The sequence below is a fragment of the Meridianimarinicoccus marinus genome, assembly GCF_040689105.1.
Lineage (GTDB): Bacteria > Pseudomonadota > Alphaproteobacteria > Rhodobacterales > Rhodobacteraceae > Meridianimarinicoccus > Meridianimarinicoccus marinus.
The window spans coordinates 57,672-114,550 of record NZ_JBFBVU010000008.1 but is presented as its reverse complement, the minus strand read 5'-3'; the positions used below and the strand labels follow the sequence as shown (position 1 = coordinate 114,550).

Annotated in this window: 49 protein-coding genes and 1 pseudogene (2 of these 50 cut by a window edge); 28 read left to right on the top strand and 22 right to left on the bottom strand. The window is 66.4% G+C overall.

The features are described from left to right. Positions 1-171 carry the 3' end of a ParB/RepB/Spo0J family partition protein gene (locus AB0T83_RS08675; RefSeq protein ID WP_366192634.1) on the top strand. The gene continues 948 nt to the left of window position 1, outside the view, so the window shows 171 of its 1,119 coding nt (coding positions 949-1,119); its start codon lies beyond the left edge, outside the window; its stop codon occupies positions 169-171. A gap of 776 nt (positions 172-947) precedes the next feature. Here the strand turns inward: AB0T83_RS08675 and AB0T83_RS08670 are convergent. From AB0T83_RS08670 to AB0T83_RS08660, 3 genes are all read right to left on the bottom strand, one after another. Further along, positions 948-2,003, bottom strand: coding sequence for a quaternary amine ABC transporter ATP-binding protein (locus AB0T83_RS08670; protein WP_366192633.1), 1,056 nt, complete (start codon positions 2,001-2,003; stop codon positions 948-950). Positions 2,004-2,010: 7 nt separating this feature from the next. After that, positions 2,011-3,054 (bottom strand): ABC transporter permease, encoded by a 1,044-nt coding sequence (locus tag AB0T83_RS08665; protein WP_366192632.1) that lies wholly within the window; start codon positions 3,052-3,054, stop codon positions 2,011-2,013. A 95-nt stretch (positions 3,055-3,149) separates the two neighbouring features. After that, positions 3,150-4,121, bottom strand: a complete 972-nt coding sequence (locus AB0T83_RS08660) for a glycine betaine ABC transporter substrate-binding protein (RefSeq protein ID WP_366192631.1) — start codon at positions 4,119-4,121, stop codon at positions 3,150-3,152. Between the two features lie 352 nt (positions 4,122-4,473). On the opposite strand from AB0T83_RS08660, the gene AB0T83_RS08655 reads away from it, so the two are divergent. The 8 genes from AB0T83_RS08655 (at position 4,474) to AB0T83_RS08620 (ending at position 15,867) form a co-directional block, all read left to right on the top strand. Beyond that, positions 4,474-5,619 carry an acyl-CoA dehydrogenase family protein gene (locus AB0T83_RS08655; RefSeq protein ID WP_366192630.1) on the top strand — a complete coding sequence of 382 codons (1,146 nt, stop codon included), beginning with the start codon at positions 4,474-4,476 and terminating at the stop codon, positions 5,617-5,619. Next, positions 5,619-6,668: an enoyl-CoA hydratase/isomerase family protein gene (locus AB0T83_RS08650; protein ID WP_366192629.1), complete on the top strand. Its 1,050-nt coding sequence runs from the start codon at positions 5,619-5,621 to the stop codon at positions 6,666-6,668. The genes AB0T83_RS08655 and AB0T83_RS08650 overlap by 1 nt, the downstream gene beginning before the upstream one ends. Beyond that, positions 6,665-7,543, top strand: coding sequence for a 3-hydroxyisobutyrate dehydrogenase (gene mmsB / locus AB0T83_RS08645; RefSeq protein ID WP_366192628.1), 879 nt, complete (start codon positions 6,665-6,667; stop codon positions 7,541-7,543). The genes AB0T83_RS08650 and mmsB overlap by 4 nt, the downstream gene beginning before the upstream one ends. Before the next feature lie 157 nt (positions 7,544-7,700). Further along, complete coding sequence (locus AB0T83_RS08640; RefSeq protein WP_366192627.1) at positions 7,701-8,579, top strand: SMP-30/gluconolactonase/LRE family protein; 879 nt, start codon at positions 7,701-7,703, stop codon at positions 8,577-8,579. Between the two features lie 138 nt (positions 8,580-8,717). Then, entirely contained in the window at positions 8,718-12,035 is a 3,318-nt protein-coding gene (locus AB0T83_RS08635) for a DUF8508 domain-containing protein (RefSeq protein ID WP_366192626.1), read from the top strand. Between the two features lie 132 nt (positions 12,036-12,167). After that, positions 12,168-12,935 (top strand): hypothetical protein, encoded by a 768-nt coding sequence (locus AB0T83_RS08630; RefSeq protein ID WP_366192625.1) that lies wholly within the window; start codon positions 12,168-12,170, stop codon positions 12,933-12,935. A 30-nt stretch (positions 12,936-12,965) separates the two neighbouring features. Further along, positions 12,966-14,072 (top strand): helix-turn-helix domain-containing protein, encoded by a 1,107-nt coding sequence (locus AB0T83_RS08625; RefSeq protein WP_366192624.1) that lies wholly within the window; start codon positions 12,966-12,968, stop codon positions 14,070-14,072. A gap of 223 nt (positions 14,073-14,295) precedes the next feature. Next, positions 14,296-15,867 carry an inorganic phosphate transporter gene (locus tag AB0T83_RS08620; protein ID WP_366192623.1) on the top strand — a complete coding sequence of 524 codons (1,572 nt, stop codon included), beginning with the start codon at positions 14,296-14,298 and terminating at the stop codon, positions 15,865-15,867. Between the two features lie 7 nt (positions 15,868-15,874). On the opposite strand, the gene AB0T83_RS08615 is transcribed toward AB0T83_RS08620, so the two are convergent. After that, a complete protein-coding gene (locus AB0T83_RS08615) occupies positions 15,875-16,633 on the bottom strand; it encodes an NAD(P)-binding domain-containing protein (protein WP_366192622.1) in 759 nt (252 codons plus the stop codon). A 76-nt stretch (positions 16,634-16,709) separates the two neighbouring features. Between AB0T83_RS08615 and AB0T83_RS08610 the strand changes: the two genes are divergently transcribed. Next, positions 16,710-17,873 (top strand): pyridoxal phosphate-dependent aminotransferase, encoded by a 1,164-nt coding sequence (locus tag AB0T83_RS08610; protein WP_366192621.1) that lies wholly within the window; start codon positions 16,710-16,712, stop codon positions 17,871-17,873. A gap of 153 nt (positions 17,874-18,026) precedes the next feature. On the opposite strand, the pseudogene AB0T83_RS08605 reads toward AB0T83_RS08610, so the two are convergent. From AB0T83_RS08605 to choX, 12 genes and pseudogenes are all read right to left on the bottom strand, one after another. Continuing rightward, positions 18,027-18,872 (bottom strand): annotated as a pseudogene (locus tag AB0T83_RS08605) (fumarylacetoacetate hydrolase family protein). A gap of 37 nt (positions 18,873-18,909) precedes the next feature. Beyond that, entirely contained in the window at positions 18,910-19,647 is a 738-nt protein-coding gene (locus AB0T83_RS08600) for an SDR family oxidoreductase (protein WP_366192620.1), read from the bottom strand. 25 nt (positions 19,648-19,672) lie between these two features. Beyond that, the gene (locus AB0T83_RS08595) at positions 19,673-21,454 is read right to left on the bottom strand and encodes an IlvD/Edd family dehydratase (RefSeq protein WP_366192619.1); all 1,782 of its coding nucleotides are present in this window, start codon (positions 21,452-21,454) and stop codon (positions 19,673-19,675) included. A gap of 100 nt (positions 21,455-21,554) precedes the next feature. After that, on the bottom strand, positions 21,555-22,937 hold the full coding sequence (locus AB0T83_RS08590; protein ID WP_366192618.1) for an META domain-containing protein: 1,383 nt from the start codon (positions 22,935-22,937) through the stop codon (positions 21,555-21,557). Further along, on the bottom strand, positions 22,934-24,148 hold the full coding sequence (gene modC, locus AB0T83_RS08585; RefSeq protein WP_366192617.1) for a molybdenum ABC transporter ATP-binding protein: 1,215 nt from the start codon (positions 24,146-24,148) through the stop codon (positions 22,934-22,936). The genes AB0T83_RS08590 and modC overlap by 4 nt, the downstream gene beginning before the upstream one ends. Then, on the bottom strand, positions 24,145-24,837 hold the full coding sequence (gene modB, locus AB0T83_RS08580) for a molybdate ABC transporter permease subunit (RefSeq protein WP_366192616.1): 693 nt from the start codon (positions 24,835-24,837) through the stop codon (positions 24,145-24,147). The genes modC and modB overlap by 4 nt, the downstream gene beginning before the upstream one ends. Beyond that, positions 24,834-25,598 carry a molybdate ABC transporter substrate-binding protein gene (gene modA / locus AB0T83_RS08575; RefSeq protein WP_366192615.1) on the bottom strand — a complete coding sequence of 255 codons (765 nt, stop codon included), beginning with the start codon at positions 25,596-25,598 and terminating at the stop codon, positions 24,834-24,836. The genes modB and modA overlap by 4 nt, the downstream gene beginning before the upstream one ends. A 112-nt stretch (positions 25,599-25,710) precedes the next feature. After that, the gene (locus AB0T83_RS08570) at positions 25,711-26,868 is read right to left on the bottom strand and encodes an acetate/propionate family kinase (RefSeq protein WP_366192614.1); all 1,158 of its coding nucleotides are present in this window, start codon (positions 26,866-26,868) and stop codon (positions 25,711-25,713) included. Then, positions 26,865-28,244 (bottom strand): bifunctional enoyl-CoA hydratase/phosphate acetyltransferase, encoded by a 1,380-nt coding sequence (locus AB0T83_RS08565; protein ID WP_366192613.1) that lies wholly within the window; start codon positions 28,242-28,244, stop codon positions 26,865-26,867. The genes AB0T83_RS08570 and AB0T83_RS08565 overlap by 4 nt, the downstream gene beginning before the upstream one ends. Before the next feature lie 404 nt (positions 28,245-28,648). Next, positions 28,649-29,662, bottom strand: coding sequence for a choline ABC transporter ATP-binding protein (gene choV / locus AB0T83_RS08560; protein WP_366192612.1), 1,014 nt, complete (start codon positions 29,660-29,662; stop codon positions 28,649-28,651). Next, positions 29,659-30,492, bottom strand: a complete 834-nt coding sequence (gene choW, locus AB0T83_RS08555) for a choline ABC transporter permease subunit (RefSeq protein WP_366192611.1) — start codon at positions 30,490-30,492, stop codon at positions 29,659-29,661. Before choW ends, choV begins: the two co-directional genes overlap by 4 nt. A gap of 50 nt (positions 30,493-30,542) precedes the next feature. Further along, a complete protein-coding gene (gene choX / locus AB0T83_RS08550) occupies positions 30,543-31,469 on the bottom strand; it encodes a choline ABC transporter substrate-binding protein (RefSeq protein WP_366192610.1) in 927 nt (308 codons plus the stop codon). A gap of 78 nt (positions 31,470-31,547) precedes the next feature. On the opposite strand from choX, the gene betI reads away from it, so the two are divergent. Genes betI through betA form a run of 4 tightly spaced genes read left to right on the top strand, consistent with a single transcriptional unit; the run spans position 31,548 to position 36,771 of the window. After that, a complete protein-coding gene (gene betI / locus AB0T83_RS08545) occupies positions 31,548-32,135 on the top strand; it encodes a choline-binding transcriptional repressor BetI (protein WP_366192609.1) in 588 nt (195 codons plus the stop codon). Beyond that, on the top strand, positions 32,132-33,640 hold the full coding sequence (gene betC, locus AB0T83_RS08540) for a choline-sulfatase (RefSeq protein WP_366192608.1): 1,509 nt from the start codon (positions 32,132-32,134) through the stop codon (positions 33,638-33,640). The genes betI and betC overlap by 4 nt, the downstream gene beginning before the upstream one ends. A gap of 4 nt (positions 33,641-33,644) precedes the next feature. Next, entirely contained in the window at positions 33,645-35,102 is a 1,458-nt protein-coding gene (gene betB, locus AB0T83_RS08535) for a betaine-aldehyde dehydrogenase (RefSeq protein ID WP_366192607.1), read from the top strand. A 10-nt stretch (positions 35,103-35,112) separates the two neighbouring features. Continuing rightward, on the top strand, positions 35,113-36,771 hold the full coding sequence (gene betA, locus AB0T83_RS08530; protein WP_366192606.1) for a choline dehydrogenase: 1,659 nt from the start codon (positions 35,113-35,115) through the stop codon (positions 36,769-36,771). A gap of 161 nt (positions 36,772-36,932) precedes the next feature. On the opposite strand, the gene AB0T83_RS08525 is transcribed toward betA, so the two are convergent. The 3 genes from AB0T83_RS08525 to AB0T83_RS08515 all read right to left on the bottom strand — a co-directional run bounded on the left by AB0T83_RS08525 (position 36,933) and on the right by AB0T83_RS08515 (position 37,734). Further along, positions 36,933-37,145, bottom strand: coding sequence for a DUF1127 domain-containing protein (locus AB0T83_RS08525; protein ID WP_366192605.1), 213 nt, complete (start codon positions 37,143-37,145; stop codon positions 36,933-36,935). A 79-nt stretch (positions 37,146-37,224) separates the two neighbouring features. After that, the gene (locus AB0T83_RS08520) at positions 37,225-37,440 is read right to left on the bottom strand and encodes a DUF1127 domain-containing protein (RefSeq protein ID WP_366192604.1); all 216 of its coding nucleotides are present in this window, start codon (positions 37,438-37,440) and stop codon (positions 37,225-37,227) included. Between the two features lie 78 nt (positions 37,441-37,518). After that, positions 37,519-37,734 carry a DUF1127 domain-containing protein gene (locus AB0T83_RS08515; RefSeq protein ID WP_366192603.1) on the bottom strand — a complete coding sequence of 72 codons (216 nt, stop codon included), beginning with the start codon at positions 37,732-37,734 and terminating at the stop codon, positions 37,519-37,521. A gap of 193 nt (positions 37,735-37,927) precedes the next feature. Between AB0T83_RS08515 and rbsK the strand changes: the two genes are divergently transcribed. The 8 genes from rbsK (at position 37,928) to AB0T83_RS08475 (ending at position 46,631) form a co-directional block, all read left to right on the top strand. Continuing rightward, positions 37,928-38,851: a ribokinase gene (rbsK, locus tag AB0T83_RS08510; protein ID WP_366192602.1), complete on the top strand. Its 924-nt coding sequence runs from the start codon at positions 37,928-37,930 to the stop codon at positions 38,849-38,851. Between the two features lie 147 nt (positions 38,852-38,998). Further along, positions 38,999-40,162 carry an acyl-CoA dehydrogenase family protein gene (locus AB0T83_RS08505; RefSeq protein ID WP_366192601.1) on the top strand — a complete coding sequence of 388 codons (1,164 nt, stop codon included), beginning with the start codon at positions 38,999-39,001 and terminating at the stop codon, positions 40,160-40,162. Continuing rightward, a complete protein-coding gene (locus AB0T83_RS08500) occupies positions 40,159-40,962 on the top strand; it encodes an EcsC family protein (protein WP_366192600.1) in 804 nt (267 codons plus the stop codon). The genes AB0T83_RS08505 and AB0T83_RS08500 overlap by 4 nt, the downstream gene beginning before the upstream one ends. Next, entirely contained in the window at positions 40,959-42,563 is a 1,605-nt protein-coding gene (locus AB0T83_RS08495) for a carboxyl transferase domain-containing protein (RefSeq protein WP_366192599.1), read from the top strand. The genes AB0T83_RS08500 and AB0T83_RS08495 overlap by 4 nt, the downstream gene beginning before the upstream one ends. A gap of 3 nt (positions 42,564-42,566) precedes the next feature. Beyond that, positions 42,567-42,989: an ASCH domain-containing protein gene (locus AB0T83_RS08490; RefSeq protein ID WP_366192598.1), complete on the top strand. Its 423-nt coding sequence runs from the start codon at positions 42,567-42,569 to the stop codon at positions 42,987-42,989. Positions 42,990-42,992: 3 nt separating this feature from the next. After that, entirely contained in the window at positions 42,993-44,996 is a 2,004-nt protein-coding gene (locus tag AB0T83_RS08485; RefSeq protein WP_366192597.1) for an acetyl/propionyl/methylcrotonyl-CoA carboxylase subunit alpha, read from the top strand. Beyond that, positions 44,989-45,846, top strand: a complete 858-nt coding sequence (locus AB0T83_RS08480) for a hydroxymethylglutaryl-CoA lyase (RefSeq protein ID WP_366192596.1) — start codon at positions 44,989-44,991, stop codon at positions 45,844-45,846. The genes AB0T83_RS08485 and AB0T83_RS08480 overlap by 8 nt, the downstream gene beginning before the upstream one ends. Continuing rightward, positions 45,846-46,631, top strand: coding sequence for a crotonase/enoyl-CoA hydratase family protein (locus AB0T83_RS08475; RefSeq protein WP_366192595.1), 786 nt, complete (start codon positions 45,846-45,848; stop codon positions 46,629-46,631). Before AB0T83_RS08480 ends, AB0T83_RS08475 begins: the two co-directional genes overlap by 1 nt. 96 nt (positions 46,632-46,727) lie before the next feature. Here AB0T83_RS08475 and AB0T83_RS08470 read toward each other — a convergent pair whose 3' ends face one another. Beyond that, the gene (locus tag AB0T83_RS08470) at positions 46,728-47,609 is read right to left on the bottom strand and encodes a MurR/RpiR family transcriptional regulator (RefSeq protein ID WP_366192594.1); all 882 of its coding nucleotides are present in this window, start codon (positions 47,607-47,609) and stop codon (positions 46,728-46,730) included. Between the two features lie 81 nt (positions 47,610-47,690). Between AB0T83_RS08470 and AB0T83_RS08465 the strand changes: the two genes are divergently transcribed. The 5 genes from AB0T83_RS08465 to AB0T83_RS08445 all read left to right on the top strand — a co-directional run bounded on the left by AB0T83_RS08465 (position 47,691) and on the right by AB0T83_RS08445 (position 53,968). After that, entirely contained in the window at positions 47,691-48,473 is a 783-nt protein-coding gene (locus AB0T83_RS08465; protein ID WP_366192593.1) for an N-formylglutamate amidohydrolase, read from the top strand. Positions 48,474-48,546: 73 nt separating this feature from the next. Beyond that, positions 48,547-49,911, top strand: a complete 1,365-nt coding sequence (locus AB0T83_RS08460) for a glutamine synthetase family protein (RefSeq protein WP_366192592.1) — start codon at positions 48,547-48,549, stop codon at positions 49,909-49,911. A 197-nt stretch (positions 49,912-50,108) separates the two neighbouring features. Then, positions 50,109-51,482, top strand: coding sequence for an aldehyde dehydrogenase family protein (locus AB0T83_RS08455; RefSeq protein ID WP_366192591.1), 1,374 nt, complete (start codon positions 50,109-50,111; stop codon positions 51,480-51,482). Positions 51,483-51,485: 3 nt separating this feature from the next. After that, positions 51,486-52,631: an iron-containing alcohol dehydrogenase gene (locus AB0T83_RS08450; protein WP_366192590.1), complete on the top strand. Its 1,146-nt coding sequence runs from the start codon at positions 51,486-51,488 to the stop codon at positions 52,629-52,631. Between the two features lie 5 nt (positions 52,632-52,636). After that, positions 52,637-53,968 (top strand): cytochrome-c peroxidase, encoded by a 1,332-nt coding sequence (locus tag AB0T83_RS08445; RefSeq protein ID WP_366192666.1) that lies wholly within the window; start codon positions 52,637-52,639, stop codon positions 53,966-53,968. Positions 53,969-53,974: 6 nt separating this feature from the next. Here the strand turns inward: AB0T83_RS08445 and AB0T83_RS08440 are convergent, their stop codons facing one another. Next, positions 53,975-55,501: a CRTAC1 family protein gene (locus tag AB0T83_RS08440; protein WP_366192589.1), complete on the bottom strand. Its 1,527-nt coding sequence runs from the start codon at positions 55,499-55,501 to the stop codon at positions 53,975-53,977. Positions 55,502-55,552: 51 nt separating this feature from the next. Further along, entirely contained in the window at positions 55,553-56,014 is a 462-nt protein-coding gene (locus AB0T83_RS08435; protein ID WP_366192588.1) for an Lrp/AsnC family transcriptional regulator, read from the bottom strand. Between the two features lie 127 nt (positions 56,015-56,141). On the opposite strand from AB0T83_RS08435, the gene putA reads away from it, so the two are divergent. Further along, positions 56,142-56,879, top strand: the 5' portion of a protein-coding gene (gene putA, locus AB0T83_RS08430; RefSeq protein WP_366192587.1) for a bifunctional proline dehydrogenase/L-glutamate gamma-semialdehyde dehydrogenase PutA. It continues 2,760 nt past the right edge of the window; only the first 738 of its 3,498 coding nucleotides appear in the window; its start codon is at positions 56,142-56,144; the stop codon falls past the right edge of the window.

Sequence of the window (56,879 nt, the reverse complement as noted above, 5' to 3'; positions counted from 1 at the left end):
ACCAGTCCGAAGGCCGACGGGCCGGGGATCTACCGGCTGGACAATGGCATCACGATCCGGCGTGAGAGCGACAGCAAGGGCTATTACATCCGTCTGGAAGGCACCCCGGTGAACATGGACATGGTCGAGGCCGTGATGTTCGAGGTCAAACGCCTGCTGGAGCCGCGCTAGGGCCGGGGTTTCGCGGCGAAACCCGAAGGGGGAGGGGATGCGGGGGCCAGACGGCCCCCGTTTTTGTTGTGTGCATAATGCAGTAAAATGGCGCATTGATTTTTGGACCTGCTGAAAGTGCATAAATTTGAAGGCAGCGACGAAAACCCCAATCTGGCCGGATTCCGCCCCTGTGGTCGAGGTGTGGTCCGTCCCGCAGACGGGTGCCTTTGGGGCAGGGAGGTGTCCTGCAAACGGGTGCCTGAACAGGCCGGGGCAAAAACCGGGCAATTGCAGATATTTGCCGTGGGGTCTTCACCCTTGGTCGATGCGAAACCGGCAAAGGTATCCGTTTTCGGGAAGGGCAGGGGGAAATGCGCGCCTATTCTCCGCAGATCGCGGGGAAGGGCGCACATGGGCGGGCCTGTCGAACGCCTGTGCCCCGGTTTCGCCGCGAAAACCCCAGAAATAGTGGTTTGGCCGGGCTGAACCACCCTATATGCGCCATTTTCGGGGGCGGGAAACAGGGCAGGTGAGGGAGCCTGCCCTGTCACGGGTTTGAAGGCACCCGCTTGCAGGAACCTAGGGTGCCCGTTTGCGGGAACAAGCCCGGCGGCGGGCCTGTTTGAAAGGTACCCGATTCCGGGATCATCCGTTTCGGACCTGCAGCCGGAAAGTCATCCGTTTACAGGGTCGCCATGCGACGCGGCCCGTGGACATGAAAAAGCCCCGGCCAGAGACCGGGGCAGGGGGGGCAGCGCCGCCTGTGCGGCGCTGCAAGGGGTGCTGGGCCGTGCCTAGCGCACGGCGCCGGTGCTGCCCGGTTGCGCCGGCACCAGCGCGCGGACCAGTTCCTTCATGTCCAGAAAGCCCATGTCCTGGCCGTCCTTGCTGACCTTGTAGCACTTGGTGGTGTCGCCCTCGGACATGGAGATCAGCTTTTCCAGGTTGTCGTCCGGTTCGACCTCACCGGCGAAGGAGATGCCGTTCGCCTCGGCCATGGGATGCATGACCGAGCGCACCCGCAGCACGCGGGCGCGGTTGATGTCGGAAACGAAGTCTTCGATGTAGGGATCGTTGGGGTTGAGCAGGATCTGCTGCGGTTCCCCCTGCTGGACGACATAGCCGTCCTTGAGGATCACAAGGTGATCGGCCAGCTTCAGGGCCTCGTCCAGATCGTGGGTGATGAAGACGATGGTCTTGTGCAGCTCTTTCTGAAGTTCCAGCAGCAGATCCTGCATGTCGGTGCGGATCAGCGGATCGAGGGCCGAGAAGGCCTCATCCATCAGCATCACCGGGCTGTCGGAGGCCAGCGCGCGGGCGATGCCCACCCGCTGCTGCATGCCGCCCGACAATTGGTGCGGGTAGTGGCCTTCATAGCCGGTCAGCCCGACCCGTTCGAGCCACTTCTGGCCTTCGACCTGGGCGGGGGCTTCGTCCTCGCCGCGCGTGATGCGGGCCATGGCGGCGTTCTGCAGCACCGTGCGGTGCGGCAGCAGGGCGAACTTCTGGAACACCATCGACATCTGTTCCTGACGGAACCGGCGCAGGCGGGTTTCGTCGTATTGCAGCACGTCCTCGCCATCGACGAGGACCTCGCCGGCGGTGGGGTCGATCAGCCGGTTGAGGTGCCGGATCAGGGTGGATTTCCCCGAGCCGGACAGCCCCATGATGACGGTGATCTCGCCGGGCTGCATGTCGACGTTGATGTCCTGCAGGCCCAGCACATGGCCGTGGTCTTCCAGCAGTTCGGTCTTGCCCATGCCGTTGAGGACAAGGGGCAGGACCGATTGCGGGTCGGGGCCGAAGATCTTGTACAGGCCCTTGATGGAAACCTTGGGGTCTTGAGTCATCTGGACCTCACGCCTTGGTGGATGCGTTGATGCGGCTGAGCGCCGCCTTGGTGGTGCGGTCCAGGACCACGGCGAGCAGCACGATGCCGAAGCCCGAGACAAGGCCGACGCCCAGTTCCAGGTTGCGGATGCCGCGCAGGACCAGAACGCCCAGACCCGGTGCCGAGACCAGCGAGGCGATGACGACCATGGCGAGGCTCATCATGATGGTCTGGTTGACGCCGGCCATGATGTTGGGCAACGCCAGCGGGATCTGCACGCCCCACAGCTTCTGCCGGTCGGTCATGCCGTAGGCGTCGGCGGCCTCGATCACGTCCTGATCGACCAGGCGGATGCCGAGGTCGGTCAGGCGGATCACCGGGACGATGGCGTAAAGGATGATGGCGATGCCATAGAGCTTGGATTCCGTCACCGAGAACAGGAAGATCAGCGGGATCAGGTAGACGAAGGTGGGCAGCGTCTGCAGCATGTCGAGGATCGGGATGTTGATCTTCTGATAGGTGTCGTGCCGGGCCATCAGGATGCCTATGGGGACCCCTAGGAGCACGCTGATGATGGTGCAGACGAAGATGATGGACAGCGTCTGGATCGCGTAGTCGTAGTGGTCGATGAAGGCGAGAAACAGGAAGGAGACCGCCACGAAGGCGGTGATCGACAGGCTGCGGCAGGCGTAATAGGTCAGGACCAGCAGCGCCGGGATGATGATGAACCAGGGCACCGCCTCGAAAAAGGCGAGGGAGCCGTCCAACGCCCAGGACAGCGGCTGGGTCAGCGGGTCGAGCACCACCTTGAGCGGATCCTTGATGGCCAGGAAGGCGTTTTCGACGCCGGTGGTCATGTCGCGGGTTTGCGAGATCGCCGGGCAGGCTTCGTGCAGCACGTCAAGCGAGGGAAACGGGGTTTCCAGAAGCGGGGTGGGGGCGGCGTCGGCGTCGTTTTCGCCGGAGGCCTGTGCCAGAAGCTGGGCCATCGACATGGGACCGTCGGTGGCGTCCTTGTCGCACCAGTCGCGCAGACCGAGGCTGTCAATCAGCCCGTCATAGAATGCCATTGGTAGATTGTCCTTTGTTGCGGTCGGAAAGGCCGGGGCAGGGCCCGGAACGGAAAAAGGGGCGCCGGTGAGGGCGCCCCTTGCATCCGATGGCCTTACTGGATCAGGGCGGCCAGCTTTTCGCGGGCGGCGTCGTTGACCCACTGCGACCAGACGTCGGACTGGGTGGTCAGGAAGTAGACCGCGGCCTCTTCGCTGGAGGCCTGGTTTTCCTCGGCCCAGGCCAGGATCTCGCCCATCTGCGCGTTGGTGAACGACACTTTCGACATCAGGTCATGCAGTTCGGGATACGTCTCGGCGAAATCGGTGGTGACCACGGTTTTCACCGGACCCACCGGATAGGTGGTCTTTTCGTCGGTCAGACACTCCGGATCGGCATAGCATTTGAACACGTCGGGCTTGTGTTCGACGCCGAAGTCGACCTTGACCATCGGGTATTTGCCCAGGATCGAGGTCGGCGCCCAATAGTAGCCCAGCCAGGGTTCGTTGCTTTCGAAGGCGGCCGCGATCGAGGTCGCCATGGTCTCGCCCGAGCCGTGCTGGAAGATCTCGATGCCGGCGTCTTCCACGTTCCAGGCGTTGATATGCGCCAGGTTGGTGTTCTTGCAGCCCCAGCCGTCCGGGCACTGGTGGAAGCGGCCGCCGACCAGGTCGGGGTTGGCCAGGACGCCTTCGATGGTGGCCAGTTCGGGGTGTTCGTCCACAAGGTACTGCGGCACCCACCAGCCTTCGATGCCGCCGTCCGACAGCACGTCGGCGATGGTCAGGATCTTGCCCTCGGCCGAGAGGTCGTCATAGGCGGGGGTGCCGTTGATCCACAGTTCGGTGACGATCTCGGGGGTGCCGGTTTCGGCCACCGAGATCAGCGCCGGGGTGGTCGAGGAGGGTACCGTGACCACCTTGCAGCCATAGCCCTGTTCCATCAGGAACTTGGACACATGGGTCACAACGGCCGAGGAGGCCCAGTTCATTTCGGTGATTGTCACTTCGCCGCAGTCTGCATGGGCCGCGCTGGCCAGCCCGGTTGCAGCGAGCAGTGTAAGCAGGGTTGTCTTGGTTCTGGTCATGTAACTTCCTCTGTTGGTTTTTTCCCAGTCAGGCATTTGGCGCCCGATCAGGTAGGTTCATAAACGACATCGTCATGTCGTAAAAGGACATAGGGCATCACGTTAAGACAGGCCGCGTACAAAAGCCGCTTGAAAATCCTTGGTTTTTCCCCATTGCCGGGAAGTATGCCACTAGCAACGCGGGTCTCAAGGATAATTCCGATAGGGGCGTCGGCAGCCGGGGCGGGGCGCGCGAAGTGTCGCGGGCCGCTATAATCGCGAGTGTTTGTGAGGATTCGCCGCCAAGAAGGCGTTTGACAGCGATTAATTGAACGGCTGTATATAAACGCGCACGGCAATGGAGGCGGCAGTCATGGATTTTTCGCTCAGCGAGGAACAGCAGGCTATTTTCGACATGGCGCGGGAGTTCGGCGCCGAGCGTATCGCGCCGCAGGCGCGGGACTGGGAAGCCGACGGCACCATCCCCAGGGACCTGTGGCCGGAACTGGCCGCGCTTGGCTTTGGCGGGTTGTATGTTTCGGAAGATCAGGGTGGGTCGGGCCTGACGCGGCTGGATGCAACGCTGGTGTTCGAGGCGCTGTCGATGGCCTGCCCGTCGGTGGCGGCTTTCCTGTCGATCCACAACATGTGCGCCGCGATGATCGACAAGTTCGGCAGCGACGAGATGAAGGCGCGGGTCCTGCCCAAGGCGCTGACCATGGACACCGTGTTGAGCTATTGCCTGACCGAACCGGGGTCGGGGTCGGATGCTGCCGCGCTGAAGACGCGGGCGGAGAAGACCGATCAGGGATACCGGGTGACCGGCACCAAGGCCTTCATCTCGGGCGGTGGCTATTCGGATGCCTATATCGTTATGTGCCGCACCGGCGAGGCCGGGCCGAAGGGCATCTCGACGGTGCTGATCGAGGACGGCGCCGAGGGGCTGAGTTTCGGCGGGCTGGAAGACAAGATGGGGTGGCGCAGCCAGCCGACGCGGCAGGTGCAGATGGATGATGTGGCGGTGCCCGCGCACAACCTGCTGGGCGAGGAGGGCAAGGGCTTTCGCTATGCCATGGCCGGGCTGGACGGCGGGCGGCTGAACATTTCGGCCTGCAGCATCGGCGGGGCGCAGGCGGCGCTGGACGCGACACTGGCCTATATGGGCGAGCGCAAGGCCTTCGGCAAATCCATCGACCAGTTCCAGGCGTTGCAGTTCCGGCTGGCCGACATGGAGATCGAGTTGCAGGCGGCGCGCACCTTCCTGCGGCAGGCGGCGTGGAAGCTGGACAGCGGCGCGCCCGATGCCAGCAAGTTCTGCGCCATGGCCAAGCGACTGGTGACCGAGACCGGAAGCCGGGTCGCCGACCAGTGTCTTCAGTTGCACGGCGGCTATGGCTATCTGGCCGATTATGGGATTGAAAAGCTGGTACGCGATTTGCGGGTGCACCAGATCCTGGAAGGCACCAACGAGATCATGCGCGTGATCGTCGCGCGGCAACTTCTGGAGGCACGCGGCTGATGGCCGACATCGAGATCCGGGTCGAGGGCAAGGTCGGGCGCATGACCTTCAACCGGCCCAAGGCGCTGAACGCGCTGACCTATGACATGTGTCTGGCGGTCGAGGACGCTCTGGACGCCTGGCGCGAGGATGACGCCGTGGCGCTGGTGCTGATCGACGCCGCGGGCGACCGCGCCTTCTGTGCCGGCGGCGACATTCAAGAAATGTACGACACCGGGCGGGCCGGGGATTTCGCCTATGGCCGCAGGTTCTGGCGTGACGAATACCGCATGAACGCCAAGATGTACGAATACCCCAAGCCCGTGGTCAGCCTGATGCAGGGGTTCACCATGGGCGGCGGGGTCGGGGTTGGCTGCCATGCCTCGCACCGGGTGGTGGGCGAAACCAGCCAGGTCGCCATGCCCGAGGTCGGCATCGGGCTGGTGCCGGATGTGGGCGGCTCGATGATCCTGGCCAATGCGCCGGGGCGGCTGGGCGAATACCTGGGCACCACGGCCACGCGCATGGGCCCGGCGGATGCGATCCTTGCAGGCTTTGCCGATGTTTTCGTGCCGCAGGACCGCTGGCCCGATCTGGTGGCCGCCCTGTTGGATGCCGGCGATGTCGCCGTGCTGGACGATTTCGGGACCGAGGCCCCCGAGGGCACGCTGGCCGCGCAGATGGATCAGATCAACGCCCATTTCGGCGGCGAGACCATCGGCGACATCAAGCGGTCGCTGGTGGCCGATGGCGGTGCCTGGGCCGCCGGGGCGCTGAAGGCGGTGGAACGAAACTCGCCGCTGGCCGTGGCCTGTGCGGTGGAAATGGTGCATCGTCTGCGCGGTGTGGGCGACATCCGCCGGGCGCTGGATCTGGAATACCGCTTTACCCATCGCGCGATGGAGCACGGCGATTTCATCGAAGGCATCCGCGCGGCGATCATCGACAAGGATCGCACCCCGCGCTGGCGTCATGAGGGGATCGACGCCGTGGGCGGGTTGGACGTGGTGCGGATGCTGATGCCGCTGGGCAAGGATGCCCTGACATTCGAAAAGGAAGAGATGGCATGAAAATCGGGTTCATTGGCCTTGGAAACATGGGCGCGCCGATGGCGGCCAATCTGATGAAGGCAGGCCACGCGGTGACCGGCTTTGACCTTGTGGCCGACATGCCGGACGGCGTGGCAAAGGCCGAAAGTGCCGCCGCCGCCGCCGAGGGGCAGGAGGTGGTCATCACCATGCTGCCCAATGGCGCCATCCTGCGCGCCGTGGCCGACGAGGTTCTGCCGGGCATGGCGGCAGGCTCGGTGCTGCTGGATTGCTCGACCGTGGACGTGGACAGCGCCCGCGCCGTGGCCGAACAGGCCGAGGCCAAGGGCGTGCTGGCACTGGACGCGCCGGTCTCGGGCGGCATCGGGGGTGCGGCGGCCGGTACGCTGACCTTCATGGTCGGCGGCAAAGACGCGGCCTTCGCCATCGCCGCGCCGCTGTTCGACATCATGGGCCAGAAGGCCGTGCATTGCGGCGCCTCGGGTGCCGGGCAGGCCGCCAAGATCTGCAACAACATGATCCTGGGCGCCACCATGGCGGTGACCTGCGAGGCCTTCGCGCTGGCCGACAAGCTTGGGCTGGACCGGGGCAAGATGTTCGATGTGGTCTCGACCTCCTCGGGCTACAGCTGGTCAATGAACGCCTATTGCCCGGCGCCGGGGGTGGGTCCGCAGTCGCCGGCGGACAATGACTACAAGCCCGGATTCGCGGCCGAATTGATGCTGAAGGATCTTCGACTCAGCCAGCAGGCCGCCGAGGCGGTGGACGCCGACACCCCCATGGGCCAGCGCGCGACCGAGCTATATGATGCATTTGTCACACATGAAAACGGTCAAGGGCTTGATTTCTCGGCGCTTCTGCCGCGTTTTGCGGCGAAGGGGCGCGATCGGGGCTAGGTTGACAGAACCCCGGCGCGGGGTATTTGTTCCGGCAGGGTCAGGGGGCTATCCTTGATTCACAGGAAACAGCGCGGAACACCCGATTGGCCAGACTGCAGATCATGACTTCGCGGGCATCGGCCCTGGGATCAGCGCGTTCCGGGGGGTGGCTGCCATGAGTGAACCGCTGCACGCGCGCCTGCTGGTGGACTGCGAGGCCGGGCTGGGCGAGGGGGTGCAATGGCACCGCCAGACCCGCCGGGTCTATTGGACCGATATCGAGGGCAACACCCTGTGGTCGGCCGCCGAAACCGGCGAGGCGGTGCGGCAGGTGGCGCTGGACGCTCCGTTGTGCGCTTTCGCCTTCACCCCGGATGGCAACATGCTGGCGGGGTTCGCGGATGCGCTGTGCTGGCTGGACCCGCGCTCCGGTGTGCGCCGGGTGATCGAGCCCTATATGCCCGACGACCCCGACACCCGGATGAACGACGGCGGGCTGGACCGGCAGGGCCGGTTCATCATCGGCGGCATCCACACCCCCGGCATGGCGCCGGTCACCCCGGTCTGGTCGGTCAGCCGGGGCCGGGTGCACACGATCCTGACCGGGGTCGGCTGCGCCAATTCCACCGCCTTTTCGCCCGACGGCACGCGGATGTATTTCGCCGACAGCCGTGGCCCCGACATCCTGGCCTATGACTATGACACGGTGACCGGAACCCCGCGCGACCCGCGCATTTTCGCGACGCTGGAGCCGGGCGAGGGCGTACCCAATGGTGCCTGCGTGGATGCCGAGGGGGCGCTGTGGAGCGCGGCTTTCGGCGGCGGAATGGTGCAACGCTGGCTGCCGGACGGGGGTCGTGACATGACGGTGCGGGTGCCGGTGCCGAATGTGACCTGCTGTGCCATTGGCGGCATGAAGATGCAGCGGCTGTTCATCACCACCGCCCGGATCGGCATGCGCGCCGAGGATCTGGAAAAGACCCCCGAGGCCGGCGGGCTGTACGCGGTGGATATCCCGGTCAAGGGAATGCCCACGGGCACCTATCGCCGCTGATCGGGTTTTGGCGGCACGCCGGTGCCGTGTGGAAAACTTCACGCGAAATCTTCACAGAAGGTTAAAATTGCGGTCATAGTGACGGCACAGCACTAATGAATGTCACCGGCAGACCAATTGCCCTTGAGGAGATTCACGATGCCAACCGTTCTGATCAACGAAATTGAACCCAACCCTTTCGGCAGCGACCCGGCCAATGTGATGGTCGAGATCCTGGGCACGCCGGGCAGCAGTTTCTCCGGTTTTCTTTATTCGATCGAAGCTGATTTTGCCTTGCCGCAATCCGTTGACCGGAAAGCCGCCATCTCGGGCACCTTCGATGTGAACGGCCTGCTGAGCGTCAGCATCCCGGATCTGGAAAATCCCAGCTTCACGCTGGTGCTGACCGACGCCACGGCCACAGCCAATGTCGGGGACAGCTATACCGGGGCCAATGCGTCGATCTTTGGCAATGTGCTGGACGCCATCGGCATGCCCGACAGCACCGCCGATGAAGCCTTCGTGCAGGGCGCGGCCCTGGGCGGGGCGGATTTCGCCTATACAGGCGATGAGCCCAAGCTGATCTTCCGCGATGGCGTGTCGCGCGCGTGGTTCGCGGTCAACGACCCCGACTTTGGCGAAGTCATCGACATCGACGGCAATTCGGTTGACCCCAGCCTGTTCGACGTCAGCCCGCTGGTCGGCACCACCTTCGGCACACCCAACCCGACACAGGGCACCGGCGGCATCGCCATCATCAACGAGATCGAGCCCAATCCTTTCGGCAGCGACCCGGCCACCGCATCGGTCGAACTCAAGGGGGTGGCGGGCGCCAGTTTCTCGGGTTTCCTGTATTCGATCGAGGCCGACAGTGGGTTGCCGCAGTCGGTCGACCGCAAGGCCGCGATTTCCGGCACGTTTGACGGCAACGGCCTGCTGACCGTCAGCATTCCCGATCTGGAAAACCCCAGCTTCACGCTGGTGCTGAGCGATGACACCGCCACGGCCAATGTCGGGGACAGTTTCACCGGCGCCAATGCGTCGATCTTCGGCAATGTTCTGGACGCCATCGGCGTGCCCGACAGTGCCGCTGACGAGGCCTTTGTGCAAGGCGCGGCCCTGGGCGGGGCGGACTTTACCTATACCGGGGATGAGCCCAAGCTGATCTTCCGCGATGGCACCACCGACGACTGGTACGCGCTGAACGACCCCGATGGCGGCGATGTGATCGCGCTGGATGGCACGGTTCTGTCCGGGTCGGACTTTGACAGCAATCCGACTTCGGCCATCAACAGTTTCGGCGGGGTCAATCCCAGCTACACCGGCGGCGGCGGCACCGGGCCGGTCGTGACCGCGATCTACGACATCCAGGGTAAGGCCCATACCTCCCCCATCGTGGGGGCGGCGGTGATGACCTCGGGCATCGTGACGGCGGTGGACACCAACGGGTTCTACCTGCAGGACGCGGCGGGCGATGGCGATGTGGCGACCTCGGATGCGCTGTTCGTCTTTACCGGCAGCGCGCCGGGGGTCTCGGTCGGCGATGCGCTGAACGTTTCGGGCACGGTATCAGAATTCACGCCGGGCGGCAGCGGGTCGGGCAACCTGTCCACCACGCAACTGTCCAGCCCGTCGATCACCCTGCAAAGCAGCGGCAATGTGCTGCCCGCTGCCACGGTGATCGGGCAGGGCGGACGGGTGCCGGTGACCGGCACCTTCGACGACGACGCCTTTGGCAGCTTCGACCCGGATCAGGATGGCATCGACTTCTTCGAAAGCCTGGAGGGCATGCTGGTCACCGCGCAGGATCTGCTGGCGGTCAGCGGCACCAACCGCTTCGGCGAGATCTTCGCCGTGGTCGATCAGGGGGCCGGTGCCACCGGGCTGAGCGCGCGTGATACGCTGAACATCGCCGCCGATGACTTCAACCCCGAGAAGATCCAGATCGACGAGGACAGCGGCATCTTCAGTTTCGCCTTCCCGCAGGTCGACACCGGCGCGCTGCTGGGCGATGTGACCGGGGTCATGGGCTATGGCTTCGGCAATTTCGAGATCTACCCGACCGCCGATTTCACCCCGCAGATCACCGCGTCGGGGCTGACGGCAGAAACCACGTCGCTGACCGGATCGGAAGACCAGTTGACGGTGGCCAGCTACAACGTGCTGAACCTCGATCCCGAGGACACCGATGGCGATGCCGATGTGGCCGACGGTCGGTTCGACGCCATCGCGGCACAGATCGTGGCCAACCTGGGCGCGCCCGACATCATCGGTCTGCAGGAGGTGCAGGACAACAACGGCACCCTGGGCGGCACCGGCACCGGGGTGACCTCGGCCGATGTGACCTTGCAGATGCTGGTGGATGCAATCACCGCGGCGGGCGGGCCGACCTACAGCTTCATCGACAACACCTTCATCGGCGAGGATCAGTCCGGCGGCTTCCCGGGTGGCAACATCCGCACCGCCTTCCTGTACAAAGACGCGCGGGTTGATCTGGTGGCGGGTTCGGTGCAGGCGGTGGGCAGCCAGGCGCCGGGGCAGACCTTTGACGGGGCGCGGCTGCCGCTGGCCGCCGATTTCACCTTCAACGGTGAAACCGTGACCGTGGTGAACAACCACCTGTCGTCCAAGGGCGGCTCCGCCCCGATCATGGGCACCTCGCAGGATTTTGCGGCGCGGCAGGAGGACATCACCGTCAACGGCTCGCTCGACGAACGCCGGGCGCAGGCGCAGGAGGTCAATGATTTCGTCGACACCGTGCTGGCGGGCGATCCGGCGGCCCATGTTTTGGTTCTGGGCGACATGAACGAGTTCGAGTTCATCTCGCCGCTGAAGATCATCGAAGGCAGCCAGACGCTGGATGCGGGCGATCCCGCCAAGGATCCGATCGATGTGCCCGAGCAGGTGCTGTACAACCTGACCGAGACCCTGCCCGAGGTCGAACGCTACAGCTATGGCTTCCAGGGCAACAGCCAGTCGCTGGACCACATCCTTGTCAGCGGCGGCTTGCAGGCGGGGGCCGAGTTCGACGCGGTGCATGTGAATTCGGAGTTCGCCGAAACATCGGCGCGGGCGTCGGACCATGATCCGCTGGTGGCGCGGCTGACCATTGCCAATGCCACGCCGCTGAACCTGGCGGGCTGGCGGCAGGATGACACCCTGCAGGGCGGCGCGGGCGACGACACCGTGCGGCTGCGGTTCGGACAGGACACCGCCACCGGCAACGAAGGCGCCGATACTTTCGTCTTCGATGCCCGGCGGATGCAGGATGGCGATGCCCATGTGGTGACCGATCTGGACTTCGCGCAGGCCGACCGGTTGCAGTTCAACTTTTTCGGCCCGACCAAGGTGTTCGCCACATCGGCCGCCGAGTTGCTGGCGCTGGACAGCGAGGACTGGATCGACGTCAGCGCGGCGGGCGGCGGCTATGCCATCACGCTGTACAACGGTGCCGAGGAAGTCAGCGTTCTGGTCTGATCGTCGGAGCTGAGCAGCCGCGGGGGCGAGATCCCCGCGGTTTCTTCGCGCCTTGGCGGGCGGATTAACCCTGTTGCAAGACTGGCGGTTCTATCTCTGTTCCCAACCGAACCGCAGATGGGAGCATTGATCGTGCCACAGTTTCTTCGCCCGGCCGGGGGCCGGATCCTTTCATGTCTGGCCGCGGGGCTGCTGGCCCTGTCGCTTGGCGGGCCGCCCGCCCGTGCCGGAACCTTGACCGTCATGGGCGACGTGAACGCCGGGGTCGAGGCCAACCAGCCGATGTTCGACAATCTGCTGGGGCGTGGCACCACGGTGGTGATCTCGCGCGAGCGGGCGCAACTGGGCCGGTTGCAGGACCACATCAACGCCCAGCCGGGCCAGACCGCGACGGTTGTGGCCGGGTCGGTGACCTCGGCGCTGCTGGCGGGGGTCGATCTGCTGATCCTGACCGCCTTCTACAATGCGCCACTTGCCTATTCCGTGACCGAGCAGGGGGCGATCCACGACTTTCTCTTCGACACCGGCAATGTGATCGTGGTGGCCGAGGCGTCGACGTCGTCGGTGCTGACCGGCTACAATGCCTTGCTGGCCGGGATCGGCGCCACGATCTCCTACACCGGCACGCGTTACGACGATTTTGGCACGGTGACCGGTCTGCCCAACCTGCCGGTGACGCAGGGCGTAACCAGCTTCGCGCTGAACCGCTACAACGGGTTGTCGGGCGGAACCGCCGTGGTGCAGACCGTGCTGGGCACCGCGGTGGCGCAGCAGCGGCTGGGCATCACCGCGCCGGTACCGCTGCCCGCGACGGCGCTGGGGCTAGGCGGGGCGCTGGCGCTGCTGTGGCCGCTGGGCTGGCTGCGGCGCATGCGTGGGACGATGCGCGGCAGGCGTTGAACTCCGCCGCCCGCGTCGTAAGGTGGGGGCATGACCCTGCCCCCCGATCCCGACGCGCCGATCCCGGACGATCTGACCCCTGCCAGCCCCTATGACGACGGCGAGGTTGAGGAGGACGAGCTGTGGTTCATGCCGGCGCCGCTGGATGAAGATCCCGCCGACATGCCCTGGGCCGCGCCGCGCCATGCGGGCCCGGACCTGCGGGCCGCAACCTGGGCGCAGGCGCAGGCGGACCTGTCGGCACCGCTGGCCCGCGCCGCCCTGGCGCTGGGGGCGCTGGACGAACGCGTGCGGATCGGCCCCGGCGGGCTGCGGCAACGGCTGATCTGCTCGGAGGTGGCCGAGTTGTGCTGGCATCTGGGCGACCGGGTGACGGTGGACCGCTTGGCGCTTTACCTGGTGCTGCGGCTGGCCGCGGTGGGCGAGGATGCCTCGGTGCTGGCGCGCGCGGCCTGGGCGGTGCGGCGGCTGGATCGCGGCGGTGACCTGCAGGCCGATCTTGAGGATCTGCCCGGCTTTCTGGGCCGCGCCCGGCGCGACGACAGTCTCGACATCGATCTGAGCGTACGGCCCATGGGCGCCGAATTCGACGCGCTGGCGCAGGATTGGCGCACCGAGGTCGACAGCGGCCAGGGCTTGCATCCGCTGACCCGCGCGGCGCTGGCCTGGCACGGCTGGCGGCGGCGCGGATTGTCGGGGGAAAGCGCGCAACTGGAAGGCGCGGTGATGGCGGCCCGGCTGGGCGGGCAGGTGCTGCGCGCCGGCGGGCTGGGTTTCGTGCCGCTGGCCATGGGCAGTGGCAGCGCGCTGACCGGGGTCGGCGATGCCCGCGACCGGCTGGCGGCCTGGCTGCGCGGCATCGAACAGGCCGCCCTGCGCGGGCTGATGGAGGCCGACCGGCTGAGCCGCTGGCAGGCGCTGGCCGTCGAACGCACCGCCACCATGTCGGGCCGAACGCCGAAACATCTTGTCCATGCCTTGATGGCCTGGCCGCTGGTCTCGGCCCCGATGCTGGAAAGCGAAACCGGCGCGTCGCGCGCCGCGGTGCAGCGCAACATGCTGCGGTTCGAGGACCTGGGACTGGTGCGCGAAGTCACCGGCCAGTCGCGGTTCCGGTTCTGGCGGCTGGAAATGTAGGTGCACCCCAGCGGGGCCGTCCCGACGTCCCCCCGCGCTGTCGCAAGAACATCGCAAATGTGTCGTATTATTGATACAACCGGCATCGCGCCGGGTGCGCAATGACACATCTCAAATCCATTTTGTGAGCGGTCTGCGTAAGGTCGCGCCGCAATGAGTCGATTCCGGCGCCGCGCCCCTGCCAGGGCCTGCCGGAGCGAAGGCGCTGACGGGGGTGTGGGCAGTGAAAATCAGAGACTTTCTGAAGATTGAAAGCGCGGCGGATCTCAGCCGTTCGGAGGTGGGCCGCCTGGGGACGGCGATCCTCTTCATCGTGGCGGTGATGATCTATGCCGGCACCAAGTTCGCGCATGTGGAGCAATCCTATCTGCTGGTCGCAGCAGCGGTGATCGGCGCCTATATGGCGCTGAACATCGGGGCCAACGACGTGGCCAACAACGTCGGCCCGGCGGTCGGCTCCTTCGCCCTGACCCTGACCGGCGCCATTGTCATCGCGGCGGTCTTCGAGGCCGCCGGCGCCATCATCGCTGGCGGCGACGTGGTCAAGACGGTCAAGAAGGGCATCATCGACCCGGCCGACATCCCGGATTCCATCACCTTTGTCTGGGTCATGATGGGGGCGCTGCTGGGCGCGGCCATCTGGCTGAACCTCGCCACCTGGTTGGGCGCGCCGGTCTCGACCACCCATTCGATCGTCGGCGGCGTCATGGGCGCCGGGATTGCCGCGGCGGGCTGGGACATCGTCAACTGGGACTCCATGGCCAAGATCGCGTTGAGCTGGGTGATCTCGCCGGTGACCGGCGGCATCATCGCGGCCCTGACGCTGTATAGTCTCAAGCGGCTGGTGTTCTTCAAGAATGACCCCCTGGAGGCGGCGAAATCCGTGGTGCCGGTGATGATCGCAATCATGGCCTGGGCCTTCACCACCTATCTGTGCCTGAAGGGGATCGCCAAGATCGTGTCGATTTCCTTCCCGATGGCGCTGCTGCTGGGACTGGTGGCCGCGCTGCTGACATGGGTTGTCGTGGCGCCGATGATCCGGCGCGCGGTGCCGAGGCTGACCCGCGACCGCGACGGCGTGAACCGGCTGTTCACCTTGCCGCTGATCTTTGCAGCCGCCCTGCTGAGCTTTGCCCATGGTGCCAATGACGTGGCGAACGCGGTGGGGCCTCTGGCCGGGATCGTGGATGTGCTGACCGAGGGCGAGGGCGGCAGCAGCGTGTCCATTCCGCTGTGGGTCATGGGCATCGGTGCGCTGGGGATCTCGGTCGGTCTTGCCCTGTTCGGGCCGAAACTGATCCGCACGGTCGGCTCCGAGATTACCGAACTGGACCGCTCGCGCGCCTTCTGCATCGCCCTGTCGGCGGCGATCACCGTCATCATCGCCAGCCAGCTGGGGATGCCGATTTCCTCGACCCATGTGGCGCTGGGGGCGGTGTTCGGTGTCGGTTTCCTGCGTGAGTTCCTGGAAAAGCGGATGCACAGCGTGGTCGAGAACGTTCTGGCCCAACACCGCGGAGACCCGCATTTCGACGAGGTCGAGCGGGTTCTGCGCGACTTCGAGAACATGCCGCCCGAAGCCAAGTCCGACCTCCTGGACCGGATGAAGCAGATGGGCGCCGAGGCGGTCATCACCAAGGCGCAGCGCAAGGAGTTGCGGCAGGCGCTGAAGCGGCAGCTGGTCAAACGCTCGTCGCTGCTGAAGATCGTGTCGGCCTGGATCATCACCGTACCGGTGGCGGCCTTTCTTGCGGGCCTGTTCTTCTACGCCCTGCGTGGCATGATGCTGCCCTAGACCGCGCCTAGCGGGTGGCCAGCCCCAACCGGGGCCGCAGCCCGTCCATGGCATCGATCAGGGTTTCGGGCGCCCCGGCCTGCGCCATCCGCGCCCGCAGGCTGGCGTTCAAGCCGCCTTCGGTGGACAGGCTTTCCAGCAGGCCCAGGAAGTGCTCGCCCGACCCATCGGGCGACATGTAGCCTTTGAACAGGGCGGCCACATAAGCCTCCGAACCGGCGGGGTCGCCGGTTTCCTCGGCCAGCCAGGCCGCGCCGAGGGCCAGCAACTCGAGCAGCGGGGCGCTGAGTGCGCTGGCGGCGAAATGGGCGTTCAGCGCGGCTTCGCTGTCCACCGGCAGGATCAGGTTGCGCGGCCCGAAGATCTCGCGCAGCGCCGCACTGTCGGGATGCACCGGCAGCGGGCAGCCGCCCTGCTCGATGAAGGGCATCGGGATGGTCAGGGCGATGTCCTTGGCCGGCGCACACAACCGGTGCAGATCGGCCAGCGGCACATCCACCATGACCGAGATCACCGCCTGATCCGCGTGCCAGGGCAGATCCGCCAGCACCTGCCGCGCCACCTTGGCCACGAGGCACAGGATCACCACCTCGCTGTGCACGATGACCTCGTCGTTGGGATGCACGGTGACATCGGGCAGGGTGGCCAGTTCCGCCGCCACCTCGGCGTTTCGGTCGCTGACGCGGAGGCGATGACCCTGCCCGGTCAGCGCGCGCACCATGCAAGCGGCAATCTCGCCGGTGCCCAGAAAGCCGATGGCGGCCATGGTCAATCTCCCCTTTTCCTTTGATCCAGAAGGGGGCATTGGTGGCGCGAACGCAAGACAGGAACGGGGCGACATCATGATCAAACTGGCACAAAGTGCTGCGCGGCTGGGCACCGAGTCGGCCTTCGAGGTTCTGGCACGGGCCAACAAGCTGGCCGCCGAGGGGCGCGACATCATCAACCTTGGCATCGGCCAGCCGGATTTCCGCACGCCCGAGCATATCGTGGAGGCCGGCATCAAGGCGCTGCGCGACGGCCATCACGGCTATACGCCCGCCAACGGCCTGCCGGTGCTGCGCGAGGCGGTGGCCGCCGATCTGCACCGCCGGCACGGCGCCGAGGTCGATCCCGATTGCGTGGTGGTGGTGCCCGGCGGCAAGCCAACCATGTTCTTCGCGGTGATGCTGCTGGGCGAGCCCGGCGCCGAAATCATGTATCCCAACCCCGGCTTTCCGATCTATGAAAGCGTGATCCGCTACTCCGGCGCGACCCCGGTGCCGATCGCGCTGGAGGAATCGCAGGGCTTTGCCTTTTCCGCCGAGACGGTGCTGGCGCAGATCACCCCGGCGACCCGGCTGATCATCATCAATTCGCCCGCCAACCCCACTGGCGGGGTCACGCCCAAGGCCGAGATCGACAAGCTGGTGGCCGGGCTGGCCGATTGGCCGGATGTGGTACTGATGTCGGACGAGATCTATTCCCAGATGCTGTATGGTGGCCGGTCGCATGTGAGCCTGCTGAGCTATCCCGAGATCCGCGACCGGCTGATCCTGTTGGACGGCTGGTCCAAGACCTATGCCATGACTGGCTGGCGGCTGGGCTTCGCGGTCTGGCCGAAAGCGATGGTGGATGCGGTGACGCGGCTGTGCATCAACGATCATTCCTGCGTCAATGCCTCGGCGCAATACGCGGGCCTTGCGGCGTTGACCGGACCGCAGGACGCGGTGCACGACATGGTGGCGAAATTCGACGAACGGCGGCAGGTGATCGTGGCCGGGCTGAACGCGCTGCCCGGCGTGCGCTGTGCCGATGCGGGCGGCGCCTTCTATGCCTTTCCCAACATCGAGGGCACCGGCCTGACTGCGCGCGAGGCGCAGGACCGGTTCCTGACCGAAGCCGGGGTGGCGACGGTGTCGGGCACCAGTTTCGGCAAGTTCGGCGAGGGGTTCGTGCGGTTTTCCTATGCCGCGAGCCTGGAGCAGATCACCGAGGCGTTGGCGCGGATCGGCAAGATCCTGTAGCCGCCCTGCGGGCGGATTTCATGCCTCCGGCGGGAGTACTTTTGACAAGAAAAAGGGGCGCCGTCTCGGACCCGCTCTGGGAGAGCGTTTCAGGCGCGAACGGGCGGCGCGTTTCCAGCGCCGTCCTATGCGATTGCGCGCAGCCCGGCGCGATCAGATCGGGGCAGTGATGGTCTGGCGTTGGCGGCCCAGGCCCTCGACTTCCAGTTCCATCACGTCGCCGGGTTTCAGGAACCGCGGCGGGGTCATCCCGGCACCGACGCCGGATGGCGTGCCGGTGGCGATGATGTCGCCGGGCATCAGCCGGCAGAAGCGCGAGATATAGGCGATGAGTTCGGCCACGGAGAAGATCATGTCCGCCGTGGTCGCCTCTTGCATCCGCTTGCCGTTGAGGTCGAGCGAGAGCGCCAGGGCCTGAGGGTCCGGCACCTCGTCGGCGGTGACCAGCCAGGGGCCGATGGGTCCATAGCCGGGGCCGGATTTGCCCTTGACCCAATTGCCGCCTCGCTACTTTTGCCAGGTGCGTTCCGAAATGTCGTTGACGGTGCAATAGGCGGCCACATGGCCGAGCGCCTTCTTCTCGGACACGTAATGCGTCTCTTTTCCGATGACGACGCCCAACTCGACCTCCCAGTCGGTGGTGTCACTGTCGCGCAGCAGGGCAACATCGTCGAAGGGGCCGCCCAGGGCCGAGGTTACCTTGTTGAAGACCACCGGTTCGGTGGGGACGTCCGAGCCGGTTTCGGCGGCATGGGCGGCGTAGTTCTTGCCGATGCACAGGAAATTGGGCACCCGGGCAAGGCAGGGCCCGAGGCGGCCGGGGGTTTCGACCAGCGGCAGGGCTGAAGATTTGAGATCGGTCAGATGCGACAGGGCCGCTTTTGACACATGCGTGCCTTCCAGATCAGGCAGGATGGTCGAGAGGTCGCGCACCTGGCCGTCGTCGTCCAGAAGTCCAGGGCGTTCCTGTCCCGGCGCGCCGTATCTGAGAAGTTTCATGCGGGGTCTCCTTGCTGGGCAGGCTGTCGGGCCAGCGTCAGCCGCGGCCGATATAGGGCATGGTGGTGGCCATCACGGTCATGAACTGCACGTTGGCGTCCAGCGGCAGGCTGGCCATGTGCAGCACCGAGCGGGCGACGTTGTCCACATCCATCAGCGGTTCGGCCTTGGGGTGGCCATCGGCCTGTTTCAGGGCCCCGGCCCTGGGGGCGATCATCTCGGTGCGGGCGTTGCCGATGTCGATCTGGCCGCAGGCGATGTTATGCGGGCGGCCATCCAGCGAGATCGACCGGGTCAGCCCGGTGATCGCATGTTTCGAGCAGGTATAGGGCGCCGAGCCCCAGCGCGGTACATGCGCCGAGATCGACCCGTTGTTGATGATCCGGCCCCCTTGGGGGGACTGGTCCTTCATCAGGCGGAAGGCGGCGTGGGCGCAGATGAAGCTGCCGGTGAGGTTGATGTCGATCAGGCGGCGGAAATCGGCGACCGAGAGATCCTCGAAGCTGGTGCCGATCAGCGAGACCCCGGCGTTGTTGAACAGCGCGTCGAGATGGCCCCAGTGCTGATGGGCGCGGGCGAAACTTGCCGCGACCGCGTCTTCGTCGGTGACATCGCAGGCCAGGACCAGCGCGGCCTCATGGCCGGCGGCGGCGTCTTCCAGGGTTGCGGCGGTGCGGCCCACGAGGCCGACCTTCCAGCCCGCGTTCAGAAAGGCGGTGGCGCAGGCCTTGCCGATGCCCCGGCCCGCACCGGTGATCAGGATGGTTCCGGTCATCTGTCGCTCCGATATCTTGGCTGGCCTAGTGATTGTCGCGCGGCAGGTCGCGGGCGACCTTGTGATAGGCGGTGGCCAGTTCCAGGCAGCCGCCCTCGGCCAATTGGCCCACATGGGTGCGGTAGATCTCTTGCCAAGGGGTCTGGTGGTGCAATTCGGGCGGGGTCCAGGCGGCGCGGCGGGCGGCCCAGTCTTCGTCGGACACCAGCGCGTTCAGGCTGGAGGTGTTGAGGTCCAGCCGCACCTTGTCGCCAGTCTGCAGCAGGGCCAGACCGCCGCCGACCACGCTTTCGGGGCTGGCGTTCAGGATCGAAGGGCTCTCCGAAGTGCCCGATTGTCGCCCGTCGCCCACCGTCGGCAGATGGTTGACGCCGGCCTGCACCAGCGCGTCGGGGGGCAGCATGTTGACCACCTCGGCCGAGCCGGGGTAGCCGACGCAGCCGACGCCCCGGATGAACAGGATGGTACGGTCGTCGATCTCCAGTGCCGGATCGTTGATCCGTTCGTGGTAATCCTCGGGGCCTTCGAAGACCACGGCGCGGGCTTCGAAGATGTTTTCCCGCCCCGGTTCGGAGAGGAAGCGCGCGCGGAAGTCCTTTGAAATCACGCTGGTCTTCATCAGGGCGCTGTCGAACAGGTTGCCCGACAGGACCAGAAAGCCCGCGTTTTCGCGCAGGGGGTTGTCGAAGGGGCGGATCACCTCGGTGTCGGTGCTGCGGGCCTTGCCCAGGGCCGCGGCCATGGTGGTTCCGGTGGCGGCCCGTGCATCCGCGTGCAGACGTCCGGCGGCCAGCAATTCGCCCATCACCGCCGGCACGCCACCGGCGCGGTAGAAGCGTTCGCCCAGATAGGCACCGGCGGGCTGCATGTTGACCAGCAGCGGGATGTCGAAGCCGACGGTTTCCCAGTCCTTCACGGTCAGCTCCACCCCGGCGTGGCGGGCGATGGCCTGAAGATGCGGCGGCGCGTTGGTCGAGCCGCCGATGGCCGCGTTGACCAGAATGGCGTTCTCGAAGCTTTCGCGGGTCAGGATGTCCGAGGGTTTGAGATCCTCCAGCACCATATCCACGGCCCGCCGCCCGGTTTCATAGGCCATGGCCATACGCTCGCGGAAGGGGGCGGGAATGGCCGCGTTGCCGGGCAGGGTCATGCCCAGGGCCTCGGCCATGGCGTTCATGGTGCTGGCGGTGCCCATGGTGTTGCAATGGCCCAGCGACGGCGCCGAAGCGCAGACCCGGCCCATGAATTCCTCGTAGTCGATGGCACCTTCGGCCAGCAGGCGGCGGCTTTCCCAGACAATGGTGCCGGACCCGGCCAGCTTGCCGTCCCACCAGCCGTCCAGCATCGGGCCGCCGTTCAGCGCGATGGCGGGCAGATCGGCAGTGGCCGCACCCATCAGCATCGCCGGTGTGGTCTTGTCGCAACCGGTGGTCAGCACCACCCCATCGATGGGATAGCCGTGCAGCACCTCGACCAGCGACAGATAGGCCAGGTTGCGATCCAGCGCGGCGGTGGGCCGCTTGCCGGTTTCCTGGATCGGGTGCACCGGGAATTCCATCGGGATGCCGCCCGCGTCGCGGATGCCCGCCTTAATGCGATCCATCAGGAAGACGTGGATCTTGTTGCAGGGGGCCAGGTCGCTGCCGGTCTGGGCGATGCCCACCACCGGGCGGTCGCCTTGCAATTCGCCGCGTGTGTATTCCTGGTTCAGATAGCGCTCGATATAAAGCGCGGTCATGCCGGGATTGTTGGGATTGTCAAACCACTCTTGCGAACGGAAACGGCGTTTGGCGCGGGTGTCGCTCATGGGTCTTCCTCGGTTGACGGGACGTGCCTCAGATTTGCCGGAAAATGCCGGGATGCGCCACTGCAAACTTGGGGCGCGCGGGGGTCGAGTGCAGGACGGGTCAGGGCAGATAGACCGCGTCGAGCACCGCCAGCGCATCGCCGTTGTCGTCCAGAAGCATCAGGCTTTGACCCGCGATGTCCCAGCTTCGGGTGGCGCCCAGCACCCCGGCGAACGCCTGTTCCCAACCGTCCAGCGGCGGTGGGCAGGCCATCAGCGTCGACATGCCCCGTTCGAAGCGCAGGCCGTTCTCGCTGTCGCGCGTATAGCTGCCGCCCAGCCCGTTGCAGCCGACCGTTGCCTGATAGGCGTTGTCGGCACCGCCGCGCAGCAGCAGATGCGGCTCACGCCCGCCTGGCTGTGCGGTGAGTGTTTCGCCGTTCAGCTGCGCGATCCGCCAATAGGTGTTTTCCAGCCGCGTCGGAGCCCGGTGCCGGTCGCAGGTGCCTTCCGGCCAGATGCTGACGAAGCGGTCCACGATCAGGCTGCGCCGGTCGGGGCCTTCCATCGCCGGGCGCAGTTCCAGCCGCCCCATGACCGTGGCCAGCAGCGGCGCGCCGGGTGTGGGGCGGGCCTCGCCATAGGCGCGTTCCAGCGCCGGGTAGTCGCCGGACATCTCGACAGGGTAGGTCTTGCCGGACAGGCAGACCTCGAATTGTGCCGCATCGGCAAAGTATGTCACCAAGCCCTGCAAGGGCAGGTCCAGATCGGTTTCCTCAAGGGGGACCGTGCCTTGCAATTCATAGGGCAGGTCGCTGTCGATGACCTTGCCCTGCATGTCCAGCGCGCGCAGGCGATCGGGGGCCTGGATTTCCCACTGCAGCGGCATTTCGGCGGCGCCATGCAGCACCAGCGCGGCGCGTGCCGGATCCACGTACCATCGCCCGACCTCGTCGCGGATCAGGGGCGGCGTCTTGCCCTGCCAGATGCGGCGCAGGTGATAGGTCTGGTCGGGCCACAGATCCAGGTGATGCGCGATGCCCTCGCAATCGGCGCAGGGCAGGGTGCCGGTGAAGGTCGCGGGCAGGCGCAGACCATGCGCCCCGACAACCGGCTGGTCGGCCCCGGCGACAGCCACGAGGTTCAGGACAGGGGCATCGGCGCCATCTTCCAGCACCGGCACCACGGTGTCGGTGACAAACAGAAGCTGCCCCGTTGCCCCGGTCACCCGCCCTCGCACCGCATAGCTGTGGCGCGGGTCCAGTGCGGCGGTGTCATAGTCGATGGAAAAGGGCCAGCCATAGGTCTGCGGCGGGGCAAAGGCGCTGCGGCCCAGTTCAACCGCAGGTGCATCGGCCAGCGAGATGTCTTCCAGCACCGCCTCGAACGTTGCGCCGCCCGGTGTCTGCACGCCGGAAGGCATCTGCGCCCGGCCTTCAAGCGTCTCGGCTCCCGCCGCGCCTGCCAAGGCCGCCATCACCAGTCCCGACAGAAGGTTCTTCATCGCGTTTTCTCCCCGCTGTCGCCCGCCATGCCGGGCGCGCCTTGATCATCGCCCGCCGTGCCGGGCGCATCTTGTTCCCTGCCCGCCGTGACGGGCGCGGCTTGATCCTCGCCCGGATTGACCGTGTCCACAACACCCACGTCCAGCCGCGCCACCGAGACCGATTTCACCACCGCGTGACAGGGCGCGCCGGGTGCCAGCCCCAGCGCCTCGGCCGACCGCCGCGTGACCCGCGCCAGCAGGCGGTCGGCGCCGATCTGCAACTGCACCATGACCCCCGGCCCGGTGCCGCCGCGCATCTCGATGACCTCGCCGGGCAGGATGTTCAGCGCCGACAACCCTTCGGGCCGCCCACGGGCGAGGATCACGTCCTGCGCCTCGATCCGCACACGGACCCGTGCCCCCACTGCCGCCCCGAAGCGCGGTAGGAACAGCGATCCGGCCGAGACCCGCACCTCGCTCAGCCCGTCCGAATGATGCGCCGCCACTTGCCCGGTCAGGACCGAACCGGCCTCGCGCACACCGATGGTGCGCACTGCCGAGAGATCCGACAGCACCTCGGCGGCGGGACCCACGCGCTCCACCCGGCCCGCGTCCATGGCCACCACCGTGGTCGCCAGCCGCGCCACTTCTGAGGCCGAATGGCTGACGAAGATGATGGGAATGCGGCTGTCGTCGCGCAGCCGCTCCAGATGCGGCAGGATCTCGGCCTTGCGGGCCTCGTCCAGCGCGGCCAGCGGTTCATCCAGCAACAGGATGCGCGGGTCCGACAACAAGGCCCGGCCAATGGCAACCCGCTGGCGCTCGCCCCCCGAGAGGGCACCGGGACGACGCGCCAGCAGCGCCTCCAGCCCCAACAGCCCGACCACATGGTCGATGCCCGCGCGCCGCCCGCGCCGCGAGAAACGCTGGCCGTACTCCAGGTTGTCGCGCACGTTCAGATGCGGAAACAGCCGTGCATCCTGAAACACATAGCCCACGCGGCGGCGGTACGGCGGCAGCCACAGACCGGAGTCCGTGTCGCACAGGACCTCGCCCCCCACCGAAATGCGCCCCCGGTCGGGCCGCAGCAACCCGGCCATGGCATTGACCACGCTGGTTTTCCCCGAACCCGAACGGCCGAACAGGGCGGTCACCCCGTCGGGGGCCTCGAAGCCCACGTTCAGGGCAAAGCCGGGCAGGGCGTGGGACAGGGCAACGGAGACGCTCATCGTCCGCGCACCCGCGCCGCGATGCGCGCCGCCACCAGTTCCGACACCAGCAGGGCCGCCATGGCCACCGCCACCGACAGGGCCACCAGCCAGAAAACTGCCGGTTGCGCGCCGGGCACCTGTAGGAAGGCATAGATCGCCGAGGGCACGGTGCGGGTCTCGCCGGGGATCGACGAGACGAAGGTGATGGTGGCGCCAAACTCGCCCATCGCCTTGGCAAAACCCAGAACCGCGCCCGCCAGGATGCCCGGCGCGGCCATCGGCAGGGTGACAGTGGCAAAGACCCACAGCGGCGGTGCGCCCAGCGTGCCAGCGGCCTCCTCCAGCTTCGGATCCACAGCCTCGATCGCCAGGCGGATGGCGCGTACCATCAGCGGAAACGCCATGATCGCGGCGGCCAGCGCCGCCCCGGTCCAGCGGAACGCCACCTCGAGGCCCAGCACCGCCAGCCCCCGGCCCAGCGGCCCCTGCGGACCGAAGGTCAGCAACAGCAGATAGCCGGTCACCACAGGTGGCAGGATCAACGGCAGATGCACCAACCCGTTGACCACCCCCTTGCCCGGAAACCGCCAGCGCGCCAGTGCATAAGCCACGAAGATGCCGAACGGCAGGCTGGCCGCCACCGCCCAGAACGACACTTTCAGTGACAGCGCGATGGCCTGCCAGACCTCGGGGGAAAACCCGCTCACGGTATCACCGCGAAGCCATGGCGTGTGAAAACCGCGCCGGCCTCCGGCTCCGACAGATAGGTCAGAAAGGCGGCCGCCACCGCAGAGGCACCCGGCATCAGGGCTGCGGGATAGAGGATCGGCGGATGGCTTTGCGGATCGAACGCCGCCCGCACCGCCACCCGCGGCTCGGCCCGCGCATCGGTGCCATAGACAATTCCCATCTGCGCCGCTCCAATCGCCACCAGGGCCAGTGCGGCACGCACGTTGTCGGTCTCCACCACCTGCGCCCGAAGATCCGGCCACAGGCCCAGATGCTCCAGCGCCGCACGCCCGTAGATCCCCGCCGGCACCGCGTCGACCAGCGCCATCGCCAACCGCCCGCTGCCCAGCTTCGTCGGCAGCGCGGCCAGGTCCAGCGGCGGCGCCCCTGCCGGCCCGACCAGCACCAGCCGGTTGCCCAGCAAAGCGCGGCGGCTGCCCGGATCAATCGCGCCTTCGACCTCCAGCCAATCCATCCAGGCGGTGTTGGCCGAGATGAACAGGTCGGCGGGCGCGCCCTGCGCGATCTGGCGCGCCAGCCCTGAACTGCCCGCATAGGCCGCCCGCACGTGGTGCCCGGTCGCGGCTTCCCAGCCGGCGGCCACCTCATCCAGCGCGGTCTTCAGGCTGGCGGCGGCGAAGACGGTGACCTCATCGGCCCGCGCGGTCCCGCAGATCGAAAAAAGCACCAGCAAGATCAGATGAAAAAGCCGCACACCCGGTGCCCAGAAACCCGCCATGGTCCCAGACTGGCCGAGGCCGTGACCTACCGCAACCGCTGCCCTGCCACCCCACAGGCTTTTTCTGGGCAAAAATACTCCCGCCGGAGACAAGAAATTCAAGGCCCCTGCGTCAGCCATCAATCCGCGCGTTCACCGCCCGCGCGATGACCAGTTCCTCGTCGGTCGGGATGACACGCACGGTCACCGGCCCGGTCGAGATCACGTGCGCCGCCTGGGCATTGGCCGTCGCATCCAGCGTGATCCCCAGCCAGTCCATCCCGGCACAGGCCTGCGCCCGTACCTGCGCCGAATTCTCGCCGATGCCGCCGGTGAACACCACCGTATCCAGCCCGCCCAGAACAGCCGCCATGGCCCCCAATTCGCGCCGGATCCGCGAGACGAAATAGGCGATGGCCTCGCGCGCCGCCTCGGTATCGGCGGCCTCCAACTCGCGCATGTCGTTGGACAGGCCCGATAGCCCCTTTAGCCCGCTTTGCTTGTACAGCAGGTCCGACACCGCCTCTGGCGTCATCCCGCGTTGTTGCAGCAGGTAGAGCATCACGCCGGGATCGAGCTGGCCGCAACGGGTGCCCATGGCCAGCCCCTCCAGCGCCGAGAACCCCATGGTCGAGTCCACCGACTTTCCGTCGTGCAGGGCGCACATTGAGGCGCCGTTGCCCAGGTGCGCCACCACGGTCCGACCCTGCGCCGCCCCCGGATCCAACCGCGCCAGTTCCCCTGCGATATAGGCATAGCTGAGCCCGTGAAACCCGTAGCGGCGCACGCCCTCGTCATAGAAACTGCGGGGCAGGGCAAAGGTATCGTTGACCCAGGGATGACCGCGATGAAAGGCGGTGTCGAAACAGCCCAGTTGCACCGCGGCGGGAAAGGCCAGACGCGCACCCCGCACGGCGGCCAGATTGTGCGGCTGGTGCAGCGGGGCGAAAGCCTCGAACCCTTCCAGATAGGTCAGCGTGTCGTCGTCCAGCAGTGCCGGGGCGTCGAAGCGCGGCCCGCCGTGCACGATGCGATGGCCCACGCCGGCCACCTCGGCCCCGGCCAGGACCGGGCGCAGCGCGTCCAGAATGGCCTGCAACCCGCCCCGATGATCGACCTGACCGATCTGCGCGGTGGTCCTGGTGCCCTGCCATTTCAGCGTCAGCGCGGCCGCGTCCGAGCCCAGCCGGTCCACCTGACCCTCGGCCATCCGGGCAGGCGCATCGCCCGCCGCATAGACCGAAAACTTGATCGAGGAGGATCCGGAATTCAGTGTCAGGATGCGGCTCACAGGGCGGTCCTTTTCGCATAGAGCGCGGCGATGGCGCAGGAGGCCAGCCGCGCCTTGTCGTCATCGGAGCGCGAGGTCAGGATGATCGGGCAGCGGGCACCCAGAACGATGCCGCCGGCCTCGGCGTGGGCCACGAAGGTCAGTTCCTTGGCCAGCATGTTGCCGCTTTCCATGTTCGGCGCGATCAGGATCTCGGCGCGGCCTGCAACCATCGACTTGATGCCCTTGGTGCGCGCCGCCCCCATGTCGATGGCATTGTCCATGGCCAGCGGCCCGTCCACCATGCCGCCGCGGATCTGGCCGCGATCGGCCATTTTCGACAGCACCGCCGCATCCAGCGTCGAGGGGATCTTGGTGGTCACCGTTTCCACCGCCGACAGTACGCCCACCTTCGGGGTCTCGATCCCTAGCGCGCGGGCGAGGTCGATGGCGTTCTGGGTGATGTCGACCTTGGTTTCCAGATCCGGCGCGATGTTGATCGCCGCATCGGTGACGAACAGCAGGTGATCCAGCCCCGGCACATCCATCACGAAGATATGGCTCAGCCGCCGTCCGATGCGCAGCCCGCCCTCGCGTTTCATCACCTGCCGCAGCAGGTCGTCGGTGTGCAGATGGCCCTTCATCAGCGCCTGCACCTTGCCCTCCAGCACCAGCTTGACGCCCAGGGCGGCGGCATCGCGGTGGGTGTCCACGTGGATCACCTCAAGCCCCGAGATATCGGCCCCAAGCTCCTGCGCGGCGGCGGTGATCTTGGCGCTGTCACCGATCAGGATCGGCTGGATGATGGTGTGGTCATGGGCCAGCAGCGCGCCGCCCAGCGAATTGGTCTCTTCGGGTGCCACCACCGCAGTGGGCACAGGGTCCAGCGGTTCGGCCTCGGCCAGCAGCTTGTCGAAATGCCGGTGCCGCTGCACGCTGAGACCGGGCATCTCGGCGGCGTCGAAGCTGATGTCGCCGGCGGGGGCGATCACCTCGGCCTCGCCATCCAGGATGCGGGTGCCGTCCGCCAGTTCGACCCAGGTGTCGAAGGTGACGCGGTTGCCCGCGCCCTTGCCGGTCAGCCGCACCTTGGCGATCAGTTCGTCGCCGGCAATGGCACGGCCCAGAAAGCGGTAGCTCTGGCTGAGGTACACGGTGCCCGGCCCCGGCAACTGGTTGCCCAGCACCGCCGAGATCAGCGCCCCGACCCAGGCGCCCGGTGCCACCGCTTCGGGCAGCCCGTCGCCATCGCCGTCTTCCGAGGCCAGGTGCAGCGGATTGAAATTGCCCGAGGCATGGGCAAAGACATAGAGGTCATCGGCCACGCACAGCCGGCGGGTTTCGGCTTCCATGCCCACGGCAAGCTGGTCGAAGGGCGTGTTGCGCAGAATCTTCATCAGGTGTCCTTTCCGGAGCAGGTGCCCCGTGGAGGTTTGGGGCAGAATGGGCCTCTGCCACGGGGTGTTGCAAGTGCCAATGGCTGCCTCCGGCGATGGCAGCGCCGCCACCGATGCCCCGCTGGTCGCCCAGGGGCCGTTGCGGATCGACGCGGCGCCAGCCGCGCTGGCGCGCTGCCGGGTGCGGTGGCCGGATCGCGGGCGAAAACCGGGATCGGGAAGGACCTGCCGTTCTGGGACAATCTGGGTTCCTTGAGTAATGACTGCGCCTTGGCATAGCGCGACAGACCGACAGAAATAAGACGCCGCGACAGGCCGCCTTGATCGAAATCAGCCCGGGCCTGATTGTCGTCAAAACTTCATCGCCCCCGTGCCGGGACGATGAAATACGCAGCGATCCGGGCCTAGCCCTTCAGGCGTTCGACCACGGTCTGCGCGGTGACCGCGCCGATGATCTTGCCGTCTTCCTCGACCAGCATCTGGCCGTCGTCTGACAGTTGCTCCATCACATCGGCGACGGTGGTTTCAGGATCGATGCGCGGCGCGTCCGTGCCCGCCGCCGGACCCATCACGTCGCGGGCCGTCAGCACCCCCAGTGGGTTCATATGGGCCACGAAGTCGGCCACATAGTCCGAGGCCGGATCCGAGAAGATGTCGCGGGGGGTGCCGCATTGCACGATCCGCCCGCCTTCCATGATGGCGATGCGGTCGCCCAGCTTGAAAGCCTCGTCCAGATCGTGGCTGACGAAGATGATGGTGCGGCGAAGCCGTCCCTGAAGCTCGATCAGCTCGTCCTGAAGGCGGCTGCGGATCAGCGGGTCGAGCGCCGAAAACGGCTCGTCCATCAGCAGGATCGGCGCATCCGTGGCAAAGGCGCGGGCCAGCCCGACGCGCTGCTGCATGCCGCCGGAGAGTTCGCCGACCTTGTGCTCGGCCCAGTCCGACAGCCCCACAAGCTCAAGCTGTTCGTCGATCTTGCGGCGGCGTTCGGCGGGGTTCATGCCCGCGAGTTCCAGCCCCAGCCCGGCGTTTTCGCGGACGCTGCGCCACGGCAGCAGGCCGAACTGCTGGAACACCATGGCGACGCGATGCTGGCGGATGTGGCGCAACGTGCGGGCATCGGCATGGGTGACCGAGACCATGCGGTCGCCGTCATTTACGCGCACCTCGCCGCGCACCACCGGGTTCAGCCCGTTGACCGCGCGCAGAAGCGTGGATTTGCCCGATCCCGACAGGCCCATCAGCACAAGGATTTCGCCCTCGGCCACCGACAGGCTGGCGTTGTGGACCCCCAGAACCTGGCCGGTTTGCTCCTGGATCTCGGGGCGGGACTGGCCGGCATCCATCAGCGGCAGGGCGGCATCGGGACGATCCCCAAAGACGATGTTCACATCGTCGAATTCGACAGCAGCGCTCATTGATCCCGCACCCTCAGCATCCGGTCCAGCAGGATGGCGACCACCACGATGATGAAGCCGCTTTCAAAGCCCAGCCCGGTGTTGACCTGGTTCAGGGCCCGCACCACCGGCACCCCCAGCCCGTCGGCACCAACCAGTGCCGCGATCACCACCATCGACAGCGACAGCATGATGGTCTGGTTCAGCCCGGTCATGATCTGCGGCAGCGCATAGGGCAATTCGACCTTCCACAGGGTCTGCGAGGGTGTGGCTCCGAAGGCTTGCGCGGCCTCCAGCAGCGGTTTCGGGGTGGAGGCCACGCCCAGTTGCGTCAGCCGGATCGGAGCCGGCAGCACGAAGATCACCGTGGCGATCAGCCCCGGCACCATGCCGATGCCGAAGAACACGATCGCCGGGATCAGGTAGACGAAGGTGGGCAGGGTCTGCATCAGGTCAAGCACCGGCCGCATCGCCTGGTACAGGTGCGGGCGGTGCGCGGCGGCGATGCCGATGGGCACGCCGACCCCCATGCAGACCACACAGGCCGACAGCACCAGCGTCAGGCTTTCGGTGGTTTCTTCCCAATAGCCCTGGTTCAGGATGAACAGGAAGCCCAGCACCACGAAAGCCGAGATTTTCACACTGCGCTGCAAGCCATAGGCCGCCAGCGCGAAGACCGCGACGACGATCAGCGGATGCGGCGTTTGCAGCACCCAGAGGATCGCCTCGATCAGCCATTCCATGGCCTCGGCCAACCCGTCGAAGGCCCAGGCGCCATTCACCTGCAACCAGTCAAAGAAGGCTTCCGCCCAGTCTCCGACCGGGATCTTGTTTTCTGTCAGCCAGGTCATGGCGCCCCTTTCGGTTCAACCCTCCGGGCGGACCCGGAGGGTCAGGATCGTCAGTCCGCCAGTTCTGCCGCAACCGCGGCCTTCGCGTCGCCGCCATCAATGGTTGTCACACCATCGAGCCAGCCCGTCACCACATCGGTATTGGCTTTCATCCAGGCTTCTGCGGCATCGTCGGGATCTTCGCCATCGTTCAGGATCGCGCCCATGATCTCGTTTTCCATGGCCAGCGTGAACTTCAGGTTCTTCAACAGCGCGCCGACGTTGGGGCATTCGTCCACATAGCCCGCGCGGGTGTTGGTATAGACCGTCGCGCCGCCGAAATCGGGGCCGAACCAGTCGTCGCCGCCTTCCAGATAGGTCAGCTCGAAATTGGCGTTCATCGGATGCGGTTCCCACCCCAGGAAGACCACCGGATCGCCCTTGCGGGAGGCGCGGGCCACCTGCGCCAGCATCCCCTGTTCCGAACTTTCCTTGACCTCGAAATCCTTCAGACCAAAGGCGTCGGCCGCGAACATGTCCATGATCAGGCGATTGCCGTCATTGCCTGGCTCGATGCCATAGATGGTCTCGTCCAGCGCGTCGGCATGGTCTGCGATAGAAGCGAAAGAAGTGATGCCCAAGGCGGCCCCTGCAGCATTGGTCGCCAGTGTGTATTTCGCGCCTTCAAGGTTCTCGCGTACGGTGTCGACGGTGCCCGCCTCGCGGTAGGGGGCGATGTCGGCCTCCATCGTCGGCATCCAGTTGCCGAGGAACACGTCGATGTCGCCCTTGGCCATCGAGGTATAGGTCACTGGCACCGACAGGACCTTCACGTCAGTCTCGTAGCCAAGCGCATCCAGGATCACCGTGGTGGCTGCAGTGGTGGCGGTGATGTCGGTCCAGCCAACATCGGCAAAATTGACTTCGCCGCAATCGGCGGCGGCGGTGGTGGCGGTGAGGGTCAGCGCCAACGCCGTGCTGGTCAGGAATTTGGTCATGAGGACTCCCCGTGTTTTATTGATTGACGAGTCAATTAAGAACCGAAAGAATGAATTTTGCAACAGGTAAGGTTGAAAATGCCAAAACTGGGAATGGAGCCGATCCGCCGCCAGACGCTGGTGGCCGCCACCATCGCCGAGATCGGCGCGGCCGGGTCGCTTGAGGTGACGATGAGCCAGATCGCCCGCCGGGCGGGGGTGTCCAGTGCCCTGGCGCATCACTATTTCGGCAGCAAGGACAAGCTGTTCCTGGCCGCGATGCGCACCGTTCTGACCGATTTCGGGGCCGAGGCCCGCTTGGCGCTGGCCGGGCAGACGGACCCGCGGGCGCGGCTTCGGGCCGTCGTCCAGACCTGTTTCGCCCCGGCCAGTTTCCGGCCCGGCGTGGTGGCGGCCTGGCTGAACTTCTATGTGCACGCGCTGAATTCCGACGCCACGCTGCGGCTGTTGCGGCTGTATCGGCGGCGTCTGCACAGCAATCTTGTGCATGATCTGCGCCCCCTTGTCGGCGCGCGGGCCGAGGATATCGCCGAAACCACCGGCGCCCTGATCGACGGGCTCTATATCCGTCAGGTCCTGAAGGCCGACGGCCCACGGGCCGAGGCCGCCGTGCGCCATGTCATGGCCTATCTGGACATGGCCATCGCTGCGGAGGCACGTTCATGACCCGTCCCAACTTCCTTATCTTGATGGTCGACCAGTTGAACGGCACGCTGTTTCCCGACGGTCCGGCCGATTGGCTGCATGCGCCGAACCTCAAGGCGCTGGCGGCACGCTCGACCCGCTATGCCAATGCCTATACCGCCTCGCCGCTGTGCGCGCCGGGGCGGGCCAGCTTCATGTCGGGGCTGCTGCCGTCGCGAACGCGGGTCTATGACAATGCCGCCGAGTTCACGTCGGACATTCCGACCTATGCCCATCACCTGCGCCGCGCTGGCTACCAGACCTGCCTGTCGGGCAAGATGCATTTCGTCGGTCCCGACCAGTTGCACGGGTTCGAACAGCGCCTGACCACCGACATCTACCCTGCCGATTTCGGCTGGACCCCGGATTACCGCAAGCCCGGCGAACGCATCGACTGGTGGTATCACAACATGGGGTCGGTGACCGGAGCGGGGGTGGCGGAAACCTCCAACCAGATGGAATACGACGACGAGGTCGCCTTCCACGCCACCGCAAAGATCCGCGATCTGGCGCGCGGCCATGATCCGCGCCCGTGGTGCCTGACGGTCAGCTTCACCCATCCGCATGATCCTTATGTGGCGCGCAAGGACTACTGGGACCTGTACGAAGATTGCGCCCATCTGGCGCCGCAGATCCCGGCCATGCCCTATGCGGATCAGGACGCCCATTCCAAGCGCATCTTCGACGCCAACGACTGGCGCAGTTTCGACATCACCGAGACCGATATCGCCCGGTCGCGCCGCGCCTATTTCGCCAATATTTCGTATCTGGACGACAAGATCGGAGAAATCCTGAGGGCGCTGGAGGCCACGCGGCAAGAGGCGGTGATCGTCTTCGTGTCCGACCACGGCGACATGCTGGGCGAGCGTGGGCTGTGGTTCAAGATGTGCTTCTATGAAGGCTCGGCGCGGGTGCCGCTGATGATCGCGGCACCGGGCATGACGGCCGGGCGCGTGGACGATCCGGTTTCGACGCTGGATGTGACGCCGACCTTGTGCGAACTGGCGGGCGTCGACCTGCAAGAGGTCTCCCCCTGGGTCGAAGGGGTGTCGCTGGCCGGGGTCGGACCTGGCGACGCGCGGGGCAAGCCGGTGGCGATGGAATATGCCGCCGAAGCCTCGAATGCGCCGCTGATCGCGCTGCGGGCCGGGCGCTGGAAATACACCAACTGCGTGCTGGACCCCGAGCAATTGTTCGATCTGGACGCCGATCCGCACGAGTTGGCCAACCTTGCCGACGATCCCGCCCATGCCGAAACCCTGGCCCATTTCCGCGATCTGGCCGCCGACCGCTGGGATCTGGCGCAATTCGATGCGCAGGTGCGCGAAAGCCAGGCCCGCCGTTGGATCGTCTACGAGGCGCTGCGCAACGGCCGCTATTTCCCGTGGGACTTCCAGCCCCTGCAACAAGCTTCAGAACGGTTCATGCGCAACCACATGGACCTGAACAAAGTCGAAGAAAACCAGCGCTTCCCGCGCGGAGAGTGACCCAATGCCCCAGACCGCCCAGCCCCGCGCCAGCCACTATATCAACGGCGCCTTCGTCGAGGACACCGCCGGGGAACCGATAGCGGTGATCTATCCCGCCGATGGCAGCACGATCGCGCATCTGCACGCGGCGACCCCCGCCGTGGTGGAACAGGCGCTGGCGGCGTCGCAGGCGGCCCTGCCGGCGTGGCGCGCCATGACTGGCACCGAACGCGGCCGCATCCTGCGCCGCGCTGCCGACCTGATCCGCGACCGCAACCGCGACCTGTCGGTTCTGGAAACGCTGGACACCGGCAAGCCGTTGCAGGAAACGCTGGTGGCCGATGCGGCCAGCGGCGCCGACGCGCTGGAATACCTCGGCGGGCTGGCCGGCAGCCTGACCGGCGAGCATATCCAGCTTGGCGATGATTTCGCCTATACGATCCGCGAGCCGCTGGGGATCTGTGTCGGCATCGGCGCCTGGAACTATCCCACCCAGATCGCCTGCTGGAAGGCGGCCCCGGCGCTGGCCTGCGGCAATGTGATGATTTTCAAACCCTCGGAAACCACGCCCTTGGGGGCGCTGAAACTGGCCGAGATCCTGACCGAAGCAGGCCTGCCCGACGGCGTGTTCAACGTGGTGCAGGGCATGGGCGCGGTCGGCGCCGCGCTGGTGGGCGATGCGCGGGTCGACAAGGTGTCGCTGACAGGCTCGGTCCCCACGGGCCGCAAGGTCTATGCGGCGGCGGCGGCGGGGATCAAGCATGTGACGATGGAACTGGGGGGGAAATCTCCGCTGGTGATCTTCGAGGACGCGGATCTGGAAAACGCCGTCAGCGCGACGATCAACGCGAATTTCTATTCCTCGGGCCAGATCTGTTCCAACGGCACCCGTGTTTTCGTCCACAAGGCGCTGAAACACGCGTTCCTGGACTGTCTCGCCGCCCGCGTCGGCACGGCGGTGATCGGCGATCCGCTGGACGAGGCCACCAATTTCGGCCCCATGGCCACCGAGGCGCAGGGGCAGATCGTGCTGGACTATATCGCCAAGGGCGTGGCCGAAGGCGCGCGGCTGGTGCTGGGCGGAACGCGGCTGGACCGTCCCGGTTGCTATATCGCGCCGACGATCTTTGCCGATGTCACCGACCAGATGACCATCGCCCGCGAGGAAATCTTTGGCCCGGTCCTGTCGGTGCTGGATTTCGACGATGAAGCCGAGGTTCTGGCCCGCGCCAATGCCACCGCCTTTGGGCTGGCGGCAGGTGTGTTTACCCGCGATCTGGCCCGCGCCCACCGCGTTGCGGCTGGGTTCGAGGCCGGCACCTGCTGGATCAACACCTACAATCTGACCCCGGTGGAAATGCCCTTCGGCGGCGTCAAGGCCAGCGGCGTCGGGCGCGAGAACGCCAAGGCCGCGATCGAGCATTATTCGCAGCTCAAGACCGTCTATGTCGGCATGGGCGATGTCGAAGCCCCGTACTGAGGAGCCTGCCATGCAAGCGGATTACGTGATCGTCGGGGCCGGATCTGCGGGCTGCGCCATGGCCTACCGGTTGTCCGAGGCCGGGGCCTCGGTTCTGGTCATCGAACATGGCGGCACCGATGCTGGGCCGCTGATCCAGATGCCCGCCGCGCTGAGCTATCCGATGAACATGTCGCGCTATGACTGGGGCTTCAAGACCGAGCCCGAGCCGCATCTGGGTGGGCGGCGGCTGGTCACCCCGCGCGGCAAGGTCATCGGCGGATCGTCCTCGATCAACGGGATGGTCTATGTGCGCGGTCATGCCGGGGACTACGACCATTGGGCCGAAAGCGGCGCCGAGGGCTGGGCCTATGCCGATGTGCTGCCCTATTTCAAGCGCATGGAAGACTGGCACGACGGCGGTCAGGGCGGTGACGCGGACTGGCGCGGGCGCGGCGGGCCGCTGCATGTCACGCGCGGTCCGCGCGACAACCCGCTGCACGCGGCTTTCGTCGAGGCCGGGCGGCAGGCGGGCTATCAGGTCACCGACGATTACAACGGCCGCCAGCAAGAGGGTTTCGGCCCGATGGAACAGACGGTCTGGAAGGGCCAGCGCTGGTCTGCGGCCAATGCCTATCTGAAACCGACGCTGAAACGGCCCAATTGCGATCTGCTGCGCGGTCTGGCGCGCCGGGTGGTGATCGAGGCCGGGCGCGCCGTTGGGGTCGAGATCGACCGGGGCGGCAAGATCGAGGTCATCGGTGCCCGGCGTGAGGTGATCCTTGCGGCCTCGTCGATCAATTCGCCGAAACTGCTGATGCTGTCGGGCATCGGTCCGGCCGCGCACCTGGCCGCGCATGGGATCGCGGTGCTGGCGGACCGGCCCGGCGTGGGCCAGAACCTGCAGGATCACCTTGAAATCTATCTGCAAATGGCGGCGAGCCAGCCTGTCACCCTGTTCAAATACTGGAACCTCTGGGGCAAGGCACTGATCGGCGCGCAATGGCTGTTCACCCGCAGCGGGCTTGGCGCGTCGAACCAGTTCGAAAGCGCGGCCTTCATCCGCTCGAAGGCCGGGGTGCGCTATCCCGACATTCAATACCATTTCCTGCCCATCGCCGTGCGCTATGACGGGCAGGCGGCGGCGGAAGGGCATGGGTTTCAGGCCCATGTGGGGCCGATGCGATCCGCTTCGCGCGGCGAGATCACCTTGTCGTCATCGGATCCGGCAGCCGCGCCGCGCATCCTGTTCAACTACATGAGCACGCCAGAGGATTGGCAGGATTTCCGCACCTGCATCCGCCTGACACGCGAGATCTTCGCGCAAGAGGCGTTCAAGCCCTTCGTGAAACACGAGATCCAGCCGGGCGCGGCGCTGCAAAGCGACGACGAGCTGGACGGGTTCCTGCGCGAGCATGTGGAAAGCGCCTATCATCCCTGCGGCACCTGTCGCATGGGCCGCGCCGACGATCCGAACGCGGTCGTCGATCCGGCGTGCCGGGTGATCGGGGTGGACCGGTTGCGGGTAGCCGACAGTTCGATCTTTCCACGCATTCCCAACGGCAACCTGAACGGACCGTCGATCATGACCGGCGAGAAAGCCGCGGACCACATTCTGGGCAAAGGGATGCTGGCGGCGTCAAATGCCAGGCCATGGATTCACCCAAAGTGGCAGGTGGCTCAAAGATAGGTCCGGCCGATCGCGCCTTGATGCGGGACCGGCCGGGAGAAGCGTGAGGGAGAAGGGGGGGCAGCGGGGCGTCAGCCGTGCACTTTCAGCGGCGGCTCGGGCCCGGCCCAATGCGCGCAGTCCCACGGTTTCAGGGGACCATCGCGCCGGGAAAGGAATGACTACAGGCCGACCGATTTGCGGGCCACGGCAGGAATATCCTGCCGGGCAATGCCCAGATCGTTCAGGTCGTGATCGCTCAGGGCCTTCAGTTCGTGGACGGTCTGGCGATAGCTTGCGCGCAGGGCGCGTTTGGAGATGTAGGCGTCGACGGCGCGTTCGATGCGCTGGAAGACCGAGGTGTCGCGGGTGCGGATGTCTGCAGTGAAAGCCATGGTATGAACCTTTCTTGGTTTCGGCAGGACCCGATGCGCGCTGGTCCCGTCTGTCGGGGACCCGCGCCAGAGGGATGGGTTACTTTAGGCCTGCGGCTTCGCGGGCCACGGCGGGAATGTCCTGGCGGTCAATGCCCAGATCGTTCAGATCCCGGTCGTTCAGGAGCATCAGCTCGTGGACGGTCTTGCGATATGTTGCGCGCAGGGCGCGTTGGGCCTTGTAGCCGTCGATGGCACGCTCGATGCGGTCGACGATGGAGGTCTCGTAAGAGCGGATGTCTGCAGTGAAAGCCATGGTATGAACCTTTCTTGGTTTCGGCAGAACCCGGTGCGCGCTGGTCCCGGTGACGGAAACCCGCGCCAGAGGGTTGTTTCAGATGAGGTTTGCGGCGTCGCGCGCCACAAGGGGAATGTCCCAGCGCGAGATGCCCAGGTCATTCAGGTCGCGATCGCTGAGGATCGACAGTTCATTGACCGTCTGGCGATAGACTGCGCGACGGGCGCGGTATTGCTTGAACGCGGCGATGGCGTGTTCGATACGCTCGACAATCGAGGTGTCGTGGGTGCGGATGTCTGCTGCAAAAGCCATGGGTGTGGCCTTTCGTGTTTGCTGTAACGAGGCAGCACTGTCTGCCTCTGCAACCGAATATAGGCGAATGCTGCACCTGCACAATGAATGCTAGCGCAAACCCGCAATGCTGCGGGTGCATAGGCGGAGGCAGTTGCGGGCCGGCGATGTTTGCGCAAGGCTGGCGCGGAATGGGCGAAACAGGGAGGCCGGCATGACAGCGCGCGTTGTGGTTCTGGGGATATTCGTGGCGGATACGACCTATCGGGCAGAGCGGATGCCCCGGTTGGGGGAAACGATCCTCGGCAACAGCTTTGTACTGGGTCCCGGCGGCAAGGGGTCGAACCAGGCGGTGGCCGCGGCCCGGGCCGGGGGCGACGTGCGGATGCTGACCAAGCTGGGCCAGGATGATTTTGCCGAGATGGCGCTGGGGGTCTGGACCGGGGCAGGCGTCACGCCGGTCATCAGTCAAAGCGCCGAGACCTATACCGGTGCCGCCTTCATCTATGTCGAGGAGTCCTCGGGCAACAACGCGATCATCGTGGCCCCGGGGGCGGCGGCGACGATCTCAGCCGGCGATGTGGACGGCTGGGGCAATGAGATCGCGCAGGCCTCGGTTCTGCTGACGCAGTTGGAACAGCCGCGCGATGCCGCCTACCGGGCGCTGGAGCTGGCGCGCGAGGCCGGGGCGGTCACGATCCTGAACCCGGCGCCTGCGGCGTCTCTGCCCGACGACATGCTGGCGTTGTGCGACTACCTGACCCCCAATGAATCCGAGGCTGAGGGGCTGACCGGCATCGCCGTGCATAGTGTCGAGGACGCTCGCCGGGCGGCAGAGGCACTGTTGGAAAAAGGCGTCGGCCGGGTCGTGGTCACGCTGGGCGAAAACGGTGTGCTGCTGCACGGGCGCGACCGCAGCCTGCACATTCCCGCCATCACCGCCGGTCCGGTCGTGGAAACCACCGGCGCAGGCGATGCCTTCAACGGCGGCTTTGCTGCGGCCCTTGCCAGCGGCGCCGGGGCGGTGGAGGCCGCGCGCTTCGGCGTCGCCACCGCCGGTGTGTCGGTGACACGCCCCGGGGCCGCGCGGTCGATGCCCGACCGGGCCGAGATCGAGGCCCTGCTGGCGGCCAGATAGACGAACCGTTCATTCGGAGACTGTCGGAACGGCGCGCGGGTCCGCGGCACCGCGCATGCGTTTGGGACTTGATCCCAAGAATTAAACAAGCGTACAATTAAATCAGAAGGCGCGTCCGGCGAACGGACGCCAAGGGGAGGGAGCGGCATGTTCACCGCAAGCATGAGTTTCGATCTGGGCGAAGACATCGCCGCGCTGCGCGACATGGTGCATCGTTGGGCGCAGGAGCGTGTGAAACCGCTGGCCGCGGCCACCGACCGCGACAATGCCTTTCCGAACGCTCTTTGGACCGAGATGGGTGAGCTGGGCCTGCTGGGCATCACCGTGCCCGAGGCCGACGGCGGGTCCGGCATGGGCTATCTGGCGCATCTGGTGGTGGTCGAGGAACTGGCGCGGGTCTCGGCGTCGATCTCGCTCAGTTACGGGGCGCATTCGAACCTTTGCGTGAACCAGATCAAGCTGAACGCCACGCCCGAGCAGAAGGCGAAATACCTGCCGGGACTGATTTCGGGGGAAGCCGTGGGCGCGCTGGCCATGTCCGAGGCCGGGGCCGGGTCCGACGTGGTGGGCATGAAGCTGCGGGCCGAGAAGAAGAACGGCTATTACACGCTGAATGGCTCCAAATACTGGATTACCAATGGTCCTGATGCCGACACGCTGGTGGTCTATGCCAAGACCGACCCAGATGCGGGTTCAAAGGGCATCACCGCCTTCATCATCGAGAAGTCGATGACCGGGTTCTCTACCTCGCCGCATTTCGACAAGCTGGGGATGCGCGGCTCCAACACCGCCGAGCTGATCTTCGACAATGTCGAGGTGCCCTTCGAAAACGTGCTGGGCACCGAGGGCAAGGGCGTGCGGGTGCTGATGTCCGGGCTGGACTTCGAGCGGGTTGTCCTGTCGGGGGTGAACATCGGCATCATGGCCGGCTGCATGGACGAGGTCATGCCATATATGCGCGACCGCAAGCAGTTCGGCCGGCCGGTGGGGGACTTCCAGCTGATGCAGGGCAAGATCGCCGACATGTATGTGGCGCTGAACACGTCGCGCGCCTATGCCTATGAGGTCGCCAAGGCCTGCGACCGGGGCGAGGTGACCCGGCAGGACGCCGCCGGATGCGTGCTCTATGCGTCCGAGGAAGGCATGAAAGTGGCGCATCAGGCGGTGCAGGCCATGGGCGGGGCCGGATTCCTGAACGACAGCGTCGTCAGCCGCATGTTCCGCGATGCCAAGCTGATGGAGATTGGCGCTGGCACCAGCGAGATTCGCCGGATGCTGATCGGGCGCGAGTTGATGGGGGCCATGGGGTGAGCAAACCGGTGACCCGTGGCGCAACCCAGACCCTGACCGATGCGATCACCCGCGTTCTGGACGAACAGCGCGCCTATGAGGATGCACGGGCGACCCGGATGGGGCAGGGGGCGGAGCGGCTGACCGCCCCCCTGGGCAGCCTGATCGGCAAGGCGATCCCCGCCTCGGCGGTGCGCCGGGCGCTGGACCTGGCGGACCGGGCGGCGGGGGCCACCTTGCCGAAGTTCCTGTTCAACCATGACAGTGCAGATCTGGCCGCATGCGAGGCGACGGCCTTGCAGGTGCAGGCCTGGGCGCAGGGGTTGAACGCCGCCTCTGGCGGGGTCGCGGGCTTTTTCGGCATGGCGGGCATGACCGCCGATATTCCGGCCACGCTCACCGTGGCCGCGCGCAATGTCCGGGCCACCGGCATTTCCTATGGGCTGGATGGCATCGGCGAAGACGAACGGCTGTTCCGGCTGATGGTGCTGGAAGTGGCCACGGCGCAGGCCGGCGACAAGCGGCGCCAGACGCTGGACAACCTCAACACGCTGGCCCGGCATCTGGCCACCCCCGAAGGGCGGCTGGCGCTGGAAAAGACCGGCGGCTGGGTCACCGACAAGGTGGCCGAGCGTGTGGCTCGCGCGCTTGGGGTGTCGCTGGCCGGGCGCAAGGCGGGACAGGTCGTGCCGGTGCTGGGCGGCGCGGTGGCGGCCACGGTCAACGCCAGTTTCCAGGCCGATGTGGCCCGCGCCGCGCGATACGCCTACCGCCAGCGCTGGCTGATGGCGCGGCAGTTGTTGTCGGGAGAGGCCTCATGAAACTGACCAGTCAGATCCGCACCGGATCGGAGACCTTCCTGGCCAACCAGACCGCACATCAGGCGGCCATGGATCGCATCGCCGAGGCGGCGCAGCTGGCCATGGCCGGTGGTGGCGAGAAAGCGCGCGAACGGCATCTGTCGCGCGGCAAGATCCTGCCGCGCGAACGGGTGTCGCGGCTGCTGGATCCGGGCTCGCCGTTCCTTGAGGTCGGGTTGTTCGCGGCGCATGGGCTGTATGACGGGGCCTCGCCCTGCGGCGGGGCGGTGGCGGGCATTGGCCGGGTCGAGGGCCGCGAGGTCATGGTCATCTGCAACGACGCCACCGTGAAGGGCGGCACCTATTACCCGATGACCGTGAAAAAGCACCTGCGCGCGCAGGAGATCGCCGCGCAGAACAACTTGCCGTGCGTCTATCTGGTGGACAGCGGCGGGGCCAACCTGCCCAACCAGGACGAGGTGTTCCCCGACCGCGACCATTTCGGGCGCATCTTCTTCAATCAGGCCAACATGTCGGCCAAGGGTATCCCGCAGATCGCCGTGGTCATGGGATCGTGCACCGCCGGCGGCGCCTATGTGCCCGCCATGTCCGATGTCACGATCATCGTGAAGGATCAGGGCACGATCTTTCTGGCCGGTCCGCCGCTGGTCAAAGCGGCCACAGGCGAAGTGGTGACCGCTGAAGATCTGGGCGGCGGCGACGTGCACACCCGGCTGTCGGGCGTGGCCGACTATCTGGCCCGCGACGATGCCCATGCGCTGGCGCTGGCCCGGCGCGCGGTGGCCAACCTGAACCGGATCAAGCCGCAGACGCTGGACCTGCGCACGCCCGAGGATCCGGCCTATGATCCGGCCGAGATGCTGGGCGTCGTGCCCGCCGATCTGAAAACCCCCTATGACATCCGCGAGGTCATTGCGCGGCTGGTGGACGGCTCGCGCTTCGACGAGTTCAAGGCCCGCTACGGCACCACGCTGGTTTGCGGTTTCGCCCATGTGATGGGGATGCCCGTGGGGATCGTCGCCAACAACGGGGTGCTGTTTTCCGAAAGCGCCGTGAAGGGCGCCCATTTCGTCGAACTGTGTTCGCAGCGCGGCATCCCGCTGGTGTTCCTGCAGAATATCACCGGCTTCATGGTGGGCCGCGCCTATGAAAGCGGCGGCATCGCGCGGGACGGGGCCAAGTTGGTGACGGCGGTGGCAACCACGCAAGTGCCCAAGATCACCATGCTGGTGGGCGGATCCTTCGGCGCGGGCAACTATGGCATGTGCGGGCGCGCCTATTCTCCGCGCTTCCTGTGGACATGGCCAAACTCCCGCATCTCGGTGATGGGCGGCGAACAGGCCGCCGGGGTGCTGGCCACGGTCCGGCGCGAAGCCATCGAGCGCAAGGGCGAAAGCTGGAGCGCCGAAGAGGAAGCCGCCTTCAAGCGTCCGACCATCGAGATGTTCGAGGAACAAAGCCATCCGCTCTATGCCTCGGCGCGGCTGTGGGACGACGGCATCATCGATCCGCGCAAAAGCCGCGATGTGCTGGCGCTTAGCCTCTCGGCGGCGCTGAACGCGCCGATCCCGGACGCGCGCTTCGCGCTTTACAGGATGTAGCCGATGACATTGATTGAGGTGAAACAGCGCTATCCGGGGGCCGAGACCTTCAGCTTCGGGGACAGTCCCGAACTGTCGGCGCAGCTTCTGGAGCTGGTACGCTCAGGACGCAAGACAGCAACTTGCGGGGCCCTGCGCGACTTCGGTCCGGGGGGCGAGGCGATGCCCGAGGCCGGGCGGCGCGACATCGCGCTGACCTGGGACGGCACCCCGGCGCTGGTCATCGAAACCATCTCGGTCAAGGTCACGCGTTTTTGCAACGTGCCCGAAGCTTTCGCGCTGGCCGAAGGGGAAAACGACACCCGCGAGGGCTGGGCCACCGATCACCGCGAATACTTCACGCGCAACGGCGGATATGCCGCCGACATGATGCTTGTGTGCGAGCGGTTCAGGCTGGTCGAAGACCTGCAATCCGGGGAGAGTTGAGCGATGTTCACCAAGATCCTGATCGCCAACCGCGGCGAAATCGCGGCGCGTGTCATCACCACCGCACGGCGGCTGGGGGTGCGCACCGTGGCTGTTTATTCCGACGCAGATGCCAATGCTGCCCATGTGGAACTGGCCGACGAAGCGGTGCACATCGGCCCGGCCGCCGCCGCCGACAGCTATCTGCGCGCCGACCGGATCCTTGAAGCCGCAAGGCGCACCGGCGCCGAGGCGATCCATCCCGGCTATGGCTTCCTGTCCGAGAACCCCCGCTTCGTGGAAGCAGTCGAGGCTGCCGGGCTGACCTTCATCGGCCCGCCTGCGGATGCCATCCGCGCCATGGGCCTGAAGGATGCCGCCAAGGCGGCGATGGAGGCCGCGGGCGTGCCGGTGGTGCCGGGCTATCACGGGGCTGAACAGGATCCGCAGTTTCTGGCCAAGCAGGCCGACAAGATCGGCTATCCGGTGCTGATCAAGGCGCGGGCGGGCGGCGGCGGCAAGGGGATGCGGCTGGTCGAACGGCCTGCAGGGTTCGCCGAGGCGCTGGCCGGGGCGCAGCGCGAAGGGCAGGCCAGTTTCGGCGATCCCGGCGTGCTGATCGAGAAATACATCACCCACCCGCGCCACGTCGAAATTCAGGTCTTTGCAGATGGCCATGGCAACGTGGTGCATCTGTTTGAACGTGACTGCTCGCTGCAACGCCGCCACCAGAAGGTGATCGAGGAAGCCCCGGCCCCCGGCATGCCCCAAGAGGTGCGCGCCGCCATGGGCCGCGCCGCCGTCGAGGCCGCCCGGGCCATCGGCTATAAGGGCGCGGGCACGGTGGAATTCATTGCCGATGGATCGACGGGGCTGCGCGCCGACGGCTTCTGGTTCATGGAGATGAACACCCGCCTGCAGGTGGAACACCCGGTCTCCGAAGCGATCACCGGCCTTGATTTCGTCGAGTTGCAGTTGCGCGTCGCCGCCGGAGAGACCCTGCCCGTGACCCAGGCCGATCTGAAGATCAACGGCTGGGCGATGGAGGCGCGGCTTTACGCCGAAGACCCCGCCAAGGGGTTTCTGCCCGCGACCGGCACGCTGGATCACCTGCGGTTTCCCGAGGGCGCGCGCTTTGGCCCCGGTGCCCTGCGCATCGACAGCGGCGTGCGGCAGGGTGACGAGATCTCGCCGTGGTACGATCCGATGATCGCCAAGGTCATCGTCCATGCGCCCACGCGCGGTGCGGCCATCGGCCAGTTGCGCGCGGCGCTGATGGACACGCAGGTGACGGGCACCACCACCAACCTGGCCTTCCTGACCGCGCTGACCCGCAACCCGTCTTTCGTCGCGGGCGACGTGGAAACCGGGTTGATCGCGCGGGATCAGGCAGCACTGGTGGCTCAGCCCGATCCGGCACCGCATGTGGCCTCGGTCGCCGCGCTGGCCGCTCTGGGTCTGCTGGAAGATCGCAGCGGCCCGGATCCCTGGGACCGCCTGTCGGGCTGGCGACACTGGAGCGATGCCAAGCTCTACGTCACGCTGGAACACGGCGGGCAGGAGATTGCCGCGCAGGTGCGCGCCCTTGGCGGCGGGCGGTTCCGGGTCAATCTGGGCGATGGCGGGCAGGCCTTGCAGGTCGCGCGCCGCCCGGATGGACGGCTGGCGGTGCAGACCGACGGCCATGCCAGCCTGCTGGATCTTGTGCGCAACGGCAGCCGGCTGACGCTGTTCCATGACGGTCAGGCCTATGCCTTCGGCCTGCCCGACAGCCTGGCCGACATCGAGGATACCGAGGCGGGCGGTGACCTGATTTCCGCCCCGATGCCGGGGCTTGTGAAACTGGTGGCGGCCAAGCCGGGCGCGGCGGTGACGCAGGGCGACGCGCTGTTCGTGCTGGAGGCGATGAAGATGGAACACACGCTGACCGCCCCGCGCGACGGCACCGTGCAGGAGGTTCTGGTGGCCGAGGGCGATCAGGTCACCGATGGGGCCGTGCTGCTGGTGCTGGAGCCGGGCGATGGCTGATCCGGTCACACTCTTCGAGATGGGCCCGCGCGACGGGTTGCAGAACGAACCGGCCCGCATCGCCACCGCCGACAAGATCGCGCTGGTGGACCTGCTGTCGGACTGCGGGTTGCGCAAGATCGAGGTGACCAGTTTCGTTTCGCCGAAATGGGTGCCGCAGATGGCCGATGCGGCGCAGGTTCTGGCCGGGATCACCCGCCGCGCCGGTGTCTCCTACGCGGCACTGACCCCGAACCTGAAGGGCTTTCAGGGCGCGCTGGCGGCCCGCGCCAATGAGGTCGCGGTCTTTACCTCGGCCTCGGAAGGGTTCAGCCGGGCCAACATCAACTGCACCATCGCCGAGAGCCTTGAACGCTTTGCCCCGGTGCTGGAAGCGGCCCGCGCCGAAGGGGTGCCGGTGCGCGGCTATGTCTCCTGCGTGACCGATTGCCCGTTCGACGGGCCGACCGCTCCGGCGCAGGTGGCGCATGTGGCCGGGGCGCTGCGCGACATGGGGTGCTACGAGATCTCGCTGGGCGACACCATTGGCGCGGGCGTGCCGGACAGTGTGGACGCCATGCTGCGGGCGGTGACCGGGGCCGTACCGGCCCGGCATCTTGCGGGACATTTCCACGACACCAAGGGACGGGCGCTGGCCAATATCGAGGTCAGCCTCGACCACGGGCTGCGGGTGTTCGATGCGGCGGTGGGGGGATTGGGTGGCTGTCCCTATGCGCCGGGCGCGCGGGGCAATGTGGCCACCGAAGCCGTGGTCGGCCTGTTGCACAAGCGCGGACATGCCACCGGAATAGACCCCGTGAAGCTGGCCAAATGCGCCGCCTTCGCCACATCCCTGCGCGGAGATCCCTGATGAATTATGATACGCTGGACATCCAGTCCGACGCCCGCGGTGTCACCACCCTGACCCTGGACCGCGCTGACAAGCGCAACGCCCTGTCCCCGCAGATGATCGCGGAACTGACGGTTTTCGCCGAGGCGATGCGGCAGGATCGCACGACCCGCGTTGTGGTGCTGCGCGGGGCCGGCAGTCACTTCTGTGCCGGGGCCGATCTGGGCTGGATGAAAGCGCAGATCGAGTCTGACCGTGTCGGCCGGATGTCCGAGGCGCGCAAACTGGCCGGAATGCTGAAGGCCTTGAACGACATGCCCAAGCCCCTGATCGGGCAGTTGCATGGCGGCGCCTTCGGCGGCGGTGTCGGGCTGGCCTGCGTCTGCGATGTGGTGCTGGCCGACCCGGACACGGCGTTTGGCCTGACCGAAACCCGGCTGGGCCTGATCCCCGCCACAATCGGCCCCTATGTCGCCGCGCGGCTGGGCGAGGGCATGGCGCGGCGCGTGTTCATGTCGGCCCGGATTTTCGGGGCCGGAGAGGCGCGCGACCTTGGCCTTGTGGCGCGGGTGGTCGCGGCGGATGCGATGCCTGAAGCGGTGGAAGCCGAGATCGCGCCCTATCTGAAAACCGCGATGGGGGCCGTGGGGGCTGCGAAATCCCTGTTGCGCCGGCTTGGGCCGCCCATCGATGCGGTGGCGATCGACACCAGCATCGAAGCGCTGGCCGACACCTGGGAAACGGCTGAGGCCGCGGCGGGGATTGCGGCGTTTCTGGACAAGCGGCCCGCGCCCTGGGCCGGTTAGGGGTGCTGCCCCTCTGGGCCTGCGGCCCATTCACCCCGGAGTATTTTGGACAAGAAAAAGAACGGGACGGGGCTTCAAGCCGTGGCGGTTGGACGCCTAGTTGAAGTCGCGGAACAGGCGGGTCTCGGTGAACATGCCTTCCAGCCGCTCGATGCGGTCGCGGCCCTGATTGGGCAGCAGGGTTTGAACCTGCGCCACCAGCGCCTCGACCAGCAGTTGCAGCGACAGGGTGGAATCCCAGCCCGAAGGCGCCTCGACCATGGTGCTGAAGACATGGTCGGCGTGGCGGGCGATGGGCGAATTCCACTGGTCGGTGAAGAGCACCAAGGTCGCGCCGCTTTCGCGGCCAAGGCGGGCCAGTTTCGACAGGTCGCTTTCGTACCGGCGGATGTCGAAGAGGATCAGGATGGCGCGCGCGTCCATGTCCAGCAGGTATTGCGGCCAGACCGCCGGCACGCGCCCGAGCGGGGTGACGCCGGGTCGGATGATCTGCAGGTGATTGTACAGATGATCGGCCACCGACCTGGTGATGCGACCGCCTTCCAGATAGATCGGGCGGCTGGTGTCGGTGAGAAGGGTTGCGACGGTGTCGAACTCCTCGAAGTCGATCCGGTCCAGCGTGCCTTGCAGGTTGCGCACCGCGGTTTCGGCAAAGCGGAACAGGGTGTGGCTGTCGTCATGATCCTGCTGGGCGCGGTCCAGTTTGGAGGCGGGTTTGCGGATCTGTTCAGAGATCTCGTGGCGCAATGCGTCCTGCAGGCCAGTGAACCCGTCGAATCCCAGCTTCCGGGCTAGCCGCACCACCGTCGGCGAGGAAACCTTGGCCGTGTCCGCCAGTTCGGTGATCGATTGCAGCCCCGCCACCGGGTAGTCCTGCAACAGGACGCTGACCACCTGGCGTTCCGCCAGTGTCAGCGTGGCATGGCGTGCCCGCAGGATGTCCTTGACGGTGGGTTGGGAAGTCTGGGTGTTGTGCATGGCGAGAATTTATCGGCGCGCTGGATCGGGGTCTACGAAATATTCTTGACAGAAAAATATTTTCTGTAACGTTTCCGATCAATGGAAAATCCCGAATGCAATCCGCTGTTGTCCGGCGCCGAAAGCCCGGCCTGTGCGCTGCACCGGCCCGAGGGCCGAAGCGCCGTGGTTCTGGCCTGCGAACATGCGTCCAACGCCATTCCGGCCAGCCTGAACGGCTTGGGGCTGGCACCGGCGGACAGGACCTCGCACGCGGCCTGGGACATCGGTGCGCAAGATCTGTCGCTGGCCCTGTCGCAGCGTCTGGACGCGCCACTGGTCCTGTCGCGGGTGTCGCGACTGGTACATGATTGCAACCGGCCAGTGGGCGCGCCCGATGCGATCCCGGCGCGTTCGGAAGTGATCGAGGTGCCGGGCAACCGCGATCTGACGGCCGAGGCGCGCCGCCAGCGTGAGACCGAGGTTCACGCCCCGTTCCACGCCCTGCTGGCCGAAGTTCTTGCAGCGCACCCGGTGCCGCCGGTTCTGGTGACGGTCCACAGTTTCACCCCGGTCTATCACGGCACACCGCGTGCGGTAGAGCTTGGGTTCCTGCATGGCCCCGATGATCGGCTGGCCCGCGCGATGCTGTCGGCGGTGCGCGACGTCTCGGGCTTGCAATCGGCGCTGAACGCCCCCTACGGTCCTTCCGACGGAGTCCTTCACACGCTGGAGGTTCACGCCCTGCCACAGGAGCGGCTGAACGTGATGATCGAAGTGCGCAACGACCTGCTGCGAACCCCGGCGCAATGCGCCGCCATGGCCGACACGCTGGCCGCGGCCCTGGCCGTGGCGCTGCCTGTCGCGCTGGCGGCCGCCCCGTGACGCGGCGGCCCCCGACTGACCTGTCCCTATCGCCTCTGGCGGCCGTGCGCCGCCGCAACACCGGAGTGCCGCAATGCCCTCGCCCCTGACCTTTCACGCGCTGGAAACCGCTGTCGCCGAGGGCGATATCGACACCGTTCTGGTCTGCTTCACCGACATGCAGGGCCGGCTCATGGGCAAGCGCTTCCATGCCGCGAATTTCATCGAACACGGCCACAAGGAAACCCATTGCTGCAACTATCTGCTGGCCACGGATCAGGAGATGGCGACGCCGGACGGCTATGCCGCCACCAGCTGGGCGCAGGGCTATGGCGACTATGTGATGCAGCCTGATCTGAGTACCCTGCGGCCCGTGCCCTGGCTGGAAGGCACGGCAATGGTGCTGTGCGATGTGCTGGATCATCATACGCACAAGCCTGTCTCCCACGACCCGCGCGCCATCCTGAAGGCCCAGGTGGCCCGCGCCGAGGCGATGGGGCTGACCCCGATGATGGCTTCGGAGCTGGAATTCTTCCTGTTCGAGAAGGGGTTCGACGAGATCCGCAAGGGGGGCTTTCGCGACCTGAAGCCGTTCTCGGGCTACAACCAAGATTACCACATCCTGCAGACCACCAAGGAAGAGGACGTGATGCGGCCGATCCGCAACCACCTGTTCGCGGCAGGCATCCCGGTGGAAAACACCAAGGGAGAGGCCGAGACCGGGCAGGAGGAGTTGAACATCCGCTATGCCGACGCCCTGTCCTGTGCCGACCACCACACCATCGCCAAGCACGCGGTGAAGGAAATCGCCTGGCAGGCGGGCCGCGCCGTGACCTTCCTGCCGAAATGGCGGGCTGACAAGGTCGGATCGTCCTCGCATCTGCATCAGTCGCTGTGGAAGGGCGATACCCCGGTGTTCCGCGATCCCGACGGCCCGCATGGCATGTCGGCAACGATGCAGTCCTTCATGGCCGGGCAATTGAAATACGCCGCCGATCTGACCTTCTTCCTGGCGCCCTATGTCAACAGCTACAAGCGGTTCATGAAAGGCACCTTCGCGCCGACCAAGGCGGCCTGGTCGGTAGACAACCGCACCGCGGGCTTCCGGGTCTGCGGCGATGGCACCCCGGCGGTGCGCGTCGAGTGTCGGATCGGCGGATCGGACCTGAACCCCTATCTGGCGCAGGCCGCACTGCTGGCCGCTGGTCTGGCGGGGATCGAGGAGAACCTGCCGTTGCCGTCCGAGACCGCCGGCGATGTCTATGATGCCAAGGAGGCTCCCGAGATTCCGCAGACCCTGCGCGCCGCGATCGAGACGCTGCGCGGCTCGGCCATGCTGAAAGCCGCGCTTGGGACAGATGTGGTGGCGCATTACACCCGCTGCGCCGAGGTCGAGCAGGAAGCCTTCGATGCCGCCGTCACCGATTGGGAGATCGCGCGCGGGTTCGAGCGTGCGTGAAACCCGCGTTGTGAGGCACAATCCCAGGGCCCGGACGTTCCGTCGCGTCTGCGCAATGCAGCGGGACTGGACCGGCTGGCGGGCTTGGATGTAACGATTTGGAAAACGTCTCCTACGCCAAGGGCGGGGCGGCCTTTTCCGAACGCAATTGCAGTTGAAGGGCCGGGCTTTCCGGCGACATATGAAAAGGATCCTCCGTGACCACTCTGGAGTGTATTTCCCCCATCGACGGCACCGTGCTGGTGCGCCGTCCCGCCCTTGCCCCCGACGCCGCTGCCGCCACGGTGGCGCGTGCCCGTGCGGCGCAACCCGCCTGGGCGGCCCGCCCGCTGGCCGAGCGTGTGGCGCTGGTGCTGAAGGCCGTGGAGATCATCGGCACCCAGACCGACCGCATGGCCGACGAACTGGCGCGCCAGATGGGCCGGCCAATCCGCTATGGAGGTGAATTCGGCGGCTTCGAGGAACGGGCGAAATACATGGCCTCCATCGCCGACAGCACGCTGGCGCCCATGGTGATCGAGGACAGCGCCGCCTTCACCCGCAAGATCGTGCGCGAACCGCATGGCGTGGTGCTGGTGGTGGCGCCGTGGAACTATCCCTACATGACCGCGATCAACACCATTGCGCCGGCGCTGATGGCGGGCAACGTGGTGGTGCTGAAGCACGCGACGCAAACGCTGCTGGTGGGCGAACATCTGGCCGAAGCCTTCCATGCGGCGGGGGTGCCCGAGGATGTGTTCGTCAATGTCGTGCTGGATCATGACACCACCAGCGGCCTGATCGCCGCGCGGGCCTTCGATTTCGTGAACTTCACAGGCTCGGTCGGCGGCGGCCGCGCGATGGAGCGGGCGGCGGCAGGCACATTCACCCCGGTGGGCACTGAATTGGGCGGCAAGGATCCGGGCTATGTCCGGGCCGATGCCGATCTGGATGCGGCTGTCGAGGGGCTGATGGACGGGGCGATGTTCAACTCGGGCCAGTGTTGCTGCGGGATCGAACGGATTTATGTGCATGAAAGCCTGTTCGACGCTTTCGTCGAGAAATGCACCGCGCTGGTGAAATCCCACAAGCTGGGCAACCCGCTGGATCCCGAGAACACCATCGGCCCGATGGCCCACGCCCGTTTCGCGGCCACCGTGCGTGCCCAGATCGCCGATGCGGTGGCCGCAGGCGCCACGACCCATTTGGACCCCTTGGATGGCGACGATGGCGGCGCCTACCTGTCGCCGCAGATCCTGACCGGTGTGACCCACGACATGGAGATCATGCGCGAGGAAAGCTTCGGACCCGTTGTCGGCATCATGCCGGTGGCCAATGATGACGAGGCGATCGCGCTGATGAACGACTGCCAGTACGGGCTGACGGCGGCGATCTATACCGGTGATGCCGAGGCTGCGGGCGGCATCGCCGACCGGTTGCAGTCCGGCACGGTCTTCATGAACCGCTGCGACTATCTTGACCCGGCGCTGTGCTGGACCGGCTGCAAGGACACCGGCCACGGCGCCGGCCTGTCGGTACTGGGCTTCCACGCCCTGACCCGTCCGAAATCCATCCACTTCAGGAAAGGCTGAGCCATGAGCCCGGTTGCCAACTGGTCCTACCCCACTGCCATCCGTTTCGGCGCCGGACGGATCTCCGAGATCGCCGAGGCCTGTGCTGTTGCTGGCATCTCGCGCCCGCTGCTGGTCACCGACAAGGGGCTGGCGGGGCTGGAGATCGCCACCCGGACCCTTGACCTGATGGAGGCCGCCGGTCTGGGCCGCGCCATGTTCTCGGACGTGGATCCCAACCCCACCGGCGCCAATGTCGAGGCCGGGGTCGCCGCCTACAGGGCCGGGGGCCATGACGGGGTGATCGCCTTTGGTGGCGGCTCGGGGCTGGATCTGGGCAAGGTCGTGGCCTTCCAGGCCGGACAGACCCGCCCCTTGTGGGATTTCGAGGATATCGGCGACTGGTGGACTCGCGCCGATGCCGCGGCCATCGCGCCCGTGGTGGCGGTGCCCACCACCGCCGGGACCGGGTCGGAAGTGGGGCGCGCCGGCGTCATCACCAATGAAGAGGCCGCCGAGAAGAAGATCATCTTCCACCCGAAAATGCTGCCGGTTCAGGTAATCTGCGACCCGGAACTGACTGTCGGCATGCCGCCCGCGATCACCGCCGGGACCGGCATGGACGCCTTCGCCCATTGTCTGGAGGCCTATTGCTCGCCGCACTATCACCCGATGTCGCAGGGCATGGCATTGGAAGGGATGCGGCTGGTCAAGGAATATCTGCCGCGCGCCTATGCCGAAGGCGCCGACCTAGAGGCGCGCGCGCATATGATGTCGGCGGCCGCGATCGGGGCCACGGCCTTCCAAAAGGGTCTGGGCGCGATCCATGCGCTGAGCCACCCCATCGGCGCACACCACCACACCCATCACGGCACCACCAACGCGGTCTGCATGGTCGAGGTGCTGAAGTTCAACCGCCCCGCCACGGAAGAGGTTATCAGCCGCGCCGCCGCCTATCTGGGCATCGACGGCGGCTATGACGGGTTCATGGCGTTCGTCGCCGATCTGAATGCAACGCTCGGCATTCCTGCGACACTGACCGCCCTGGGCGTCACCGACCCCGATCTGGACCGGCTGACTGCGGATGCCCTGCGCGACCCTTCGGTCGGCGGCAATCCGGTCGAGATGACGGCGGAAAACACCCGCGCGCTGTTCGAAGCCTTGATGTGAGCCCCTTGCAGCGGAAGTGGGGCGGCGGACGTCCGGTGCTGGCGCTGATCCTCGGGGTCGGAGCCGCCGCTGCCGATCCGCTGCCCACGCCGCTGTCCGACGCCGATTATCTGCCGGTGAACCGGGCCGCCGTCGAGGTTGGGCGGCTGCTGTTCTACGATCCGATCCTGTCGGGCAACCGCAACATTTCTTGTGCCACCTGTCACCATCCGAAGTTCGCCACCGGCGACGGGGTCAGCCTGTCGCTGGGCGAGGGCGGGCAGGGGCTTGGCCCCGACCGGCGCGTCGATCCCGCCAACCCGCCCGAGCAACGTATCCCGCGCAACGCGCCGGCGCTGTTCAACATGGGCGCGCGCGAAATCACGGTCCTGTTCCACGATGGCCGGATCGAGGTCGACCCGACCCGCAAGGCCGGCTTTCGCACGCCGCTTGAGGACGAGATGGTCACCGGGTTTTCGGGCATCCTGTCGGCGCAGACCATGTTTCCGGTACTCAGTCCAGACGAGATGGCCGGGCATTATTCCGAGAACGAAGTCAGCCGCGCGGTGCGGCAGGGGCTCATCACCGGACCGGGCGGCGCCTGGGACCTGATCGCCGCCCGCGTGGCGGCCCTTCCCGCCTATGAAACGGGCTTTGCCGACGCCTATCCCGAGACCGTGTCGCGGGGCATTGCGTTTGCCGACATCTCGAACGCGGTGGCCGAGTTCATGGCCTTCGAGTGGCGTAGCGACACCAGCCCCTTCGACGCCCATCTGCGCGGCGCGGCCCCGTTTCAGGGCGCGGCCGCCGACGGCCTGGCGCTGTTCTATGGCAAGGCCGGGTGCGGCACCTGCCACACCGGCCCGCTGCTGACCGACCACGGGTTTCACGCCATGGGCCAGCCGCAGCTTGGCCCCGGCAAGGCGGCGCGGTTTGAAGACCATGCCCGCGACGAAGGCCGCTTCCGGGTGACGGGTGATGCGGATGCCTTGTATGCCTTCCGCACGCCCAGCCTGCGCAACGTCACCCGCACAGGGCCTTGGGGGCACGCCGGGGCCTTTTCGGATTTGCGGGCCTTCCTGTCGGCGCATCTTGACCCGGCGACCGCCATCGCGGGCTATGACCGGTCGCAGGCGGTGCTGCCCGATCTGCCCGGGGCTTCGGATTGGCGCATCCTCGACGATCTGGCGGCCAGTGCCGAGATTGCGGCACGGGCCACTTTGCTACCGGTGTCCCTGACCACATCCGAACTGGACGCGCTGTTGGCCTTTCTGACCGCTCTTGAAGACCCTGTTGCGCTCGGCGGTCGTCTGGGCATTCCCGACCGGGTGCCCAGCGGTCTGCCCATAGATCGCTGAGCCGGGTCAGTCCTGCCGGGTCAGGGTGATTGCCTGATTGATGGTCACCGATTGCCAGTCCGTCGCGGTGCCATCCGGCCAGATCACCCGCACCTCGGCCCCCGTCGCGGACCCAAGACCGAAATGCAGCGGCCCGGCCTGCCCCCCGGCATGGCCGCCGCCCACGGTGATCTCTTGCTGCTGGGTGCCTTGTGCCGTGCGCGTCTCGACCCAGGCGCCGAGAGCAAAGCGGTTGGCCCCGTCCTGAAAGGGGGTCACAGCCAGCCAGTTGCCCGCACCCGCCGAGGTATTTTCCCAGACCTCCAGCGGCGCGCGGCGGTTTACGACGATCAGGTCCAGAAGTCCGTCGCCGTTCAGATCGCTCAGCGCCGCGCCGCGCGACCGCTCCATCGTGGCCACTCCGGCCTTGACAGACGCCTCGACAAAGGTGCCATCGGCCTGTTGCAGCAGCAGGTTGTTGGGATCACGCATGGCATTGCCGGGCATCTGCTGGACGTTGCCCTTGGCAATGAACAGATCGGCCAGACCGTCGTTGTCCACATCGCCGAATTGCGCATGCCAGCCGGTCGAAGGCCGCCCGTCATCGCCCAGATGCGGCCGCGTGGCCTGCGAGCCCTGCCCCCAGGGCGCATTGCGAAACCCGGTTTCCCCGTCCGAGAACTGCAGCAACTGGTCGCCCATCGAGGTCAGCATCACATCCGGACGGCCGTCGGCGTTCAGATCCCGGCTGGCGATGCCCATGCCCCAGATCGAAACCCTCTCCCAGCCGTCCTCAGGCCCCAGCAGGCGCAGAGGCGACAACTGCCACATCTGTTCGGCCCCGGCGCGCACATAGTAGTGGCGATCGTTGGACAGCCGCAGATCGGCCCGGCCCCGGCGCGCCCAGTCGGAAAACAGCGCCGACAGCGCGCAATGGCCCGGCACCAGCGCGATTTCAGGGCCATAGTCCGTGCCCTCGGGTCGCAGCAGGATGTTGGCATCGCAAACCTCGAACGGGCCGTCGGGGTCGCTGCGATCCACATAATTGCCGATGGCCAGCGTCGGGCGGCTCTGGCCCGGCTCGAAGGTGGCGGTGAAGGCGGTGGACCAGCGGTCGGCCTGCGGCAAGCCCCAGGCGGCGGTGGCATCCTCGAACCGGCACGCGCCCAGACCGCGCAGGGCGATGTTGGGACCGACGCGCAGCACGAACAGGTCCAGCACCCCGTCGCCATCCATGTCCAGCGGATAGGCGCCGGTGACCCCGGTCACCCCGGCCAGCGGTTGCGCCTCGGCCCGGTCAAACCGCAGCGCCGCGCCCGTAGCGGCGGTGGTGTTCAGATACAGCGGGCTGGGGTTGCTGCCGCCCGCGGGCAGAAACTCGGGCAGGCCGTCGTCGTTGCAGTCGAAAACCGCGACCCCGCCGCCCACGAAATGCTCCCACCCGCCGTCATAGACATGGGCCGGGCCGGGCAGGTCGGCGGCGCGGTCGGTAAACACCGGACCCGCGGCGGCCGATCCAGCAGCCAGCAGCGCCCCGAAAACAATCTTGAACATCACCATCCTCCCCGCGCGCACCATGGTCCGGTGGCCGGGGCGAGGCAAGGTTCAGAACGCGCTTTCCTTGATCGCCTCCATCGACACGTTGGTCGCGGTGTTGCCGACAAAGGGCAGGGCCGAGATCTTCTCGCCCAGAACGCGGCGGTAACAGCCGATGTCGCGCGACCGGACCTTGAGCAGATAGTCGAAGGACCCGGCGATCATATGGCACTGTTCGATTTCGGGCATGGCCAGAACGGCCTGGTTGAAAGCGCGTAGCGCCGGTTCGGTGGTGTCGGTCAGCTTGACCTCGACAAAGGCCACGTGATTGCGGTCCAGGCGCGCCGGATCCAGCACCGCGCGAAAGCCCTGAATGAATCCCTCGCGGATCAGCCGCTGCAGGCGCGACTGAGTCGGGCTTTTGGACAATCCGACCCTACGGGCAAGCTCGGTGACGGACATCCGCCCATCCTGCCCTAATTCCACAAGAATTTTTCGGTCGAACGGGTCTAATTGGCTGTTTGAGGTCATAATTCAGTCGATCCGGCAAGAATAGCGGCTCACATTCGGTCCATTGTCCCGAAATGTCAATCAAGGCAGGAAACCCGGCTGCGGCGAATCTGGTAAACAGGTCACAGTACCTGTTGCGGAGACTTCCATGAGCCAGCTTCAAGACCTGCGCGCGACCATTCGGGCCCAGACCCTGACCGACGAAATGGGGCTGCTGAAGTCCCTGTCCAGCCAGAGCGCGCTGGACGCCGCCTTTCGCAGCCGCGCCGCGACGCGCGCCGAAGGGCTTGTGACCCGCATCCGGAGCGACAGCGCACCGGGGATGATGGAGGTCTTTCTGGCGGAATACGGGCTGTCCACGGACGAGGGCATCGCGCTGATGTGTCTGGCCGAAGCGCTGTTGCGGGTGCCCGATGCCGAAACCATCGATGATCTGATCGAAGACAAGATCGCGCCGTCGAAATGGGGCCAGCACCTGGGCCATTCCAGTTCCTCGCTGGTCAATGCCTCGACCTGGGCCCTGATGCTGACCGGTCAGGTGCTGAAGGACGGCACCGGGGTGGCCGGCGTGCTGCGCGGCATGGTCAAGCGGCTGGGCGAACCGGTGATCCGCACCGCCGTGAAACAGGCCATGCGCGAGATGGGCCAGCAGTTCGTACTGGGCGAAACCATCGAGGCCGCGCTGGAACGGGGCAAGGGCGCGCGCAAACAGGGCTATACCTATTCCTATGACATGCTGGGTGAAGCAGCGCTGACCGCCCGCGATGCGGCGGCCTATTTCGATGCCTATGCCGGGGCCATTACCCGGCTGTCACGGGCCAGCGACGGTGGCGATATCCGGGCCAATCCGGGCATCTCGGTCAAACTGTCGGCGTTGCATCCGCGC

What these genes read in the sequence shown, in the direction of transcription:
- betB (WP_366192607.1), top strand. Translation starts at nt 33,645, where the DNA reads ATGCCCCAGACCGCCCAGCCCCGCGCCAGCCACTATATCAACGGCGCC.
- choV (WP_366192612.1), bottom strand. Translation starts at nt 29,662, where the DNA reads ATGAGCGCTGCTGTCGAATTCGACGATGTGAACATCGTCTTTGGGGAT.
- AB0T83_RS08465 (WP_366192593.1), top strand. Translation starts at nt 47,691, where the DNA reads ATGGAAAATCCCGAATGCAATCCGCTGTTGTCCGGCGCCGAAAGCCCG.
- AB0T83_RS08595 (WP_366192619.1), bottom strand. Translation starts at nt 21,454, where the DNA reads ATGAGCGACACCCGCGCCAAACGCCGTTTCCGTTCGCAAGAGTGGTTT.
- choW (WP_366192611.1), bottom strand. Translation starts at nt 30,492, where the DNA reads ATGACCTGGCTGACAGAAAACAAGATCCCGGTCGGAGACTGGGCGGAA.
- AB0T83_RS08470 (WP_366192594.1), bottom strand. Translation starts at nt 47,609, where the DNA reads ATGCACAACACCCAGACTTCCCAACCCACCGTCAAGGACATCCTGCGG.
- AB0T83_RS08600 (WP_366192620.1), bottom strand. Translation starts at nt 19,647, where the DNA reads ATGACCGGAACCATCCTGATCACCGGTGCGGGCCGGGGCATCGGCAAG.
- AB0T83_RS08460 (WP_366192592.1), top strand. Translation starts at nt 48,547, where the DNA reads ATGCCCTCGCCCCTGACCTTTCACGCGCTGGAAACCGCTGTCGCCGAG.
- AB0T83_RS08520 (WP_366192604.1), bottom strand. Translation starts at nt 37,440, where the DNA reads ATGGCTTTCACTGCAGACATCCGCTCTTACGAGACCTCCATCGTCGAC.
- AB0T83_RS08565 (WP_366192613.1), bottom strand. Translation starts at nt 28,244, where the DNA reads ATGAAGATTCTGCGCAACACGCCCTTCGACCAGCTTGCCGTGGGCATG.
- AB0T83_RS08635 (WP_366192626.1), top strand. Translation starts at nt 8,718, where the DNA reads ATGCCAACCGTTCTGATCAACGAAATTGAACCCAACCCTTTCGGCAGC.
- AB0T83_RS08625 (WP_366192624.1), top strand. Translation starts at nt 12,966, where the DNA reads ATGACCCTGCCCCCCGATCCCGACGCGCCGATCCCGGACGATCTGACC.
- AB0T83_RS08525 (WP_366192605.1), bottom strand. Translation starts at nt 37,145, where the DNA reads ATGGCTTTCACTGCAGACATCCGCACCCGCGACACCTCGGTCTTCCAG.
- rbsK (WP_366192602.1), top strand. Translation starts at nt 37,928, where the DNA reads ATGACAGCGCGCGTTGTGGTTCTGGGGATATTCGTGGCGGATACGACC.
- AB0T83_RS08480 (WP_366192596.1), top strand. Translation starts at nt 44,989, where the DNA reads ATGGCTGATCCGGTCACACTCTTCGAGATGGGCCCGCGCGACGGGTTG.
- betC (WP_366192608.1), top strand. Translation starts at nt 32,132, where the DNA reads ATGACCCGTCCCAACTTCCTTATCTTGATGGTCGACCAGTTGAACGGC.
- AB0T83_RS08640 (WP_366192627.1), top strand. Translation starts at nt 7,701, where the DNA reads ATGAGTGAACCGCTGCACGCGCGCCTGCTGGTGGACTGCGAGGCCGGG.
- AB0T83_RS08670 (WP_366192633.1), bottom strand. Translation starts at nt 2,003, where the DNA reads ATGACTCAAGACCCCAAGGTTTCCATCAAGGGCCTGTACAAGATCTTC.
- AB0T83_RS08495 (WP_366192599.1), top strand. Translation starts at nt 40,959, where the DNA reads ATGAAACTGACCAGTCAGATCCGCACCGGATCGGAGACCTTCCTGGCC.
- modA (WP_366192615.1), bottom strand. Translation starts at nt 25,598, where the DNA reads ATGGCGGGTTTCTGGGCACCGGGTGTGCGGCTTTTTCATCTGATCTTG.
- AB0T83_RS08590 (WP_366192618.1), bottom strand. Translation starts at nt 22,937, where the DNA reads ATGAAGAACCTTCTGTCGGGACTGGTGATGGCGGCCTTGGCAGGCGCG.
- AB0T83_RS08515 (WP_366192603.1), bottom strand. Translation starts at nt 37,734, where the DNA reads ATGGCTTTTGCAGCAGACATCCGCACCCACGACACCTCGATTGTCGAG.
- AB0T83_RS08660 (WP_366192631.1), bottom strand. Translation starts at nt 4,121, where the DNA reads ATGACCAGAACCAAGACAACCCTGCTTACACTGCTCGCTGCAACCGGG.
- modC (WP_366192617.1), bottom strand. Translation starts at nt 24,148, where the DNA reads ATGAGCGTCTCCGTTGCCCTGTCCCACGCCCTGCCCGGCTTTGCCCTG.
- AB0T83_RS08650 (WP_366192629.1), top strand. Translation starts at nt 5,619, where the DNA reads ATGGCCGACATCGAGATCCGGGTCGAGGGCAAGGTCGGGCGCATGACC.
- betA (WP_366192606.1), top strand. Translation starts at nt 35,113, where the DNA reads ATGCAAGCGGATTACGTGATCGTCGGGGCCGGATCTGCGGGCTGCGCC.
- betI (WP_366192609.1), top strand. Translation starts at nt 31,548, where the DNA reads ATGCCAAAACTGGGAATGGAGCCGATCCGCCGCCAGACGCTGGTGGCC.
- AB0T83_RS08505 (WP_366192601.1), top strand. Translation starts at nt 38,999, where the DNA reads ATGTTCACCGCAAGCATGAGTTTCGATCTGGGCGAAGACATCGCCGCG.
- AB0T83_RS08485 (WP_366192597.1), top strand. Translation starts at nt 42,993, where the DNA reads ATGTTCACCAAGATCCTGATCGCCAACCGCGGCGAAATCGCGGCGCGT.
- AB0T83_RS08490 (WP_366192598.1), top strand. Translation starts at nt 42,567, where the DNA reads ATGACATTGATTGAGGTGAAACAGCGCTATCCGGGGGCCGAGACCTTC.
- AB0T83_RS08435 (WP_366192588.1), bottom strand. Translation starts at nt 56,014, where the DNA reads ATGACCTCAAACAGCCAATTAGACCCGTTCGACCGAAAAATTCTTGTG.
- AB0T83_RS08655 (WP_366192630.1), top strand. Translation starts at nt 4,474, where the DNA reads ATGGATTTTTCGCTCAGCGAGGAACAGCAGGCTATTTTCGACATGGCG.
- AB0T83_RS08475 (WP_366192595.1), top strand. Translation starts at nt 45,846, where the DNA reads ATGAATTATGATACGCTGGACATCCAGTCCGACGCCCGCGGTGTCACC.
- AB0T83_RS08450 (WP_366192590.1), top strand. Translation starts at nt 51,486, where the DNA reads ATGAGCCCGGTTGCCAACTGGTCCTACCCCACTGCCATCCGTTTCGGC.
- AB0T83_RS08615 (WP_366192622.1), bottom strand. Translation starts at nt 16,633, where the DNA reads ATGGCCGCCATCGGCTTTCTGGGCACCGGCGAGATTGCCGCTTGCATG.
- AB0T83_RS08665 (WP_366192632.1), bottom strand. Translation starts at nt 3,054, where the DNA reads ATGGCATTCTATGACGGGCTGATTGACAGCCTCGGTCTGCGCGACTGG.
- AB0T83_RS08610 (WP_366192621.1), top strand. Translation starts at nt 16,710, where the DNA reads ATGATCAAACTGGCACAAAGTGCTGCGCGGCTGGGCACCGAGTCGGCC.
- mmsB (WP_366192628.1), top strand. Translation starts at nt 6,665, where the DNA reads ATGAAAATCGGGTTCATTGGCCTTGGAAACATGGGCGCGCCGATGGCG.
- choX (WP_366192610.1), bottom strand. Translation starts at nt 31,469, where the DNA reads ATGACCAAATTCCTGACCAGCACGGCGTTGGCGCTGACCCTCACCGCC.
- AB0T83_RS08440 (WP_366192589.1), bottom strand. Translation starts at nt 55,501, where the DNA reads ATGTTCAAGATTGTTTTCGGGGCGCTGCTGGCTGCTGGATCGGCCGCC.